The organism is Streptomyces sp. NPDC007264, from assembly GCF_042869095.1.
In the GTDB taxonomy this organism is placed as follows: Bacteria; Actinomycetota; Actinomycetes; order Streptomycetales; family Streptomycetaceae; genus Streptomyces.
Genome location: NZ_JBIAFD010000008.1, coordinates 1 through 56,725, shown reverse-complemented (window position 1 = coordinate 56,725; position 56,725 = coordinate 1). Strand labels below are relative to the sequence as shown.

Genomic DNA, 56,725 nt, shown 5'->3' with positions numbered 1-56,725 from the left:
CCGGCGAGGAATGGCTGTACGTCCTCACGGGGCGGCTGCGGCTGCGGCTCGGCGACAGCACGCATGTGCTCGGGCCGGGCGACAGCGCGCACTACGACTCGCTGACCCCGCACCGACTGGCGGCCGTCGACCGGGACGGGACCGATCTGCTCTACGTCCACACCCTGCTGCAGAGCCCGCGGACCGGGCTGTGCCTGGGCCTCACCCCTGGAGAGACGCCATGACCGAGCACCCGGAGACCCGCCCCAGCCGGTGAGATCGAGGACAGGTTCCCCCGCTCCCTGTGGATCCGTCTGATCATCTACATCGCGGCCGGTCATCTCTTCGCCGCCTTCCTCTCCTTCCTGTTCGCGGTGGGCGCGAAGTAGGCGGTGCCGCCCACCGGGCGGGTGCGCGGGCGGCTCAGTCCAGCAGCCGCTCGCGCAGCCGTTCCCGCAGCCGGGGCGTGATCCTGAGACCCTGCTCCAGATAGACGTCCACGCTGCCCCAGGTCTCCTCGACCGTCTCGAACGCCGCCGCCAGGTACTCCGCCCGGGCGTCGAACAGCGGGCTGATCAGCTCCATCACCTCGGGGGAGTAGGCATCGGCCGACGAGCCGTTGCGGTGCACCTTGTAGCGGCGGTGCCTGGCGTTCGACTCCAGGTAGTCGGCGACGATGGCCTCGCGCTCGACTCCCACCGCGAGGAGGGTCACCGCGATCGACAGACCCGCGCGGTCCTTGCCCGCCGCGCAGTGCATCAGGGCGGGCACGCTGTCCTGCGCCAGCGCGTGCAGCACGTGGGAGTGCTCGGACGTGCGCTCCTTGATGATCGTGCGGTACGAGACGATCATGCGCCGGGCGGCCCTGCCGTCCGAGAGGAGCTCGCGCAACTGGTCCAGGTCCCCGTCGCGGACCATCTTCCAGAACTCGGCGCCGTCCGCCGGATCGGACAGCGGGAGGTTGACGTTCCGCACACCCGGCAGGTCGACGTCGGGCCCCTCCAGCTTCTTGTCCGCCGCGTTGCGGAAGTCGAAGACCGTGTGCAGGCCGAGGGAGGCCAGGAACGTGGCGTCCTTCTCCGTCGCGTGCGCGAGGTGGCCGCTGCGGAAGAGCACCCCCTGCCGCACACGCCGTCCGTCCACGGTCGGCAGACCGCCCACGTCACGGAAGTTGCGCACTCCGGCCAGCTCCGGCTCGGTCGACGGGACCTGCTGCGTCACGTGGGGCTCCTCCCAGCCGTCCGCCGGCGCTGCTCGCCGGCGGGCCCTTCGACGATACGACATGGGTTCATCAGGCAATCATTGATGATCCGACGCCGCAGCGAACCTGGACCGAAGCGTTGCCGACGGGCCGCTCCATCTCCGATGATGTTGAGACCTGATCGCACCTGTTCGGATATGTGGGGGCTCGATGTTGGAGATCGGCGCGGACGACCGTACCTGGCTGCTGTCGGGGCCCACGAGCAGTTACGGCCTCCGGGTCGCCGGCCACGGTGAACTGCTGCATCTGCACTGGGGCCCGCGGATCGCCCTCGCCGACGCCGAGGCCCTTGCCGCGCTGCCCGCACCGCCGTACCGGCCCTTCGAGTCCCCGCTCGACGGCCACGAGGAGTACCCGGTCGAGGGCGGTCCCCGCTTCGCCCGCCCCGCCCTGTCGGTCCGCACCGACGAGCGCCGGGGCACCGAGTGGGCCTTCGAGGGGTACGAGGCGGACGGCGGGGAACTGCGGCTGCGGTTCACCGACGCCGGGCTCGTGATCACCCTCCACTACCGCATGCGCGGGGACGTGGTCGAGCGCTGGGTGACCCTGGCCAACACGGGCCCCGGCCCCGTCGAACTCCTGCGTGCCGACTCCGCGACCTGGACCCTGCCCGAGCGGGACGGCTGGCGGCTGTCGCAGCTGCACGGCCGCTGGGCGGCCGAGTCCCGGCTCGTGCGCTCGCCCCTCACCTACGGCGAGAAGGTCATCGGCAGCCGGCGCGGCCACACCGGGCATCAGCACCTGCCGTGGGTCGCGCTCGACGTGGACGCGACCGAGGAGCACGGCGAGGTCTACGGCTGCGCGCTCGCCTGGTCCGGCACCTGGCGGATCGCGGTGGCCCAACTCCCGGACGCACGCGTCCAGATCACCGGCGGTGCCGGGTACGACGACTCCGGACTGCTGCGGCTGGCCGCGGGGGAGACGTTCGTCGCTCCGGTCTTCGAGGGACTGTGGAGCGACGGTGGTCTCGGCGGTGCGAGCCGCGCCTGGCACGCGTACCAGCGGGCGTACGTCATCCCGGACGCGGACCGGGACCGGCCGGTGCTCTACAACTCCTGGGAGGCCACCGGGTTCGACATCTCCGAGGAGCAGCAGCGGGCGCTCGCACGACGGGCGGCGGCCATGGGCGTCGAGCTGTTCGTGGTCGACGACGGCTGGTTCGGCGCCCGCACCGGCGATCGGGCGGGACTCGGCGACTGGAGCCCCAACCCCGACCGCTTCCCGTCCGGCCTCACGCCTCTGGCCGACCACGTGCACGCCCTCGGGATGCAGTTCGGCATCTGGGTGGAGCCCGAGATGGTCAATCCGGACAGCGACCTCTACCGCGCACACCCCGACTGGGTACAGCATCAAAAGGGGCGAAACAGGACAGAATTCCGCAATCAGCTCGTACTGAATCTCGCCCGCGACGATGTCCAGGAGTATCTCTGGCGGCAGCTCGACGGGCTGCTCTCCAGTGCCCCGATCGACTACGTGAAGTGGGACTTCAACCGCTGCTTCACCGATGCCGGCTGGCCCGGCGACCCGTATCCGCAACGCCTGTGGGTCGACCATGTGCGCGCCCTGTACGCCCTGGTGGACCGCTTGCGGGCGGCGCACCCCACGGTCGCCTTCGAGTCCTGCTCCGGCGGCGGCGGACGCGTGGACCTCGGGGTCATGAGCCGCACGGACCAGGTGTGGACCTCCGACAACACCGACCCGCTCGACCGGCTCGCCATCCAGCACGGCTTCAGTCAGATCCATCCGGCCCGGGTCATGGCCGCCTGGGTCACCGACAGCCCGAACACGCAGCTCAACGGGCGGGTCAGCGCGCTGCGTCTCCGGTTCGTGAGTGCCATGGCCGGGGTGCTCGGCGTCGGCGGCGACCTCACGAAGTGGAGCGAGTCGGAGCTGGCCGAGGCGCGGGACTGGGTCGGTCTCTACCGGCAGATCCGTCCCGTCGTCCAGCACGGCGATCTGTACCGGCTGAGGCCTCCCGCGGGCGGGCTGAGCGCGGTCCAGTACGTGCTCGGGGACGAGACGGTGGTCCTCGCCTGGCTCCAGGCGCAGCACTACGGCGAGCCGGTCGCTCCGCTGCGGTTGCGCGGACTTGACCCGGAAGCACGGTACGAATGCCGCGAAACGGGCGAAGTGTATCGAGGTGCGGTGCTGCTGCATCACGGACTGCGGACCGCCCTGCGGGGTGACCTCGATGCGACGGTTATCCGACTGTGTCGCGTCTGAGTGTTCTGTCCGAATTGATGCCTTCATTCCAACTCCGCCTGGAATGAGGCGCCCTGAAATTGCGATACGTGAGCAGCGTCATATTTGTGACGTTCCGCTGTCGCCATGTTCACGTAATTGTGGCGTCTTTTCGGGGCGATTGAGAATGTCTCCGCATCTCGTATCGACACAGGGTCACCGGTAATTTCCGCATGGATCAAGAGAAATGGGCCAATGGGGAAACCGGATGGTTGTCCCCATGCGTCCGGGTCGCTTACGTTCCCCTCGATCCGGGTGGAACGCCGAATCCTGCCGCCGCCCGGCGCTTACACCCTCTACCCGTGCCCGGCAGGAGCGGGGGACCCACAGGCAAGACGCCTGTTCCGGTCTCCGGAACGGCTAGGGGTAAAGCCGCGCACTGCCGCGACCGGACATCTCCAGTCCGCACCCGACAGCTCACCTCGCAGGCGCCGGAGAGGAATTCGACATGCCTGCAAAAGGCAAGCACCGCCGTCCCAAGCCCCGTCGCCTCATGCGTTCCATGGCCTTTGTCGGAACCGGTGGCGCCGCCCTCGCGCTGCCGTTGCTGGGGGCCACCGACGCGCATGCCGCCGCCCCCGCGGCAACCGTCTCCGGCAAGGCCGTGGCCGCGGCTCCGGTAGCGAAGAAGGCCGCCGTCAAGGCGGTCGCCGTCAAGACCTACACGGTGAAGCCCGGCGACTGCCTGTCCGCGATCGCCGCGGACCAGCACGTCGCCGGTGGCTGGAAGAAGCTCTACCAGGACAACCGCACGGTCATCGGCTCCGACCCGTCGCTGATCCACCCCGGCCAGAAGCTGGCGCTGGGCGCCGCCGCGGCCGCACCGTCACCCGCGAAGGCCCAGACCTCCGCGGCCACGACGACGGCGGCTCCCAAGGCCGCGACCGCCGCCACCGGCTACAGCATGCCGGTCCTGGGCGTCGCCATCGGCACCAAGTACCACGTCGCGGGCAGCATGTGGTCGAGCGGCTACCACACCGGCATCGACTTCGCCGTCCCGACCGGCAGCAGCCTCAAGGCCGTGGGCGCCGGCACCGTGGCCTCCGCGGGCTGGGGCGGCGCGTACGGCAACCAGGTCGTCGTCAGGCTCGCCGACGGCTACTACGCGCAGTACGCCCACCTGTCGAAGCTGTCCGTCTCCGCCGGCCAGACCGTGGCCGGCGGCCAGCAGGTCGGCCTCTCCGGCGCCACCGGCAACGTCACCGGACCGCACCTCCACTTCGAGATCCGCACGACCCCGAACTACGGCTCGGACGTGGACCCGGTCGCCTACCTGCGCTCGCACGGCGTGTCCATCGGCTGACCCGCAACGGCCCGCCGGACCCGAAGGCCGGACCCCTCGTTCCCCGGGGGGCCGGCCTTCAGCCGTGTCCCGTGCGCAGGACGGCCCTTGCTCCGGCGGGTCGCTCAACAACCGTACGCAGAGGCTTGTTCCGCATGCGCCCCGTGGTCTTTCTCACCGCCCGTCAACCCCTTCCTACGGTCGCGTAGCTCACATCGGAGGTGAATCATGAGCCGATGTGGCAGACGATTCGAAGAATGACAGCAGATCAGTGATCGGGTCGTACGTGGCGGTGGGGGACAGCTTCACCGAGGGCGTCGGCGACCCCGGACCCGACGGGCAGTTCGTCGGCTGGGCGGACCGGTTCGCCGTCCTCCTCGCCGACCGGCGGCCGGAAGGCGACTTCGAGTACACGAACCTCGCGGTACGCGGCAAGCTGCTCGACCAGATCGTCGCGGACCAGGTGCCGAAAGCCGTCCGACTCGCCCCGGACCTCGTCTCCTTCTGCGCCGGGGGCAACGACATCATCCGCCCCGGCACCGACCCCGACGACGTCGCCGAGCGCTTCGAGCGCGCCGTCGCCGATCTCGCCTCCGCCGTCGGCACCGTCATGGTGACCACCGGCTTCGACACGCGCGGCGTGCCCGTGCTCAAGCATCTGCGCGGGAAGATCGCCACCTACAACGGGCACGTCCGGGCGATCGCCGACCGGTACGGCTGCCCGGTCCTCGACCTGTGGTCGCTCAGGACGGTCCAGGACCGGCGCGCCTGGGACGACGACCGCCTCCACCTCTCGGCCGAGGGGCACACCCGGGTCGCCCTGAGAGCGGGCCAGGTCCTCGGTGTCGAGGTGCCCGCCGACCCCGACCAGCCGTGGCCGCCGCTGCCCCCGCGCGGCACGCTCGAGGTGCGGCGCGACGACATCCACTGGGCGCGTGAGCACCTGGTCCCGTGGATCGGGCGCCGGCTGCGCGGGGAGTCCTCCGGCGACCGCGTCGTGGCGAAGGGCACCCTGTCCCCGGACGACATCAAGTCGAGGATCGCGCAGGCGGTCTGACCGCGACGGCAACCGGCAGGTACGGCCCGGGCCACGCGCCCGGGCCGTCCGCGCCGCCCCACCACCGAACGGGAACGGCCCCGTACCCCCCCCGCACGGCGGCCACGCACCGGGTGCCCCCGCTTCGTGAGCACCCGGGGTCGGCGGGGCGGGCGCCTCGCCGGGGCGAGGGCCTTGCCGCACCCGCGCCGCGAACACCGCTCCCGGATGCGGAAGAAGAACGTGCGGCGAGGGGTTGGAGAGACATGGGCGCGCTGTGACACGGCCCGCCCGGTGCTGCCACAGGGCCGCCCGTACGGGACGCCCGACCCGACTCCAACTGGAGGTGCCGTGACCGGTTTCCGTTCCCTGAGCTCCGGGCTCCGCGCGCTGCGGCCCGTCGCGTTCGGCGTGGACCCGAGCGGGGAACGCCTGGAGCGGATCCGCAGATCGCCGCATTTCGCGAACGGCGCCTTCGTGAACCCTGAAGGCACCCGGATCCGGCCGTCCGGCAATTCCGCGGTGGAGCTGGCGAAGGTCTACTTCCGCAAGGAGGACCGTCTCCGGCGCGCTCCGGCCGGCACCGTCCCCGTGCACCCGACCACGTACGCCGACCTGGCCCGCCCCCCGGCGAGCGGGTTGCGGGTGACATGGATGGGGCACTCCAGCGTGCTCGCCGAGATCGACGGACACCGGGTGCTCTTCGACCCGGTGTGGGGCGACCGTTGTTCCCCCTTCGACTTCCTGGGCCCCAAGCGGCTGCACCCGGTGCCCCTGCCCGTGGCCGCGCTCGGCCCGGTCGACGTGGTCGTCATCTCCCACGACCACTACGACCACCTCGACCTGCCCACCATCAGGGCCCTGGCGGACACGGACACCGTGTTCGCGATACCGCTGGGCGTCGGCGGTCACCTGGAGCACTGGGGCGTGGCCGCGGACCGGCTCCGCGAGCTGGACTGGCACGAGTCGACGAAGGTCGGCGGCATCACCCTGACGGCCACGCCCGCCCGCCACTTCTGCGGCCGCGGGCTGCGCAACGGACAGCACACGCTGTGGGCGTCGTGGTCCGTGGCCGGCGAGGAGCACCGCATCTACCACAGTGGCGACACCGGCTACTTCGACGGCTTCGAGGACATCGGTGCCGCACACGGTCCGTTCGACGCCACGATGATCCAGATCGGGGCGTACTCGGAGTTCTGGCCGGACATCCACATGACCCCCGAGGAGGGCGTGCGCGCCCACCTCGACCTCCAGGGCGGACAGCCGCACGGCGTGATGCTCCCGATCCACTGGGGCACCTTCAACCTGGCGCCGCACCCGTGGGCGGAGCCGGGGGAGTGGACGACGGACGCAGCCGGAGCCGTCGGACAGGCGGTCGCCGTGCCTGTCCCGGGCCAGCCCTTCGAGCCCACCGGCGACCTTCCCACGCACCCCTGGTGGCGGGATGTGTCCCTGCCGCTGAACCGCACGTGGCCCGCTCCGGAGATCAGCCCGGGGGCGTCCCGTGACGACCTCGACCTGGTGGGCGAGGGCTGACCCCGGAGGAGCCGGTGCCCCGACAGGCAACGTTCACCCCGTCGGGCGAGCGTTGCCTGTCACAGCACTGGCCGGTGGGTGCTCCGTCCATGCGGATCACCATGTAGGTCTCGCCGTCCTTCGGCGGCCGCGTCCAGGAACGGGTGGTGAACGTGTGCAGCCGCCCGTTCAGGATCGCGTGACGGGGCAGGGAGGCACCGAACTCCCTGGTCACCGCTTCCAGCAGTGACTGTTCCGTCTGGGCGCCGGTGTCCCGGCCACCGAGGAACCGGACCGGGTCCAGCGCCCGCGGTATCTCGCCGCTGGGGCGGATCTCTCCGTCCGCGTAGGTGAAGGCGTACTGCTCGACACCGTCCTGCGCCACCGAGAGGTGGAAGAACGGCTGCCCGGCCGACGTCCTCAGGCCGCTCCACACCACCACCGCGCGGGTACCCGCGCTGGCGGCCGCAGCCGGGGAGACGAACCGCCGCCGGTCGAACGGGGCGGGATCGCCGTCGAAGGCGAAACTCCAGCCGGTGCCGGCCCGGCCGACCGCCATGAGAGCCCTGTCGTCGTAGGACGAGAACTCCTTCTGGTGGTGCGGCGAGCTGCGGCGTGCCTCCCGGAAGGTCATGGGCTCGTTCAGCACGGTGCCGTCGCCGTCCGCGAGACGGCCGGGCAGTTCCTCCGGCTCCACACCCTCCACCAGGACGAACCGGTAGGAGGGGCGGTTGTCGCCCGGTTCCGGCTCCGCGAGCCACGCCAGGTCGTCCGGGTCGATCCCGGCCGTCGGCCCCGGTGTCTCACCCGCCTGGCCGCCCCTCGGCGTGGACAGCAGTTCGCGCCCCCGCTCCGGGGTCAGCAGCGGCCCGAGCACCGGGTCGGCCACCCACCCCAGCGGTGCCAGGTGGTCCGGTCCCAGCGGCTCCCACAAGGGCACGGCGTTCACCAGCGTCCGCCATGCCCCGTCGGTGTCTCCCCACCGCGCCAGCTCCCGCGCCCGCTCGACCGCCTTCCCGAACGGTCCGGCCGCGGTGTACCGGTACGTGCCGCTGCGCACCTCGTCCAGCGTCGCACAGGCCAGTGACACCAAGTCGTCGCCGGCGCCCCGAAGAGGGAACCTCAGCGTGGAATCGTCCCGGTACGAGTGCGCCGCGTGCTCGGCGACCTGCGGCGGCAGCAGATCGGGCGCGTACCGCGGGTCCGTCACCAAGCCCTCGAAGGACCCCTTCGAGGTCTGTCCGAGGAGGTGGCGTATCTGGTCACCCAGCCCGGCGGCCCGTGGTCTGCCGTACTCCTCGGCCTGCTCCAGCGCTTTCGCGGCCCGCTCCCAGCCGCCGCGCAGCGCCTCCAGCCGGGCCTCCTCGACCAGGGCGTCCAGCTTGCGCGTCGTGTCGTTGACGAATGCCGGCTCCTCCTCGCTCCGATGCGCCCGCAGGCTGTGGAACTCCCGGTACATCTCCCGCATGAACTCGAGGAAGCTCGCATGCCGCTCGGGTGGCGCGGCCCGCCAGCTCGCCCACGTGTACACGGCCCACTCACCGGCCTCGTCCACGTCCCCGGGATCCAACAGAACGTGGGTGATGTCGGACTCCACGTCGAGTTGCAGCCCGCGCCTCCAGATGCCCGCCTCCCGCCGTTCCTCGGGCCCGGCGTCCTCGTCCAGATACTCCTCGAACATCTCCGCGAGTCCCGACTCGTCGTCGTGCCAACGCGCGTCCCCGGTCCCAGCCAGCAGCCACACGAACTCGCCCGCGTGCCGCCACCCGTCGCTGGCTTTGAGGAACTCCCGGTACGACGGGGGCATCCGCAGGCCCAGACGCTCTTCCATGGCTGCGATCCGCTCCTCGGTCGCGGGCGGGAAACCGAGCCACCGCGCCCGTCGAGCGGCCTCGTCGTCCTCGCACCGCGCCTCGCCGTCCGGCAGGGCGTCCGCCCACTCCCCGCTCCACCTGAGCAGGAAAGGCCGCCAGTCGAATGCCGTGGTGTGCGTCATGCGTCCGATGCTGCCACCCGCCACTGACATCGATACGCGTAGGCGGCCTCCGGCAGTCGGGGCTCTGCCGCTGACCGGCGCCCCACCGGGCGGGCCGCGCACCGCCCCTCCGTGTGGCCCGCCCGACGACCGTTGCCGCGTGTGCGGGGTCGTCGGGCGGCAGGCGTCGGGCGGCAGGCGTCGGGGCGGCCGTGCCGCTCGCCGGTCGCGCCGTCAGAACTCGAGTTCGTGCTCGATGGCGGCCAGTTCCTCCGGAGTGCCCTGGACCTTCGGACCGGTGAACCACTTGCGGGCGGACAGCAGCCACCAGACGCCGGCGAAGCCGAGGACCAGGAGGACGGCGATCGGGGTGTAGTTGAAGGTCTTCGCCGTGATCGGGCTGGTCGTCGGCAGCATGAACAGCACGGTGATGAACAGGGTCCAGACGACGGCGACGGCACCGATCGGCCTGCTCCAGCGGCCGAGGTGCCAGGGGCCGCGCTCGAAGCGGTCGCCCTGTAGCAGGCGCAGGAACACGGGCATCACATAGGCGATGTACAGGCCGATGACGGCGATCGAGGTGACCGCCGCGTACGCGGTGGCGTTCCACAGATAGGGGAGACCCAGCAGGAAGGCACCGCCCGCGGCCAGCCACACCGCGTTGGTCGGGGTCTTGGTGCGCTTGTTGATGCGGTGCCACACCTCCGAGCCGGGCAGTGCGCCGTCCCGGGAGAACGCGTAGACCATGCGTGAGTTGGCGGTGACCGAGGACATGCCGCAGAAGAACTGGGCGCCGATCGCGATGAGCAGCAGCAGCTTGCCGCCGGTCGCGCCCACCGCGTCGATGAAGATCTGCGCCGGGGGCACGCCGGTCGCGCTGCCCAACTCGCCGTCGTAGTCCTGGATCGCGAACGTGATGCCGATCAGCAGGATCCAGCCGGCGACCAGGGACACCAGGATCGACATCACGATGCCGCGCGGCCCGGACCTGGCGGCGTCGTGCGTCTCCTCGGTCATGTGCGCGGAGGCGTCGTAGCCGGTGAAGGTGTACTGCGCCAGGAGCAGGCCGAGCAGACCGACGTACAGCCCCGAGTGCCAGCCGGTGTTGTTCACGAAGTGGGTGAACACGAAGTCCGCGGACTGGTGTTTGGACGGTACGACGACGAGGGTGCCCACGATGACCAGCACGCCCAGGACGTGCCACCACACGCTGACGTTGCCGAGCAGGGAGACCAGTTTCACCCCGAAGGTGTTCAGCAGGCCGTGTGCCGCGAGCACCAGCGCGAACAGGGTGATGGTGTGCCCGGGGGTCGCCGAGAACCCGAACTGCAGGTCCAGCAGCGCGTTGAGGAAGAACGCCGCGCCGAAGTCGATGCCCGCGGTCACCGCCACTTGGCCGAGGAAGTTGAACCAGCCGGTGAACCAGGACCAGGCCGGCCCGTGGGACGGGGCGAGCTTGGCGGCCCAGTAGTACAGGCCGCCCGCGGTGGGGTAGCTGGAACAGACCTCGGCCATGGCCAGGCCGACGAACAGGGTCATGACGCCGACCAGCGGCCAGCCCCACGTGATCAGTGCCGGTCCGCCGGTGGTCATGCCGAAGCCGTACAGCGTCAGGCAGCCGGACAGTACCGAGATGATGGTGAACGAGATGGCGAAGTTGGAGAACGCCGACATCGAGCGGGCCAGCTCCTGGGCGTAGCCGAGTTCGTGCAGACGTTGCTCGTCACCGGACAGCGGGCTGTCCGTTTCGCTCCTGGTCGCGGACTTGTCGGTGGACATATGCGCCTCCTCCGGCTCGGGCAGTCGCCGCGGTGGGGACGCGGGGCGGACCGCTCGTTGCCTGGAACCAAAGGTTTGAGGCGATACCTTTTCCCTCAATGGCGCCGGGCGCAAGAGGCAGGGCGTTAAACGCCGGTAACCAATCGGCCTCGGTGCCGGGGTGCCGGGGTGCGTACGGAGGCACCGGCGGCTCGTTCCCGGCTGCCGCGCCGGTGCTGCGGCCGGGCCGCGTCGACCGGCTCGCGTGTCTGCAATGGTCTGCTGGGTCACCTTTTGGTCGCCAGTGGCCGGCGGGAGGGGCGCTGAAGGTGTCGGGGGGTGTGGGGTGGTGTGGGGTGGTGCGGGGTGGCGAAGCACCGGCGGGCGGTCGTCCCGAAGCGACCGCGGACATCGACACGGCGGGTGACCGGGCCGAGGGGAGCGTCGCGCGCTCGGGGCCCAGGAGAGCTCCGCAGGCCGGCACTCCGGTCGGCGCGCCAACGGGGGCGAGGGCGGGGGAGCGCATGGCTCCTCGGCGCTCAGCCTTCCGTTCGTGACCGCTTCTGAACAGCCCTGATCGCTTCGACGGCGTGCGGAAGCGCAAACCCGGCGCGGTCATCGGTCTGTCGTACGAAGCCTCATACCAGAGCGGGACGCTTCCCGGAGGACTTTGTCAACAGCCCATCGCACATGTCCGGACGGCGACTACTCTGAGTGGCCGCCGGGCGACACGGGGCTGCATTCCTCGGCTCTGTCGACCGGCGCCGCGAGGGCGCACACCCGTGTGCGACGCAGGCGCACGCCCGAGTCGCGCAGACCCGCGGGAGCCCCCCACACCCCGGACGCACCCCAGTACAAGGACGCCGATGTCTCACCTTCGCGCACCGGCCGCACGCGCAGACCGCCGTGAGAGCGGCCGGCACGGGCGACCCGTCGCCCGTACGGCCCCCTCGCCGCCCGAGACCCGCATACGGCCCCAACTGCTGCGCCTGGCGATCCTGCCGCCCCTCGCGGTGGCCCTGAGCGCGTGCGCCGCCGTGCTGTTCACGGTCCGCTCCACCCGCGCGCACCCCACGCCCGTGCTCCTGGGCGTGCTCGCGGGCGCCCTCGTGGTGACCCTGGTCGGCATCGTGCTGGCCGCCGTGGCCGCCGACCGTGCCGCCCGCTCCGTGGGCGAAGGCGTCGACGCACTGCGCCGCGCCGGCGCGCGCGGCGAGGCCGAGCTGCGCGCCCTCGTCGAGGCGCTGCGCCGCGGCGAGGAGCCGCCCGTGCGCCCGCCCTCCGGCGAACCGGCCGCTGACGCCGGGGACTTCGAGCTGCTCGCCGCCGAGCTGGCCCGCTCTCACGACGGCGCCGTGGCCGCGGTCGTGCAGGCCGCGCAGCTCTCCAGCCAGGCGGGCGACGAACGGAAACTCGAGGTGTTCGTCAACCTCGCACGGCGCCTTCAGTCGCTCGTGCACCGGGAGATCTCGATCCTCGACGAGCTGGAGAGCGAGATCGAGGACCCCGATCTGCTCAAGAGCCTCTTCCACGTGGACCACCTCGCCACCCGCATCCGGCGCCACGCGGAGAACCTCGCGGTCCTCGGCGGAGCCGTCTCCCGCCGCCAGTGGAGCAACCCGGTCCCCGTGACCGAGGTGCTGCGTTCCGCGATCGCCGAGGTCGAGCAGTACGCGCGGATCAAGCTGGTGCCGCCGATCGACGGCACCCTGCGCGGGCACGCCGTCGCCGACGTCATCCACCTGCTGGCCGAACTGGTCGAGAACGCCACCGTGTTCTCCGCGCCGCAGACCCAGGTGCTGCTGCGCGCCGGCCTCGTCACCTCGGGCCTCGCCGTGGAGGTCGAGGACCGCGGGCTCGGCATGCCCCCGGCCGAACAGCACAGGATGAACGCCCTCCTCGCCGACCCTGACCAGGTCGACGTCGCGAGCCTGCTGGCGGACGGCCGCATCGGCCTGTTCGTGGTCTCCCAGCTCGCCCGCCGGCACGGCATCCACGTCCGGTTGCAGACCAACATCTACGGCGGTGTCCAGGCGGTGCTCGTCGTACCGCAGGGACTGCTGGGGACAGCCGCCGCATCCGGGACCCCGACACCGGCGACCCCGCACACCACGGCCCGGCCCACGGCGGACCTGGGCACACCCGCCGCGACGCAGGCGCACGGAGCGCCCGCCGCAGCTCCGCGCCCCCGGCCCCTGCCGGGACAGGGCACCCCGACCACGACGCCGCCACCCGCCGGGACGGAGCCCGCCGGCCCTCCCGCGCACTCCCGGCCCCCGCAGCCGCGGCACGACCCGGCCCCGGCCGCCCACAGCCGGTCCCCGCTGCCCGTGCGCGGCTCCGAGGCCGTACGCCCCGGCCCGGCCGAGGCCCGCCCCGGCCTCCGGCACGGCGACCGGCCGGCCCCCGCGGAGAACACACGCGGCCTGCCCGCACCGCTGGTCGGCCCGGTGCGGGGCACCATGAGCAGACCCGGACTGCCGCGACGGCGCGCCCAGGAGCACATCGCACCCCAGCTCCGCGGGGGCCCGACACCGTCCCTCCGCCGGGACGACGACGAGCACATCGGCCACGACCCGGGTCTGATGGCCGCCTTCCAGCGGGGCGTCGGCCTTGCGGAGGCGCGGGAGCAGCCGGAGCCAGGCACCGGCACCGGGACCGGGACCGGCACCGGCACCGGGACCGGGACCGGGATCGGCATCGGGACCGGGACCGGGACCGGCACCGGGACCGGCACCGGCACCGGCATCGGGACCGGGACCGGCACCGGCATCGAGCCGGGCACCCGGGCGGCACCGGCCACGGCCCCGCACACCGGTGTCTCCGCCGGCCTCCCGCACGCGACGGCCCGGCACGACGCGACGGCCCGGCACGACGGGGGCGCTCCCGCCGGATGACCGCCCCCACCCCACCCGCTCCCGCAGACCCGCGTACCCCAAGGAGTCGATCCACCATGGCCAGCGAAGCGCCGACCTCCCATGTCTCCGACCTCGACTGGTTGATGAGCGGCCTCGTGCAGCGCGTACCGCACACCACCAGCGCGGTGCTCCTGTCCTGCGACGGGCTCGTGAAGTCCGTCCACGGTCTCGATGCGGACAGCGCCGACCACATGGCGGCCCTGGCCTCCGGCCTCCACTCCCTCGGCCGCAGCGCGGGCGTCCGCTTCGGGGACGGCGGCGACGTGCGGCAGATCGTCGTCGAGCTCGACTCGACCCTGCTGTTCGTGACGACCGCGGGCTCCGGTACCTGCCTCGCCGTCCTCGCCGGCCGCGAGGCCGACGCCGCGGTCCTCGGCTACGAGATGGCCATGCTCGTCAAGAGTGTCCGGCCGTACCTGGTGACCGCCCCCCGCCGGCCCGCCACCGAGCCCACGGCGATGAGGTCTTGAGCGTGGCAGCGGCCGGCGACGGCCCCTGGCTCGACGACGCGGCGGGGCGGCTGGTCCGCCCCTACACGGTCAGCGACGGGCGCACCCGGCCGACCACCGCACTCGACCTCCTGTCGCAGGTGATGGTCACCGGCACCACCCCCCTGGGATACCTCGGCCCCGAGCACACCCAGGCGCTGGACCTGTGCCGCGCGCCCGTCTCGGTCGCCGAGGTCGCGGCTCATCTGAGGCTGCCGGCGGTGGTCACCAAGGTGCTGCTGTCGGACCTCGTCGACTGCGGGGCGCTCACCACCGGGCCTCCCGCCTTCCACCACAACCCCACTGACCGGTCCCTCCTGGAGGCAGTGCTCGATGGACTACGACGACAGCTCTGACCCCTTCCCCACCGCGCTCAAGATCCTGGTGGCGGGAGGGTTCGGAGCAGGCAAGACGACCTTCGTGGGCGCGGTGAGCGAGATCGCGCCGCTGAGCACGGAGGAGCTGCTCACCACGGCCGGCGCCGCGACCGACAGCCTGGAGGGGGTCGAGAACAAGGTCGAGACGACCGTGGCCATGGACTTCGGCCGCATCACCCTCGATCCCCAGCATGTCCTGTACCTGTTCGGCACCCCCGGACAGGAACGGTTCTGGTTCATGTGGGACGAGCTGTCCGAGGGCGCGCTCGGCGCGGTGGTCCTCGCCGACACCCGCCGTCTCGAGGACTGCTTCGCCGCCGTCGACTTCTTCGAGCAGCGGGGTCTCGCGTTCGTCGTGGCCGTCAACGAGTTCGACGGCGCGTGCCGTTACCACCCCGACGAGGTGCGTGCCGCCATCGGCCTCGCCCCCGAGACCCCCGTGGTGCGCTGTGACGCCCGGATCTCCAGCTCGGGGGTGCAGACCCTGCTCACGCTGGTGCGCCACCTGCTGGCGTACGCGCCGGCACCGGCCCCCGGACACGGAGCCCGCACATGACCCGGAGCCGACTGCTCCTGACCCCGGAGGACGGCGACGCCGCGGAGCGGGTCGGCAGGCTCCGTCGGCTCGGCCTCGGCGAGCGCCCGGAGCCGGAGTTCGACGCCTTCGCGGACCGGCTCGCCGCGCTCGCCGCCGTGCCGTACGCGATGGTCAACTTCATCGACGGCCACCGGCAGTTCTTCGCGGGACTCCACCAGCCCGACGGCCACCCGCTCACCGGGCCGGCCGGCCCGGACGGGACACCGGTCCGCCACCTGGGCCGCGAGTACGGCTTCTGCCCGCACGTCGTCGTCCGGCGCAAGGCGCTCGTGCTGGAGGACGTCCGCGACTATCCGCGCTTCGCGAGCAACGCGGTCGTCGACGAATGCGGCGTCCGCTCCTACCTCGGTGCCCCGCTGGTCGACCGCACGGGCATCGCCCTCGGCACGGTCTGCGCGATCGACGTCGAGCCGCGCCCCTGGGGCCGGGCGGGTCTGGAGACCATCAAGGCGCTGGCCGCGGAGCTCGTCGCGCGGATCCACCGGAGGGAGGACGGCGGGATCTGACGCGCGGCCGGCGGCCGCCGTGCGGGCGGCGGCCCGGGGGCGGCGGACGGCCCGGGGGCGGCGGACGGCCCGGGCGGCGGACGCCGGAACGTGGGTCGCGGGGCGTGAAGGAAAGCTGCGGCCGCGCTTAAGAAAACCTCGATGGACCGGGGGTGCGTGATGCGGCAGATTCCTGAGGGACTTCGCACCCCTCTCCCCGGCACGGGCCCTTCGGCATGCCCTGCCCCGGGACCTCACCCACAGGAGCCGTAGCGTTGAAGGCGCTGGTCAAGGACAAGGCGGAACCCGGGCTCCGGCTCACCGACGTCCCGGAGCCGCAGATCGGTCCGGGCGACGTGCTGATCAAGGTCCTCAGAACCGGGATCTGCGGCACCGACCTGCACATCCGGGCTTGGGACGGCTGGGCGCAGCAGGCCGTCAGGACACCCCTCGTGGTCGGGCACGAGTTCGTCGGAGAGGTCGTCGCGACCGGCCGTGACGTCCCGGACATCAGGACCGGTGACCGGGTCGGCGGCGAGGGCCACCTGGTGTGCGGCAAGTGCCGCAACTGCCTGGCCGGGCGCCGCCATCTGTGCCGTGCGACGGTCGGGCTCGGCGTCGGACGCGACGGCGCCTTCGCCGAGTACGTGGCGCTGCCCGCCGAGAACGTGTGGGTGCACCGGGTCCCGGTCGACCTCGACGTCGCCGCCGTCTTCGACCCGTTCGGTAACGCCGTCCACACCGCGCTGTCCTTCCCCGTGGTCGGGGAGGACGTGCTGATCACCGGCGCCGGCCCGATCGGGCTGATGGCCGCCGCCGTGGCCCGGCACGCGGGCGCCCGCAACGTCGTCGTCACCGACGTCAGCGAGGAGCGCCTGGAGCTGGCCCGCAAGATCGGCGTGAGCCTGGCGCTGAACGTCTCCACAGCCACCGTCGCCGACGGTCAGCGGGAGCTGGGGCTGCGCGAGGGCTTCGACATCGGCCTGGAGATGTCCGGCCGCCCCGAGGCGATGCGCGACATGCTCGCCAACATGACCCACGGCGGCCGGATCGCCATGCTCGGACTGCCCTCCCAGGAGTTCCCCGTGGACTGGGCCCGGATCGTGACCTCCATGATCACGATCAAGGGCATCTACGGTCGTGAGATGTTCGAGACGTGGTACGCCATGTCGGTCCTGCTGGAGAGCGGGCTCGACCTCGCCCCCGTGATCACCGGCCGGTACGGCTACCGGGACCACGAGGAGGCGTTCGCCGACGCGGCGAGCGGCAAGGGCGGCAAGGTCATCCTGGACTGGACCGCGTAACCGTCCCTGTGGGCTGAGCGGGAGTGAGTCCGCTCAGCCCCACGCCCCGAAGGAGTTCCCCGATGTTCGACTCCGTGCGCGACGATCTGCGCACCACCCTCGACGAGATCCGCGCCGCCGGGCTGCACAAGCCGGAGCGCGTCATCGGCACCCCCCAGTCCGCGACTGTGAACGTCACAGCGGGCGGCCGCCCCGGCGAGGTGCTCAACTTCTGCGCCAACAACTACCTCGGCCTCGCCGACCACCCCGAGGTGATCGCCGCCGCCCACGAGGCACTGGAGCGCTGGGGCTACGGCTTGGCGTCCGTGCGCTTCATCTGCGGCACGCAGGAGGTGCACAAGGAGCTGGAGGCGCGACTGTCCGCGTTCCTCGGCCAGGAGGACACGATCCTGTACTCCTCCTGCTTCGACGCCAACGGTGGTGTCTTCGAGACCCTCCTCGGCCCCGAGGACGCCGTCATCTCCGACGCCCTCAACCACGCCTCGATCATCGACGGCATCCGCCTGTCCAAGGCCCGCCGCTTCCGCTACGGCAACCGTGACACCGCCGATCTGGAGCGGCAGTTGAAGGAGGCCGCGGGTGCCCGGCGCAAGCTGGTCGTCACCGACGGCGTCTTCTCCATGGACGGTTATGTGGCCCCGCTGCGCGAGATCTGCGACCTCGCCGACCGGCACGGCGCCATGGTCATGGTCGACGACTCGCACGCCGTCGGCTTCGTCGGCCCCGGCGGTCGCGGCACCCCCGAGCTGCACGGCGTCATGGACCGCGTCGACATCGTCACCGGCACCCTGGGCAAGGCGCTCGGCGGCGCCTCCGGCGGATACGTGGCGGCCCGCGCCGAGATCGTCGCCCTGCTGCGCCAGCGCTCGCGGCCGTACCTCTTCTCGAACACGCTGGCCCCGATGATCGCGGCGGCCTCGCTCAAGGTGCTCGACCTGCTGGAGTCGGCGGGCGACCTGCGCGAGCGGCTGCGCGAGAACACCGCTGTCTTCCGCCGCCGTATGACCGAGGAGGGCTTCGACGTCCTGCCGGGGGACCACCCGATCGCCCCGGTCATGGTCGGTGACGCGGCGAAGGCCGGTCGTATGGCCGAACTGCTGCTGGAGCGCGGTGTGTACGTCGTCGGCTTCTCGTACCCGGTGGTCCCGCAGGGCCAGGCCCGTATCCGGGTGCAGCTGTCCGCCGCGCACTCGACGGACGACGTGCACCGCGCCGTGGACGCGTTCGTGGCCGCACGGGCGGAACTGGACGGCTGACCCCGCCCCACGGCTTGCGATAATCGTTCGCATGATCGAAGCGCGGCGGCTCCACATCCTCCGTGCGGTGGCCGACCACCGCACCGTCACGGCGGCCGCCGCCGCGCTCTACCTCACCCCCTCCGCCGTGTCCCAGCAGCTCGCCGCCCTGGAACAGGAGACCGGTCACCGGCTCGTCGAGCGGAGCGCCAAGGGGGTACGACTGACCCCGGCAGGCGAGATCCTGCTCGCCCACACCCACCTCGTCCTCGCTCAGCTCGAGCGCGCCGAGGCGGAACTCGCGGCCTACGGCGTGGGATCTGCGGGCACGGTGACCCTCGCCTCCTTCGCCACCGGCATCGGCCTGGTCGTCGCCCCCGCGCTGGCCCGCCTCGCGCGCAGCGCACCCGGCATCCGGGTCCGTGTCCAGGACGCCGAGGGCGACGCGAGCCTGCCGATGGTCCTGGACCGGCAGGTCGACGTCGCGGTCGCCGTCGAGTACCGGGGCGCGCCCGACGCGGACGACCCCCGGCTGACGCACATCCCGCTCTACGCGGAGCCCTTCGACGCGGTCGTGCCGGTCGCCCACCGTCTCGCGGACGCGGTCGAGGTCCCGCTGGCCGAACTGGCCAAGGACGCGTGGATCGGCCCCTACCCCGGCAACCCCTGCCACGACGTGGTCGTGCTGGCCTGTGAGCACGCCGGGTTCCAGCCCCGCCTCGAACACTCCTCGGACGACTTCCGCGCGGTCGTCGCGCTAGCCTCGGCCGACGCGGGAGTGGCCCTGGTGCCGCGCTCGGCCCTGCGCGGCATGGATCTCACGGGTGTGGTGGTCCGCCCGGTCGACGGGATCGCCCCCACACGCCGGGTCTTCGCCGCCGTACGGCGCGGTGGGGAGGAGCATCCCCTGGTCCGCCCGGTCCTGGACGCGCTGGCGGACGCGGCGACGGCCGACTGAAGCACGTCACATGCTCCCGCGTGTCCCGAATCCGGGATAACCTCCCGAATGTGAGACGGAATATGAGAGGCACCGAGGATGTGGGGCGGGCGGGACCTGCCGGACCTGCGGGACCTCCGGGACGTACGGCAGACGATCTCCTGGATCCCGTCGACGCCCGGCTGGGAGCACGCCTTGCCGAGCTGCGGGCCGAGCGCGGCTGGTCGCTGGGTGACCTGGCGGAGCGCAGCGGGGTGAGCCGTTCGACCCTGTCCCGGGCCGAGCGTGCCGAGATCAGCCCCACGGCGGCGATGCTGAACCGTCTGTGCGGTGTCTACGGCCGCACCATGTCCCAGCTGCTGAGCGAGGTCGAGGGGGAGCCCGCGCCACTGGTGCGCGCCGCCGACCAGACGGTGTGGGAGGACCCGGCCTCCGGCTTCGTGCGGCGCTCGGTGTCCCCTCCGCACCCCGGACTGCGCGGCGAACTCGTCGAGGGGCGGCTCGTGCCGGGCGCCGACATCGCGTACGACCGGCCGCCCGTGGCCGGACTCGAACAGCACATCTGGGTGCTCGACGGGACCCTGGAGGTGACCGCGCAGCAGGCCGGGCACCGGCTCGCGGCCGGGGACTGCCTGCGGCTGCGGGTGTGGGGTCCCACGCGGTTCCACTGCCCCGGGCCGGACGCCGTGCGCTACGCGCTGCTGGTGGTGCTCCCGTGACCGCCGTCACCGGACTGACCGGCCCCGAGGTGCTCGCCCACGTCGGGGAGCTGGCCGATCTGCTGACCGACACGGTGCACGGCGGGGCCTCGATCGGCTTCCTCGCACCGCTCGACCGGGCGGAGGCCGTCGCGTGGTGGGAGGGGCGGGCGGCCGCGGTCGACGCCGGCGGTCTGGCGGTGTGGGTGGCGTGGGCCGGGAACCGGGTGACGGGCACGGTCGGTCTCGCCTTCCCCGACAAGCCGAACAGCCGCCACCGCGCCGAGCTGGTCAAACTCATGGTGCACCGGGACGCCCGGGGCCGGGGACTGGGCCGCCGGCTGCTGGCCACCGCCGAGCGGGCGGCCGCCGAGGCCGGGATCACCCTGCTCCACCTGGACACGGAGACCGGCAGCCCGGCCGAGTCCCTGTACGCGTCCGCGGGCTGGACCCGGACCGGGGCGATACCGGACTACGCGTTGACGCCGTCGGGCGACCCGCACCCCACGACGATCTTCTACAAGCGGGTGGGGGCCCTCGGCCGTCGAACGGCGGGGTGATTGTCGGTGGCCTTCGCTACGGTGCGGGACATGCCGGATGCCGAAGACGTACGCCGTATCGCCCTCTCCCTGCCCGACACGACGGAGAAGATCGCCTGGGGCATGCCCACGTTCCGGGTCGCCGGGAAGATGTTCGCCACGCTGCCCGAGGACGAGACGTCCATGGCGGTGCGCTGCCCGAAGGAGGAGCGGGACGAGCTGGTGCTGGCGGAGCCCGAGAAGTTCTGGATCGCGGGCCACGAGGCGCAGTTCGCCTGGATCCGGGTGCGCCTCGCCGCCCTGGAGGACGAGGCCGAACTGCGCGACGTGCTCGCCGACTCCTGGCGCCAGGCAGCCCCGTCCCGTCTCCTCGACCACCACCCTGAGGTGGGCCTTCCGGCCGGCGGCTGACCGGGGCGGCGCGGGAGTCGCCCGGGGGCGAACGGCACACAAACGGGTGCGCGACCAGGCCCCCGAGTGCGGTATGGTTTCTGTGCGCGTTCAGCCAGGGGGAAACCCCAGGTCAGGCGGGCAACGGGACGTGGCGCAGCTTGGTAGCGCACTTGACTGGGGGTCAAGGGGTCGCAGGTTCAAATCCTGTCGTCCCGACTTGTGCAGCAGCAGGTCGGAGGCCGTATCGGGAACACCGGTACGGCCTTTTGGTCATGTCCGGGGACCGGACGGAGCAGGCCGTGGCCGCTGCCCGGCGTGCCCGGTGTGCCCGGTGTGTCCGGGACGCAGAGGCTGACAGAGCGGCCGTCGGGGGCCTCCATGGTTAGATGGAACTGTTGCGCACATTGTTGCCAATATTTGTCATAGCGTGAGCGACCAGGGGTGAGACAGTGCCGACAGGGCGGGCACAGGACGGCCGGCCGGCCGAGCCGGGCGAGAACGGCACCGGTACGTCGGAGGGCCCGGTCGTCGCCGGGATCCGGCGGGCGATCCTCGACGGGGAGTTCGTACCGAACCAGCGGCTGGTGGAGGCGGACCTCTCCGAGCAGTTCTCCGCCAGCAGGGCCAGCGTCCGTGCCGCGCTGCTCTCCCTGGCCAACGACGGGCTGATCGAACGCGTCCAGAACCGCGGCGCCCGGGTGCGGGCGGTCTCGCTGGCGGAGGCGATCGAGATCTGCGAGGTCAGGATGGTGATCGAGGGGCTGTGCGCCGCCCGGGCCGCGCAGCGGATCACCGACGAGGAATCCGAGGAACTGCGGGGCATCGGCGAGAGCATGACCGCGGCCGTCGACTCCGGCGACGTGCTCGGCTACTCGGAGCTGAACGAGCGGCTCCACCGCCGCATCAGGGACATCAGCGGCCAGCGCACCGCCGCGCAGGCCCTGGAACGCCTCAACGCGCAGAACGTCCGCCACCAGTTCCGGCTGGCGGTGCACCCCGGCAGGCCCAAGACGTCACTGCCCGAGCACCTGGCCATCATCGAGGCGATCCGCGCCCATGACGCCGACGCCGCCGAGGAGGCCGCCCGCGCGCACCTGCGCAGTGTGCTGCGCACCCTCCCCGAGATCGACCGGACCAGGACGGCCACCGGCGCCTGACCACGCGGGTCACGCGCCGCCGCTGCCGGGCTCCCGGCCAAAGGCCCGGCAGCACGCCGGTGCCCGCCGGGCTCAGGCGACCGTCTCGACGCGGTCGGCCGTGCCCCAGAGCGTGTGGAAGCTGCCCTCGCGGTCGACGCGCCGGTAGGTGTGGGCGCCGAAGTAGTCGCGCTGGCCCTGGGTCAGCGCGGCCGGCAGACGGTCGGCGCGCAGCGAGTCGTAGTACGACAGCGCGGCCGAGAACGCGGGCACCGGCACCCCGCGGCGGGCGGCGGTGGCGATCACCTCGCGCCACGGCACCTGCGCGGCCGCGATCTCCGTGGCGAACGCGGCGTCGGACAGCAGACTGACCAGACCCGGATCGGCGGCGTAGGCGGCTCGGATGCGGTCGAGGAAGGCCGCGCGGATGATGCAGCCGCCGCGCCAGATCGTCGCGACCGCACCGAGGTCGATGTCCCAGCCGAACTCGTCGGCGGCGTCCAGGATCATCTTCCAGCCCTGGTCGTAGGCGATCACCTTCGACGCGTACAGGGCCTGCTCCACCTGCGCGGTGAAGCGCTCGGCCTCGTAGGCGGTCAGGTCCGCGCCCGTGCCGCCCGGAAGCCCGCGATAGGCCGCGCGCAGGGCGGACTGCCCGGAGGCCGCGCGGGCGAAGGTGGCCTGGGCGATGGCGGTCACCGGGGAGCCCAGCTCCAGCGCGGTCTGCACGGTCCAGCGCCCTGTGCCCTTCTGCCCGGCGGCGTCCGCGACGACGTCCACGAACGGCTTGCCGGTCGCCGCGTCCACATGGGACAGCACCTCGGCCGTGATCTCGATCAGATACGAGTCCAGGCGCCCCGTGTTCCACGCGCGGAAGGTCTCGGCGATCGTCGCGGGGGAGAACCCCGCCACCTGGCGCAGCAGGTCGTACGCCTCGCCGATCAGCTGCATGTCGGCGTACTCGATGCCGTTGTGGACCATTTTCACGAAGTGCCCGGCGCCGTCCGTGCCGACATGGGTCGCGCACGGCTCACCGTCCACCTTCGCGCTGATCCTCTCGAACATCGGGCCGAGGGCGGCGTACGACTCCGCCGAGCCGCCGGGCATGATGCTCGGTCCGTGCAGTGCGCCCTCCTCGCCACCCGAGACGCCCGCGCCGACGAAGTGGATACCGCGCTCGCGCAGTGACCGCTCGCGGCGGCGGGTGTCGGCGAAGTGGGCGTTGCCACCGTCGATGATCATGTCTCCGGGCTCCAGGAGCGGGGCGAACTCCTCGATCACCGCATCGGTCGCCGCGCCCGCCTGCACCATGATCATGAGACGGCGCGGACGCTCCAGCGCCGCCACGAACTCCTCGGCCGTCTCGGCGGCCACGAACGCGCCCTCGTGCCCGAACTCCTCGACCAGTGCCTTGGTCCTGGCGGGGGTGCGGTTGTGCACGGCGACGGTGTACCCGTGTCGCGCGAAGTTCCGGGCCAGGTTGCGGCCCATCACCGCGAGCCCGGTGACGCCGATCTGCGCGGTCGCCTGCATGCTGTGCTCCTTGGGTCCGGATCCGCGCCGCCCGCGCGTGCGGCGGGCGGTGCGGATGTCGCTCGGTACGGCTCGTGCCGCTGTACCGATCGAGTACGGACGGCGGGGCGGGAGTTGCTCACCGCACGGAGCGGCACCTCGGTCGGGAGGACCGGCGCGGCCCCATCCGCTCAGGTCCCGGGGTGGGGGCGCGGCGCCGCGGCCTCCCGCACGCCCCCGTGCGCAGCCGCGGCTTCCCCGCACGCCCCCGTGCGCAGCCGCGGCCTCTCTCACGCCCTCGTGCGCAGTCGCCACCCGTGGTCCACCGGCCCGATCCCGGCGCCCAGCGCGAACCCCGCGGCGATCGCCGCCGTGACGTACTCCTTGGCACGCCGCACCGCCTCCGGCACCGCGAGGCCCTCCGCGAGCCCGACCGCGACGGCGGAGGCGAGGGTGCAGCCGGTGCCGTGGGTGTGACGGTTGTCGTGGCGCGGAGCGCGCAGCCAGTGCTCTTCGCGGCCGTCGGTGAGCAGGTCCACCGCCGCCCCGCCCGGCAGATGTCCGCCCTTCACCAGCACCCACCGGGGCCCGTACGCCAGCAGCCGCGCGGCCGCACGGCGCAGACCCGGCTCGTCGGTCACCGTGACACCGGTCAGCTCCGCCACTTCGTCCAGGTTCGGCGTGGCCACCGTGGCCAGCGGCAGCAAGCGGGTGCGTACGGCGTCCAGCGCGTCGTCCGCGAGCAGCCGGTCGCCGTGCTTGGAGACGCTCACCGGGTCCACGACGACCGGGGCCGCACGGTCCGTGAGCAGTTCGGCCACGGCCGTGACGAGCGCGGGCGAGGCGAGCATCCCCGTCTTGACCGCCTGGACGCCGATGTCGCCGACGACGCTGCGGTACTGCGCGCGCACCGCCTCCACGGGCAGTTCCCAAGCGCCCTGCACACCGAGGGAGTTCTGGGCCGTGACCGCGGTGACCACGCTCATCCCGTGGGCGCCGAGCGCCAGCATGGTCTTCAGATCGGCCTGGATCCCGGCGCCGCCGCCCGAGTCGGACCCGGCGATCGTCAGGACACGAGGCGGGGCGCTCATACGAGGGCCACCGGGAACGCGGCGGAACCCCCGGGAGCGCGGGGAGCGGTGGGCGTCCGCCCGTCGAGGACGACCCGTGGGCCGTCAGCGGGCCGGGAGCGGGAAACACGCGCCGATGGCATGGAAGACATCCCTCCGCCAGTGCGAACTGGTTCAGGTTCGACGGGTGTGATCTCAGCCCGCAGGGGCACCCCGTGTCCGGTACGGCGCACAGACTAACCCGGGACCGGGGAACTGCCGCGCGCAAGGGCCGCCGCGGCCCTTGCGCGCGGCACCGCGCGCCCGCCCGACGCCCTTCAGGCGGCGTGCTCCAGCACGTCCTCGGCCAGCTTCCGGTCCAGGGCCGCACGCACCAACGCGGCGGCCAGCACGGCGGGTTCGGTGTCCCCGGCGAGCTTCAGCAGCTTCCCCGGGTCCTTGGGCAACCCGAGCCGCTCCGCCCCCGACAGCGCCTTGGCGTCCAGGTGGGGGGCCACCTCCGGCCAGACCCGCTGCGCCTCGCGCAGGAAGATGTCCGCACCGGCCGGCCCCATCCCCGGTATCTCCTGGAGCAGCCGGCGCAGGGCCGCGACGTCCCCGTCGGCCTCCTTGCGCAGGCGCCGGAGGTCGCCGCCCCAGCGCTCCTCAAGCAGTTCGGCGCCGTTGCCGAGCTGGGTCGCCGTCCGTTCGTCGTAGCGCCGGTAGCCGCCCCGCCCCAGGGCGTCGACGCGCTCCTGCCAGTCGGAGCCGGCCATGCGGCGCGGGTCGCTGAGGTTCGCGTCGTGCAACGCGCGCGCCGCGGCGAGGGCGACCGACGCGCGGATGCGGGCGCTGAGCAGCAGGGCCAGCAGCAGCAGCCGATAGAGCGGCTGCGGTGTGTCCTCGAGCCGGATGCCCGCCTCCTCGGCGTAGGTGCGCCCGTGCTCGGTGACGAGTTCCCGGATGACGCCGGCCGTGTCGCTCGTGCGGGTCATGACGGCCTCATCGTGGCGGCTCGAGCGGGTCGTGGCCGAGCGTCGTCGTCCCGGGTCCGCGGCCGGGCCGCCGGCTCCTGGGAGGTCGTACGGCACCACCGTTCATCGTGCGCTTCTCCTTGCCGCTCGGTGTCTCATGGTCCGCAGCAGATCGGCGCGTTCGTCCTCGCCGGTGCCGCCCCACACGCCCGCCGTCTGCCCGCTGCTCAGTGCCCAGGCCAGGCACTGCGCGATCACGGGGCAGCGGCGGCAGACGCGTTTGGCGGCGGCGATGTCGTCGAGGGCCGGTCCCGTCGTCCCGACGGGGAAGAACAGTTCGGGGTCCTCGCCCCTGCATGCCGCGTGCCGCAACCACTCCATGCGCGCCCGGGTCCCCAGGACGGATCGGGCGAAACAAGGCCGAGGACGGCGACGCGGGGTCCCGGGATCTTCCCAGCCGACCCGCGGCGGTCTATAGTCCAAAACTAGCAGTGCTAATTAACTATCACCGTCCGACCAGGAGTCCCGTCGTGCGCACCGTCCACTTCGCGGCAGCCCGTCGCACCCCCATCGGCAAACTCCGCGGCGCCCTGGCCTCCGTACGGCCCGACGATCTGGCCGCGACCGTGATCCGCGGCCTGATGGCCGACGTGCCGGCCCTCGACCCGGCCCGCATCGACGACGTCTACTGGGGAGCCGCCAACCAGGCCGGCGAGGACAACCGCAACGTCGCCCGCATGGCCGTGCTGCTCGCCGGCCTGCCCGAGTCCGTGCCGGGCGCCACGGTCAACCGGCTGTGCGCCTCCGGCCTGGAGGCCGTGACGACCGCCGCCCGCGCCGTCGCGGCGGGCGAGGCCGAGATCGTGGTCGCGGGTGGCTCCGAGTCCATGAGCCGCGCCCCCTTCGTGCTGCCCCGGCCCGACGAGGCGCTGCCGCACCGTATCGAGACCGCGGACACCCGCCTCGGCTGGCGCCTGGTCAACCCGGCGATGAAGGACCTCCACGGCCTGCTGGCCATGGGGGAGACCGCCGAGGAGGTGGCCCAGCGGTACGGCGTGCCGCGTGAACGGCAGGACGAGTTCGCGCTGCGCAGCCACCGGCAGGCCGCGGACGCCCGCAAGGACGGCTGCTTCGACGACGAACTCCTGCCCGTGACCCGTCCCGACGGTGTCGTGGTGACCGCCGACGAAAGCGTGCGCGAGGACACCTCGTACGAGAAACTGGCCCGCCTGAAGCCGGTGTTCCGCGACGGCGGCACGGTCACCGCGGGCAACGCCTCGCCCATGAACGACGGCGCGGCCGGACTCCTGCTCGTCAGCGAGGAGGCGCTGAACGAGCTCGGGCTCGAATCCCTCGGCCGGTACGTCGCCGGTGCCTCGGCCGGTGTCCACCCGGACGTCATGGGCATCGGCCCCGTGCCGGCCACCGAGAAGGCCCTCGCACGCGTCGGCTGGACCATCGGCGACATCCAGGAGGCCGAACTCAACGAGGCGTTCGCCGCCCAGTCCCTGGCCTGCGTCGACCGCCTCGGCATCGACCCCGAGCTGGTCAACCCGACCGGCGGCGCCATCGCGCTCGGTCACCCGCTCGGCTGCTCCGGCGCCCGCATCCTGACAACCCTGCTGCACCGCATGCGCCGCACCGGCTCCCGCCGCGGGCTCGCGACCATGTGCGTGGGGGTCGGGCAGGGCAGCACGGTGCTGGTCGAACGGCACTGAGCGCTCCGCGGGACGTCCCGTGCATCACCCGCGGGTCCGTCGTGGCTGGTCGCGCAGTTCCCCGCTCCCCTTTCGGGCGCTGCCGAACCGCACCGGGCTTCCCGGACCCGCTTGGGCCCGGGGCCGACGCCCGGGGCTTTCGCCGGTCACCCGGCGGGGCACTCCTGACGCGTCCAGATGCATGGACATAGCATCGGTCCCCGCATGAACACGATGACGCTCTGGGACATATCCCCGTGGGGGTTCGCCGCGCTGGCCGCCGCGGCGATGCTCGTCGGCTTCTCCAAGACCGCGGTGAGCGGCGCCAACACGGTCAGCCTGGCGATCTTCGCCGCGGTGCTGCCCGCCCGCGCCTCGACCGGCGTCCTGCTGCCCGTGCTGATCGTCGGGGACGTCCTCGCCGTCCTCACCTACCGGCGGCACGCCCACTGGCCCACCCTGTGGCGGCTGTTCCCGGCGGTCGCCGGCGGCGTCGTGCTCGGCACGCTGTTCCTGGTGTGGGCCGACGACGCCGTCGTACGGACGTCGATCGGCGCGATCCTGCTGCTGATGGCGGCGGTCACCCTGTGGCGCCGCCGGAGCGCCGGCCAGGAGGAGGAACCCGGTTCGGTGACCACGCGTGCCGGCCGGATCAAGGCCCGCTCCTACGGCGTCCTCGGCGGCTTCACCACGATGGTCGCGAACGCGGGCGGTCCCGTGATGGCCATGTACCTCCTGTCCGCGGGCTTCCGTAAACTGGGTTTCCTCGGCACCTCCGCCTTCTTCTTCCTGATCGTCAACGTCTCCAAGGTGCCCTTCAGCGCGGGCCTCGGCCTGATCGACGGGCGCTCACTGCTGCTGGACGCGGCGCTCGCGGTGTTCGTGGTGCCGGGCGCGTTCATCGGCACGTGGGCGGTGAACCGCATCGACCAGCGCCTCTTCGAGCACCTGGTGATCGCGGCGACGGTGCTCGGCGCCGTTCAGCTGCTGCTGCGCTGACCGCGGCCGGAGGGGCGCCGGAGCAGCGCGGGGAGGTCCGCGAAGGAGTCGAGGACGTGGTGGGGCTCGCCGCTCGCGTCCCGGTGCGTCTGCGGCAGGTACTTGCCGGTCTTCACGAGGACCCCGGTGAGGCCGGCGCGCTGCGCCGCGAGGACGTCGGACTCGATGTCGTCGCCGACCATCAGCGTCCGGTCGGCGGCGGTCCCGAGGCGGGCCAGCGCCGCCTCGAAGAACGCGGGCGACGGCTTCCCGGTGACCTTGGCCTCGATGTGCGCGGCCTTCTCCAGTCCGAGCAGGAACGCCCCCGAGTCGAGCTGGAGCCCTCGGTCGGTGCGCCAGTAGAGGTTGCGGTGCATGGCGACCAGCCGCGCCCCCTGCTGGAGATGGCCGAAGGCGCGGTCGAGCGCCTCGTAGCCGAACTCGGGACCGGCGCCGCCGACGATCACGACGTCCGGGACGGTGCCGGAGTCGTCGACGAGGTCGACACCGACGAGGTCCTCCCGGATGTCACCGCTGTTGAGCAGCCAGCAGCGCGCGCCCGGACAGTGCTCGGCGAGATGGGCGGCGGTGACGGCGGGCGCGGTGAGGATGTCCTCGGCGGTCACGGGGAAACCGGCCGCGGAGAGGGTCCCGGCGATCGACGCACGGGTGCGGGACGTCGTGTTGGTGAGCAGTGCGACGGCGAGACCCGAGGCGCGGATCTCCCGCAGCGCCTCGACCGCACCCGGCAGGGGCTGCCACGAGACGGTCAGAACGCCGTCGATGTCGATGAGCACGGCACGCACGGAATCCATGCCAGGACGATAACGAGCGCGGTGCCGTGCCGCCGAGACCTCCTCGGCCCCGCGCGTCCGCCGGGGCCCGTGCGAGGGCGGTGCGGACGCCCCGTAGCCTCGACGTCATGCCCCCGCACGTCCTGGTCCTCGGCGGCACCACCGAGGCACGCGAACTCGCCGCGTCGCTCGCGTCCCGCCCGGGGGTGCGGGTGACGACCTCCCTGGCCGGACGGGTGACCCGGCCGGGGAAGCTCGACGGTGAGGTACGCGTCGGGGGCTTCGGCGGCGCGGAGGGGCTGGCCGTCTGGCTGCGTGACCACCGTGTCGACGCGGTGGTGGACGCCACGCACCCGTTCGCCGCCGGCATCACGGCGAACGCGGCGCGGGCCGCGGCGGCCGCCGGTGTTCCCGCCGTGGTGCTGCGCAGGCCCGGCTGGAGCCCCGGCCCCGGCGACCGCTGGCAGGAGGCGGCCTCGCTCGCCGACGCCGCGGACCTGCTCCCGTCGCTCGGCCGGCGCGTCTTCCTCACCACCGGCCGGCTGGGGCTCGCCGCCTTCGCCCACCTGAGGGAGCTGCACTTCCTGGTGCGGTCGGTGGAGCCGCCCGAGCCGCCCCTGCCGCCGGACGCGCAGGTGCTGCTGGCGCGCGGGCCGTTCACGGCCGACGGCGAGACCGTGTTGTTGCGCGAGCACCGCATCGACGTGCTCGTGACCAAGGACAGCGGGGGAGCGGCGACGGCCGCCAAACTCACGGCCGCCCGCGGCCTCGGGCTCCCCGTGGTGGTCGTACGCCGCCCGCCCCTGCCCGAGGGGGTGACGGCGGTACCGGACGTGGCCGCGGCGCTGTCCCGGCTGGGCCTCGGCCCCCGGTGACGGCCGCGGCGGTCCGGCGCCGGCTCGACGGCACGTGGCACCGGGTGCCAGGAGGCCGGAGGCGGCTCCTGGAGCCCGGGCGACTCCAGGGTGCCGGGCGGTGCCGCGGTGCCGGGCGGTGCCGCTACTCGGCGGGGCCGACCCGCCCCCGTGGATGCCTGCGCAGCAGATACGTGTCCATGATCCAGCCCTTGCGCTCGCGGGCCTCCGCGCGCAGCCGCCCGATGCGCTCGGCCGTCTCCGCCAGGGGGCCGGAGACGAGTATCTCGTCCGGTGTGCCGATGTACGCGCCCCAGTAGATGTCGATGTCCTGGTCCGCGTACTGCTGGAAGGTCTGGTGGGCGTCGAGCATCACCACGACGTCGTCGACCCCCTCCGGAAAGCCGTCCGCGAGGCGGCGGCCCGTGGTGATCTGGACGGGCCGGCCGACGCGGTTGAGCCCGGTGCGGTGCCGGGCGACGAGGGCCGAGACGCTGCTGATGCCGGGCACGACGTCGTACGAGAACGTCACCGTGCCCCGGCCCAGGATCTCCTCGAGGATGCCGAGCGTGCTGTCGTACAGCGCGGGGTCGCCCCACACCAGGAACGCACCGCTCTCGTCCTCGCCCAACTCCCGTGCGATCAGCTGTTCGTAGAGATCGGCGCGGGCCGACCGCCAGTCGCCGACGGCGGGGGAGTAGGCGGCGCCGCCCGCGGCCCGGTCGCGCTCGGGGTCGCCGGCCTCGACCACGCGGTAGGCGCCCTCCGGCAGATGGGCGCCGAGGATGTCACGGCGGAGCCGCACGAGGTCCGACTTCACCTCGCCCTTGTCGAGGATGAAGAACACATCCGTGCTCTTCAGCGCCCTGATCGCCTGCAGGGTGAGCTGGTCGGGGTCGCCCGCCCCGATGCCGATGACATGAATCCTTCGCACACCGAGAGTCTGCCGTACGCCCCTCGCGGTCCGCGCACGCCCCCGCCCCGCCCGCCCTACGGACGCTTCCCCCGCAGCCGGGGTGCCCATGCCCGCGCGTCGACGCCGGCCGCCTCCCGCTCCACCACCGAGGCCAGCTCCCTTGCCCAGGCCACCAGTTCGCCCACCTCGATGTCGTACGGACTGGAGCGGCCCGCCCCGGCCGCCCACTCCTCGACGGCTCCCGCGCCGCGCCGCAGCAGCCGGGCGCCGCCGGTCGTGTTGCCGCGGGCCGCATGCGTGAGACCGACGGCCAGCTGGGCGAGCCCGCGCCACAGGGCGCGATCCTCGTCGGTCCCCGACTTCCAGGCGTCCTCGAAGACCTCGTGCGCATGGAACGGCATCCCCGCGTCGAGCAGGGCCTGAGCCTCGGCGACGGTGTCCTCGCCACTGCGCACGAGGCCCTCCGGCTGCCGCGCCACGCCCTGGGAGCCGTACGGCAGGGGTCGGCCCAGGCCGTCCCGGGGCCGTGCGTTGCGGGCCCGTCCCGCAGTGTCGCGGTCGCGGTCGCGGTCGCGGTCCGGGCCCGACCCGACATCCGATGCGTCGCTCATAGCCCGATTGTCCCGCGTTCCCCGCCGTTTTCGAGGCAGCCCACGTCGTGGGGTAAAGTGCTGTTCGCGCGATCACGCGGAACACCGCGGGGAAGCGCAACGGGACGTGGCGCAGCTTGGTAGCGCACTTGACTGGGGGTCAAGGGGTCGCAGGTTCAAATCCTGTCGTCCCGACGGTTACGGCCGGCGGGTCTGCCGAAAGGGCAGACCCGCCGGCCGCGTTCGTGTGGCGCCGTCGGTGTCGCCGACGAGTGGTCCTCGGACGGCCCGTGGCACTCGGTGCCCGTGGCAGGCGGACCACGACGCACCTCCCCGGGAAGGCGCCGGCGCCGTCGGGAGAAGCCAGGGGCGGAGCGTCACCTTTCGGTGTGCCGCACGTCGATGCCGAGTTCCGCCCACAGCTCACGCTCCACCCGGCTCGGCGGAGTCGTGCAGTACCGCTCCGGGTGCCCGGCCGGGGGGCCCTGCGGAGCGGTGTCGGTGCCGGGGTAGGGGTAGTGGACGCCGGGAAGTGGCCCGACCGTGAAGGCGCCGATGCCGCCGAGCTGGAGGAACAGCTTCATCGCGACGGCATTGGCCCTGCTGAGCCAGAGTCTCACCCTCACTCCACCCCTCCTCTGTGCGGCCGGTCCCGAGGCCGTCCCCGGGCGACCCGGCCGGACCGATGGTCACCGCACGCCCTGAAGCACCGCTAAAAGGCGGGGTTGTGGCGCGAACCAATCGGGTGGCGTGAAAATTTCATATCCCGAGGCAACAGATTTCCCGGACGAAATCATGATCGGCTAAGTGTCGTCGCGGGCGCTGACGTGTCAGTGTTCCGACAGGCGGAAGGAGCAGTGGCATGGAGATCGGCGTTCTCGGGCCGCTCGTGGTACGCATCGACGGCACCTCCGTGGTGCCGAGCGCGGCCAAGCCGCGTCAGATGCTTGCGCTGCTGGCGGTCAATGTGGGATGGGACGTGAAGGTGACGACCCTGACCGAGGAGCTGTGGGAGTCGAGCCCGCCCAGCGGGCCTGCAGGTGTGGTGCAGACCTATGTCAAACAGCTCCGCCGGGCCATCGCCCTCGCCCTGCGGCCGGAGCGTGAGTGCACCCCGAAAGAGGTGCTGAGCCGCGGCTATGCCGGGTACACGCTGAACCTGCCCGCGCCCAGGATGGAGGCCGACGTCTTCCAGGAGCTCACCGGCCGCGGGTTGCGCGCTCTGGCCGGCGGTGACGACGAGACCGCTGCGAAGCTGCTGGGGCAGGCGCTCGCCATGTGGCGCGGACCGGTGCTGGCCGACGTGCGTATCGGACCCGCGCTGCGCGTCGAGCTCCTGCGGCTGGAGGAGGCACAGCGCTCCGCGCTGGAGGGACGGATCACCGCGGATCTGCGGCTCGGCCGGCATGCCGAGGTGATCGGCGAACTCCTCGCGCTCACCGAGCGGTTCCCGCTCCAGGAGAGCCTGCACGCGCTGCTGATGCTGGCGCTCTACCGGTGTGGACGTTCATGGCAGGCGCTCGAAATTTTTCGCAAGCTACGCGCGTCGACTGTGGAAGAGCTCGGTATCGAGCCGTCATTGCGCGTCCAGCAGCTGCACCGGGCGATCCTGGCAGCCGACCCCCAACTCGACGTCGTCGTGCCGAGTTTGGCGGCCTTTTAGCGGTCCCGCGCACTATGGGAGCCGCGCCGGCCGGCCGGCGTCCGGTGCCGACGCACCGCGGACCCGGCCGGCCGCTCACTCCCTGGACGGAACCGAGACGGAGCACCATGACGCGATACCTGTCCCGGAGGCGCCCGGACCACGAACCGGGCCCCGCGACGCGGCTGTTCTGCTTTCCGTACGCGGGGGGCGGAGCCTCGGCGTACCGCCGATGGCAGCGCGGCCTCGACGACCATGACGCCGGGGTGCGGGTGATGCCCGTACAACTGCCCGGCCGCGAGGGGCGGATCAACGAACCCAGGTTCACCGATCTGGACGCCCTCATCGACGACATGGACGCACAGCTCGACGACGAGCTGTGCGGACCCCACATCTTCTACGGACACAGCATGGGGGCGCTCATCGCGTACTCGCTCGCCCGGCGGCGGCAGCAGCGCGGCGCGTCCCTGCCGCGGGCACTCGTGCTGAGTGCCTACCGCGCCCCGCACCTGCCGGCCCCGCCGATCGCCGACCCGGAGGCCGCGGACGAGGAACTCGTCGCCGCCCTGGTGGATCTCGGCGGCATCCCGCAGGCGCTGCTCGGCCATCCGGAGTTCCTCGCCGTGCTGCTCCCGGTGGCCCGCGACGACCTCCGGCTGTGCCTCGGCACCACCCCGGCGCAGACCGAGCCGCTCCAGGTGCCGCTGCACCTGTTCGCGGGGCGCGCGGACCGGTTGGTCACCGTGCCCGAGATGCTCCCCTGGCAGCAGCACGCGGGGCGCGGATGCGAGGTGCGTACGATGTCCGGCGGGCACTTCTTCGTCAAGTCGAACGAGGACGCCTTCCTGCGGGAACTCGCCTCCCTGACGCGCCGGTACGCCACCGAGCAGGTCGCGGTGTAAGGGCCGGAACCCCGGCCGGGGCATGAGAATCTCATGTTTCGGCCCTTCCCGGGTCATGCCGGACTCATGGCGGCATCCCTGTGGCGGCGCGGCGCGCTCCCCGTGGGTGTGCCGCCCCACCTGTGTGCGGATCCACCGCGAAAGGAGCACGTCCCGTGACACACGACGCCGCGGAAGGCGCTGTCAGGAGTTCGGCCTCACGCCAGGTTCGCATCGCCTGGGGGCTGCTGTCCGCCCTCCTGCTGATCTGGGTGGTGCTCGAAGCGGTGAAGCACGGGGGATGGGTGATCGCCGCGGCGGTCGCCGGTGTCGTCGCACCCGACCTGTCGTTCTTCGTCGGTGCCTCCGGGCCGCACGCGCACGGCCAACTGCCCCGCGGGACCGTTCCCGTCTACAACCTCCTGCACCGGCCCGTCGTGGCCGTCGCCGTCATGCTCACCTGCCTGGTACCGGACGCCCCGGCCGTCGCGGTCCCCCTGTTCACCTTCGGTCTGGCCTGGATGCAGCACATCTCCTCCGACCGGGCCTTCGGGTTCGGCCTGCGCACCGCCGAGGGCTGGCAGCGCTGACCCGCGGCAGCGACGGCAGGACGGCGGTCCACGTCCCCCCCCGGGGACGTGGACCGCCGGCGTCCGAGGGCTTTGGTCCCGCGCAAGCCCGTGCTGCGAGGCTCGTCGGGGTCCCCGACGGTGCCCCTCGCCGCGGGTCGGGCACCACGACCGCGCCGCACACAAGTACCCGCTGAGCACCCTGTTGCCGGAGGAAACGCATGGAAACGACGGACACCACGGACACGACGCACGGCGGGCCGGAGACCGACCGACCCGTACTGGACTACCCGTTCCACCGCCCATCCGCCGTCGAAGTGCCGCCCGTCTACGAAGAGTTGCGGGCCAAGTGCCCCGTCGCCCACGTCCGGCTGCCCACCGGCGACGAGGGCTACGTGGTGACCCGCTACGACGACGTGCGCACCGTTCTCGCGGACGCCAGGTTCAGCCGGGCCGCCACCATCAACCCCGACGCCCCGCAGCTCACCCCCACGCCTCCCGTGCCAGGCAGCCTGTTCACCACGGACGCGCCCGAGCACACCCGGCTGCGCAGGCTCGTCTCCCGGGTGTTCACCGCACGCCGGGTGCAGAACATGCGGCCGCGGATCCAGGAGCTGACCGACGGCCTGCTGGACGAGATGGAGAAGACCGGGGGGCCGGTCGACCTCAACACGGTGCTGGCCTTCCCGCTGCCGGTGATGGTGGTCTGCGAACTGCTCGGTGTGCCCTTCGAGGACCGCGACCGGTTCCGCGAGTGGTCGGACGCCTTCGTCTCGCTGACCGCGCACACCCCGGAGGAGACCGAGGCCCAGCGCCAGCAGATGATCGGGTACCTGGCGGCGCTGGTCAAGCGCAAGCGGGAGGAGCCGACGGACGACCTGATGGGGGCGCTCGTCACCGCACACGACGAAGAGGGCAGCCTCAACGAGTACGAGCTGATCGTCATGGCGGCGACCATCCTCGTCGCCGGCCACGAGACCACCGTCAGCATGATCGGCAAGATGGTCCTGACCCTGCTCCGCCATCCGGAGCACATCGCCACGCTGCGCGCGCACCCCGAGATGATCGACCACGCCATCGAGGAGCTGCTGCGCGTCAACCCGATCGGTGACGGAGGCCCGCTGCGGATCACCCTGGAGGACGTCGAGGTCGGCGGCACGGTCATCCCCGAGGGCAGCGCGGTCCTGGCGGCGGTCTGCTCCGCCAACCAGGACCCCTCGCGCTTCCCCGGCGCGCAGGCGAACGAGTTCGACCCGACGCGGCCCGAGGCCATTCACCACCTCGCGTTCGGCCACGGCCCGCACCACTGCTTGGGCGCCGCGCTGGCCAGGGCGGAGCTGCAGATCGTCATCTCCTCGCTGCTGAACCGCTTCCCGGGCCTGCGGCTCGCGGAGGACGCCGACGCCCTGGAGCTGACGACCGGGATGATGGTGCACGGCCTGACCCGGCTGCCCGTCACCTGGTGACGGACCCGGCACAGCGCCGCCCGGCCGTCACCCGGTGACGGCCGGGCGGCGGCACGACCGGCCGACCCGGTGCACCCCCCCCGCAGCAGCTCCTCCCCGGAACGGTCCCAACCCGGTACGGCGGCCGGCCCCAGCGGGCACACAGGACAAAGGCCGAGGCCCGTACGCTCCTGTACGGGCCTCGGCCTTGTGTCGTCCGCCGACCCTCACCGGTCCGCGGCCGCACCGGTCACACATGGGTGGCGGAAGACTGCGCCTTCACGACGTGCGGCCCGGGCTTCTGCAGCTGGAAGTACGCGCGTCCCAGGACCCTCTCCTTCAACTTCTGGCTCCGGTCGACCACCCGGTACAGCGAGCGGCGGAAGACACCGCCGGCGCCGCGCAGCGCGAACAGCCGCTCCTGCCGCAGCTGCAGACCGCGCGACGTGGCGACCGCGTCCTCCCGCGCCCGCTGGAACTCCTCGCAGGCCCGCAGCAGCGTCGCCTCGTCTCCGCCCCTGTCGAACGCGTCGCGCACCAGCGGGGCCAGCGTCACCGCGTCGGCGATCGCGTGATTGACGCCCTGCCCGAGGATCGGCGTCAGCGTGTGCGCGGCATCGCCGATCAGGACCAGGCCCGGCATGGACCAGCGCGGCACGAACGCGGTGAAGATGTCCAGCAGCGTGGTGTCGGACCAGGTACGGATCTCGCTGCGTACCGACCCGGCCAGCTCGGGAGCGAGCCGGTCCAGCCGCTCGTACAGCGCGGGCAGACCCTGGGCGCGCAGTTCCTTCAGCCCGCCCTTGGGAATGTTGAAACCGACACGCACATTGTCCGGGTGGGTCGGGATGAACAGCCCGTGCTGGTCGCCGCGGATCCGGATGCGATACGTACGGTTGTCCCACTCGGGCGGGAACGGCAGCTTCAGCCACACCACGTCACGGTTCAGCGGCAGCTTCGTGTACGTCAGGCCCGACATCTCGCGGATCTTGCTGAACCGGCTGTCCGCCGCCACCGTGAGCGCCGCGCGCACCGTGATCTCGCCCTCCGGGGTGCGAGCGATCACCCCCGTGACCGGGCCGCTCTCGCCGCCCGTGCGCAGCAGACGGCTGGCCGTCGCCCGGCGCACCAGAGTGAAGTGCTCCGAGTACTCCTCCTGCCCGAGGCCCGCCAGGGCCGAGAGCAGCGCGGGCTGGGGCATCTCCACCGGGTAGGGGTGCGGGTAGGGGAAGCGCCGGAAGTCGGCACGCAGCACCGTGCTGCCGGAGTCGACGATCTCCATGCGGTGCATCTGCTGGTAGGAGCCCTCGAGCCGGTCGAGCACACCCATCCGGTCGAGCAGCCACACCGAGTCGGGGGAGACCGACTCGCCCCGGAACGACCGGTCGAAGTGGCCGCTCTGCTCCAGGACCACGACGGACACCGAACGCTTGGCGAGTTCCACGGCCAGCGTGAGCCCCGCCGGGCCTGCCCCGACCACGCACACCTCTGCGGTCAGCTCAGTTGTCATCGTCACTGCTGCCTTTCCGACGAAGTCATGGTCCGCCGATGGTCCGCACCTCGCCTAAAGCACCTCTTGCGGGGCACCGCGTGCCACAGGGGAGGGACCCCGGGCGCAAGCCCGTCTTTAGGGCCGGGGCCGAAGCTCCCGACAGCCCGCCCGCTCCGGCAGAGAGGCGAACAGACCGTGAGCACAGCAGTGAAGACGTCCGGCCCGGGGCACACCGTGCCCGCCGGCCCCCTGGACCGGCTGCGCGCGCTGCACGGCGAGAAGCGGCTCGCCGACGAGTACCCGTCGGTGTCCGGACTCCTCGCCGAACTCGCGCAGTCCGACGAGGCGTTCAGCCTGCTCGCACGCGCGGGCCGGCTGCTCGCGAAGGTCGCGCCCGAGGACATCGTCCAGCGGCACCCGACCGTGGTGCCCGCCACCGTCGCCGTCATCGGACACGGCACGCTCGACGGGCTGACGGCGCCGCTCACCGCCGAGCTGGCCCGCCACGGGATCCCGGTGCGGGTCAGGACCGGCGACTACGACTCCTGGCAGCGCGATCTGCGGGACACCGGCAGCGACGTGTACGCGCCCGGCACCGAGCTCACCCTCTGTCTCCTCGACGCCCAGATCGTCTTCGACGAACTGCCCCTGCCCTGGGGCCCCGAGGACGTCTCCAGGGCCGCCGCCGCCAAACTGGAGCTGCTCGACCGGCTCGCCGCCCACTACGACGAGCACGGCACCGGCACCCTGGTGCTCAACACCCTGCCGCTGCTGCGCACCCACACCCACCAGCTGGTCGACCACCGCTCCCGCACCGAGCTGTCCGTCGCCTGGCGGGAGTTCAACACCGGGCTGCTGCGGCTCGCCGCCGCGCACCCGCGGCTGCACGTCGTCGACCTGGAGCCGCTGATCGCCGAGGGGGGACCGGTCCGCGATCCCCGGCTCGCCGCCTACGCCACGGTGCACCTCGGGGAGGACGTGCTCGCCCGGTACGCCCGTGAGGCGGGCCATCTGCTGCGGACGCTGCGCGGCAGGGCCAGGAAGGTCCTCGTCGTGGACCTCGACAACACCCTGTGGGACGGCATCCTCGGCGACGACGGACCCGACGGCATCGCCGCCGCCACCACCTACCGCGGCGCGGCCTTCGGCCGGTTCCAGCGGGTGGTCAAGCAGATCGGCGGCCAGGGCGTGCTGCTCGCGGTGTGCAGCAAGAACGACCGCGAGCCGGTGCTGGACGTGCTCCGCGACCACCCCGACATGGTCCTGCGCGAGGCCGACTTCGTCCGGATCAGCGCCGACTGGGAGCCCAAGGACGGCAACATCCGCGACATCGCCGTCCGGCTCAACCTCGGTACCGACAGCTTCGTCTTCGCCGACGACTCCCCCTTCGAACGGGGCCTGGTCGCCTCCTCGCTCCCCGAGATCGCCGTGATCGGGCTCGACGAGGAACCGGCGCTGCACATCGACCGGCTGCTCGCCGACGGCTGGTTCGACGTGCGGGAACTGACCACCGAGGACCGGGGCCGCGCCGTGCAGTACCGCCAGGAGGCGGAACGGCTGGACCTCCAGCAGACCACCGGCTCGATGGAGGAGTACCTGCGCGCCCTCGGCGTGGAGGTCGAGGTCGCCCCGGTACGGGATCACGAAGTGGCCCGGGTCGCCCAGATCACTCTGCGCACCAACCAGTTCAACCTCACCACCCGCCGGCTCCAGCCGTCCGACGTCCGTGAGCGGCTCGCCTCGCCGGGCCACCTGGTGCTGGCCGTGCGCTCCCGCGACCGCTTCGGCGACAACGGGGTGGTCGGCGCGCTCTTCGCGCACCGGGAGGACGAGGCCCTGCGCATCGACAACATGCTGCTCAGCTGCCGGGTCTTCGCCCGCGGCATCGAACAGGCCACCATCGCCGCGCTGCTGGAGCACGCCGTGGACTCGGGCGCGACCGAGGTGCGCGCGAGCTACCGGCGCACCGCCAAGAACCACAAGGTGCGCGACTTCTACCCGTCGCTCGGCTTCGAGCAGGCCGCCGAAACGGCCGACGGCACGGTCGAGTTCCGGCACCCGCTCACCCGGCTGCCCGAGGTGCCCGATCACGTGGCCCTCGACGCGGGCTTCGGGAACGCCGCCGGATGACCCGGCCCCGGCCCCCGCGCCGGCCGCCTCCGCGGCCTCGCGCGCTCCGGGCCGGCCGGAGCCGGCCGCCGGCCGCTCACCGCAAGCTCCACCACGCCCATGACCAGCCCGCATGCCCGGCCGTGAGGCCACCGCACCGCCCACCACGTGCCGGGATCGCACAAGCGTCTCCTTAGCGCCCCGGACGACGATCGTTATGTCAGAGCAACCCGTGCCGGCGCCACGCCAGCGGATCTCGGAGAGGTCGGGGAAAGACGTTGACGAACTTCCGAACCTTCACAGAACTGGTTCTGGAGCGCACCGAAGCCCGCGGCGCCGCGGATGCCTTCATCTTCCTGCCGGACGACGCCAGCGGCTCGCTGCCGCAGCACCTCACGTCCGCCGGGCTCCACCAGGAGGCGCGCCGGATCGCGTCATGGCTCCAGGCGCGCGGAGCCACGAACCGCCAGGTCCTCCTGCTGTACCCGTCGGGTCTGGACTTCATCAAGGCGTTCACCGCCTGTCTGTACGCCGGTGCCGTGGCCGTGCCCGGACCGCTGCCCGCCGAGCAGGGCCAGCACTTCGCCCGGGTCTCCGGCATCCTGCGCGACGCCGAGGCGTGCGCCGTGCTCACCGACTCGGCCAACGCCCCCCAGATCTCCGCCTGGCTGGCCGAGGCGGGCTTCACCGACGTGCCGTGCCTGGCCACCGACGATCCGGCGCAGGGCGACGCGGACGCCTGGCACGCGCCCTCCCTCACTCCGGACAGCCTGGCCTTCCTGCAGTACACCTCCGGCTCGACCAGCGAACCCAAGGGGGTCGCGGTCTCGCAGCGCAACCTGCTCGCCAACCAGGCGGCGATCCAGCGGTCGATGGGCACCGGCCCGGAGACCGTGTGCGGCGGCTGGCTGCCCTTCTACCACGACATGGGCCTGATCGGGCACATTCTCCACCCGCTCTACCTGGGCACCCCCGCCGTCCTGATGGCGCCCTTCACCTTCCTCAAGCGCCCCTACAGCTGGCTGAAGATGATCGGCGACTACAAGATCACCAGCGGCGGCGGCCCCAACTTCGCGTACGACCTGTGCGTGCGCAGGGTCACCGACGCACAGCTGGAGACACTCGACCTGTCCACCTGGACAGGCGCCAACAACGGCGCCGAACCGGTCAGGGCCGAGACGATCCGTGCCTTCACCGAGCGCTTCGCACCGGTGGGATTCCGCCCCGAGACCATGTTCCCCTGCTACGGCATGGCCGAGACGACCCTGCTGGTCTCCGGCACCCCGCGCAACGCCGCCCCACGCGTCCTCGACGTCGACGCCGAGGCCCTGGAACGCGGCGAACTGGCCGATCCGGGCGAGGACGGCTCCACCCGCTCCCTCGTCAGCAGCGGGATCACGCGGGACTTCGACATCAGCATCGTCGACCCGGAGACCCACGTCGAGAAGTCCCAGGGGCACGTCGGCGAGATCTGGCTCAAGGGCGACAGCGTCGCCTCCGGCTACTGGAAGCGGCCGCAGACCAACAAGGAGATCTTCGACGCGGCGATCTCCGACGGCATGGGCGGCCACGACGGCGGCGGCTGGCTGCGCACCGGTGACATGGGTGTCCTGAAGGACGGCGAGCTCTACGTCACCGGCCGGCTCAAGGAGATGGTCATCCTGGCGGGCCGCAACCTCTATCCGCAGGACGTGGAACGCGCCGTCCAGTCCACGGACAAGGTGTTCCGCATCGGCGGGGGCGCCGTCTTCGCCGTCGACACCGACCGTGAACACCTGGTGGTCGTCCAGGAGATCCGGCCCGCCAGCCTCTCCACCGACCTGCCCACCCTCGCCTCCGGCCTCCAGAGGTTCATCAGCAAGGAGTTCAGCGTTCCGGCCGGCAACGTCCTGCTGGTCCGCCCCGGAACGATCAGCAAGACCACCAGCGGCAAGATCCAGCGGACCCTGATGCGCAAGCTGTTCCTCGAGGGCCGGATCGCCGCGCTGCACGAGGTCCTGGAGCCGGCCGTCCGCGAACTGATCGCATCCGCCGAGGCAGGCGACTCCGCCGACGCCGACGCCCAGTCCCTGGAATCGGTGGTCTGACATGGAACACCCGCCCTACCGACTCGCAGAGGAACTCGACCGCTTCCTCGGAGACCCCAACGATCCCGGGGAGGTCTTCACCTACGCGCGCTGCGTGGAACTCGACGACAACGAGGAGTTCCCCGCCGACATCGTCCGCCGCTTCCAGGAGTGGGGCCTGCCCGACCACTACGTACCGGTCGAGTACGGCGGCCGGCTGCGCGACTACGAGCAGGTGCTCCAGCTCGTCCGCACCGTCGCCCGCCGCGACATGACCTGCGCCATCGGCCACGCCAAGACCTACCTCGGCGGGGTGTGCGTATGGGTGGCGGGCTCCGCGGAGCAGGGCGCCGCGCTCGGCGCCGACATCATGGCCGGGGTCCCGGTCTCCCTCGGCCTCACCGAACGCGAGCACGGCAGCGACCTGCTGGCCACTGAGGTGCGCACCGACGAGAAGGCGTCGGACACCGAGGACCACTGGCTGGTCAGCGGCGAGAAGTGGCTGATCAACAACGCCACCCGGGGGTCGGTGCTGTCGCTGCTGACCCGCACGCGTCCGGACGGGGGCCCGCGCGGCCTCAGCGTCCTCCTGGTGGACAAGCGTGAACTCGACGAGGACACCTTCCGCCACCTGCCGAAGATCCGCACCCACGGCATCCGCGGCGCCGACATCTCCGGCATCGCCTTCGACGGCGCCCGGGTGCCGCGCAGCGCCCTCGTCGGTGCCGAGGGCGCCGGCCTGGAGATCGTGCTGAAGGCGCTCCAGATCACCCGCGCCATGGTCTCGGCACTGTCGCTCGGCGCCGGCGACCACGGGCTGCGGCTCGCGCTGGACTTCGCCGAGGAGCGCGAGCTGTACGGCCGGCGGCTGATCGACCTCCCGCAGGCCCGGAAGGTGCTGGCCGGCGCCGCCGCGGACGTACTGATGCACGAGGCGGTCAGCATGGTCGCCGCCCGCGCCGTACAGGCCCAGACGGCGGAGCTCAGCGTCACCTCGGCCGTCACCAAGTACCTGCTGCCCACCTCCACCGACCAGGTCCTCGCCGATCTGAAGGGGCTGCTCGGCGCCCGCGCCTTCCTCAAGGGCGTCTACGCCGACGGCCGGTTCCAGAAGCTCGAGCGCGACCACCGCCTCGTCGGGCTCTTCGACGGCAACACCCTGGTCAACCTCAACTCCCTGATCAACCAGTTCCGTTCGCTGGTCCGCGGCTTCGGGCGAGGCACCGGCGACACGGCGGGCAGCGACGTCGCCTGCGACCTCGGCGCACCGCTGCCGCCTCTGGACCCCTCGAAGCTGTCACTGGTCGCCCGGCACGGCAGCGGAATCATGGCGGGGCTCGCCGCCTCCGTCGACGAGATCAACCGGCGCGTGGCACTGGACTCCGCACTGGCCCCGGTGGCCGAGGCCGCGCAGCGGCTGCTCGCCGTCACCACCGCGGTGCACGCCGAGATGGAGGAGTACAAGAGCGTCCTCACCGAGGTCCCGCCCGCCGCCTACGAGGTCGCGTGCCGCTACGCCCTGTGCTGGGCGGGGGCGGCCTGCCTCGGCCTGTGGACGCACAGCAGTGACCACGTCCGCGACGACCCCGACACCGGGGCGCTGTGGCGCGAAGGCCTGTGGCTGCACACCGTTCTCGACCGGCTGCTGGTCCGCCTCGGCGAACCGGCGGTGGCCGGACAGGAGACGTACGAAGGACTGCTCGGCGCCCTGCGGGCGGCCCGCTCCTCGGGCCGGCTGTTCTCGCTGCTGCCGCAGCGGGGCCCCGAGCGGCAGCCCGCGACGCCCGAGGTGGCCGCCCACGAGACTGAGAGGACGTCATGATCGGCACAGAGCCCCAGGGCGCGCACCCGGCGACTGCCGCCATACGGGACGGTCAGGGGATGCCCGGCCAGGAGGCGCGGGCCGCGGAACGCGTGGCCGAACTGGACCGGCGGCTGGGCGACCCCACCGACGAGAGCAACGAACTGTCCTACACCCGACTGCTCGAGGCGGACGAGGCCGGTGTGCTCTCCGAGGCCGGCGAGCGCGCCCTCGACGAATTCGGGCTCGGCGCCGAGTTCGTGCCGCCCGCCGAGGGCGGCCGCATGGAGCGGCTCGACACCCTGGTCCGTGTCATGCGGCAGGTGTTCCGCCGTGACGTCGCCCTCGGCCTCGGCTACGGCATGACCTCCTTCATGGCCGCCGTGAACGTCTGGGCCGCCGGGGAAGCCGCGCAGCGTGACCGCGTCGCGCAAATCCTCACCCGCGGCGGCAGGATCTCGGTCGCCTACCACGAACTCGCGCACGGCAACGACTTCGTGCGCAACGAGTTCGAGGCCCGCCCCGCGGAGGGGGGCGGATACCTTCTGAACGGCACCAAGCAGGTCATCAACAACGTCCACCGTGCGGACGCCTGGGTCCTGTTCAGCCGCACCGACCCCGCACCGGGCAGCCGCAGCCACTCCGTGCTCCTCGTCGAGCGCGAGGGGCTCGACACGGACACCTGGCAGGTGCTGCCCCGCTACGACACCGTGGGCGTGCGCGGCTGCCGCCTGACCGGGCTCCGCTTCGACAACACCCCCGTGCCCGCCTCGGCCCTCGTCGGAGAGAGCGGGAAGGGAGTCGAAACCGCGCTGCGCGCCTTCCAGATCACCCGGGCCGCGCTGCCCGGCATGGCGGTCGGCACCACCGACACGGCCCTGCGGACCGTCGTGCGCTTCGCACTGGGGCGACGCCTCTACCGCAAGACCGTCATGGAGATCCCGCACGCCAGGGCCACTCTGTCCGGGGCGTTCACCGACCTGCTGACCTGCGACGCCCTCTCCCTGGCCGCGACCCGTGCGGTGCACCTGCTGCCCGAGCAGACCAGCGTCTTCGCCGCCGCCACCAAGTACCTCGTCCCGAAGCTGCTCACCGACGCCATGCACGAGCTCTCCATCGTGCTCGGGGCCCGCTTCTACATCCGTGACGGCGAGCACGGCATCTTCCAGAAGCACCTCCGCGACCTGCCGGTGCTCAGCCTCGGCCACGCCGGCTCCGCGGCCTGCCAGGCCACGATCATCCCCCAGCTGTCCCGGCTCGCCCGGCGCTCCTGGTTCAGCGACGAACCGGCACCGGAAGAACTCTTCCGGCCGCGCGGGGAACTCCCGGAGATCCCCTTCGACCGGCTGGCCCTGGCGAGCGGACGGGACGGGCTCAGCGCCACACTCGTCGCCGCCGTGGACCGGCTGCCCGGCGCGGCCCCCGAGGAGCGGTCCGTCCAGGGGCTCGCGCTGAGCCTGGTGGACGAGCTGCGGCAGGTCCAGGAGGCGAGCCGCGCGCTCGCCCCCGAGGACCGCACGGCGCTCGCCGGCCCCGCCGCCTTCGCCCTCGCCGACCGGTACGCCCACCTGCTCGCCGCCGCCTCGGCGATCGGTGTCTGGCAGCAGGCGTCCCGCGACGGCAACGACGCGTTCCTCGCCGACCCCGCCTGGCTCGCCGCCGCACTGCACCGGCTCGCCCGGCGGCTCGGCCGACGGCCCGCCGAACTCCCCGTGTCCGTCGACGCACGGATGCACGAGGAGGTACTGCGCAGGTTCCACGCGCGCAGCAGCTACGACCTGTACGACACCCCGCTCACCGGCTGACGGACACCAGCCGGCCCCGCGACGGACCACCGGCCGGCCCCCGACGGCCGGTGCGGCCCCACCACACCAAGCGAATCCGCTCACCCGCCGAGGAGTGCACCATGCCCGTTCCGACCACCGGACACACCACCGAGTCTCTGACCATGTGGCTGGCCGAGCGTATCGCCCTCTACCTCAAGCGGCAGCCCGCCGAGATCGACCCGGACGTGCCCCTCGCGGAGTACGGCCTCGACTCCGTCGCCGCCCTCAGCCTGTGCGGGGACATCGAGGACGACTTCGACGTCGTGATGGAGCCCACGGCTGCCTGGGACTACCCGACCGTCCACGCGCTCGCCGGCCACCTCATGGAGGAGTTCGCCGTGGCCGCCCCGCAGGACGGCGGCGCTTGATGGAGCCCATAGCCATCGTCGGCATCGACTGCAGATTCCCGGGGGCGCCCGACACCGGCGCCTACTGGGACCTGTTGATGCGCGGCGCGGACGGGGTGGGGGAGGTGCCCCGGCTGCGGTGGGACGCCAAGGAGTTCTACTCCGAGGCCGGGGAGCAAGGGCACACCAACACCACCGAGGGCGGCTTCATCGCCGACCCGGACGCCTTCGACAACGAGTTCTTCACCATCTCGCCGCGTGAGGCGGCCGCCATGGACCCCCAGCAGCGGCTGCTGCTGCAGTCCGCGTGGCGGGCGGTCGAGGACGCGGGGATCCCGCCGCGGACCCTCGCCGGCACCCCCACCGGGGTCTTCGTCGGCATCATGGGCAACGAGTGGGCGCAACTGCACCTCACCGACTACGAGAACGTCACCGCCCAGGTCGGTTCCGGCAACGGCTACTGCATGACCGCCAACCGGATCTCGTACCACCTCGACCTGAAGGGCCCCAGCCTCGCCGTCGACACCGCCTGCTCGTCGTCGCTGGTCGCCGCGCACCTCGCGGTGAACGCCCTGCTGTCCGAGGAGTGCGACCACGCCCTCGTCGGCGGCGTCAACGTCGCCCTCACCCCCGCGCTGTCGATCTTCTACACCCAGGCCGGGCTCTCCGCCCCCGACGGGCGCTGCAAGCCCTTCAGCGCCGAGGCCGACGGCATCGGCCGCGGCGAGGGCGTCGGCGTGGTCGTGCTGCGCAGGCTGCGGGACGCGCTGGCCGACGGGCAGCGCGTGTACGCGGTCATCCGCGGCATCGCCGTCAACCAGGACGGCCGCAGCAACGGGCTGACCGCGCCCAACCGCTGGGCCCAGCAGGACGTGCTCGCCGCCGCCTACCGCAGGGCCGGAGTGGAGCCCTCCGACGTGGCCTTCACCGAGGCGCACGGCACCGGCACCAGCCTCGGCGACATGATGGAGGTGAAGGCGCTCGGCCACCACCACGCGGGCCGCGCCGGTACCCCCATGGCGCTCGGCTCGGTCAAGGGCAACCTCGGCCACACCGAGGGCGCCGCCGGCGTCGCGGGACTGATCAAGGTCGCCCTGTCCCTGCACCACCGGGTGGTCCCCGCCAGCCGCTTCGCGGCCAAGGAGAGCAAGCGGCTGAACCTGCGCGAGCACGGGCTGCGGCTCCTCAAGGCACCGCTGCGGCTGCCCGCCGGTCCCACGGTCGCCGGACTCAGCAGCTTCGGCATGGGCGGTACCAACGCGCATGCCGTCCTGGAGTCCGCGCCCCCCGAGGCCGCACGCCCGCAGCCCGTGGAGGACGCCCCGGTGGGCGGCATCGGGGCCGCCGTGTTCACCCTCACCGCGCCGACCGCCGAGGCGCTGCGCCGCAACCTGCTGGCCCAGGCCGACGCGGCGGCGGCCCGCCGGGCACCGCTGGGTCCGCTGGCCCGGGCCGGCAACCGCGTCAAGGCCGGCCACCGACACCGGTTCGCGACCGCCGCCACCGACACCGGGGAACTCGTCACCAGGCTGCGCGAAGCCGCCGCCGACCCCGACCTGCTGGCCCGGCTCGTCGGCAACCCCGCCGGCCGGCCCCGCACCGCGTTCCTGTTCACCGGGCAGGGCTCCCAGTACCCGCGGATGACCGCCGCGCTGTACGAACAGTCCCCGCTGTACCGGCACTTCCTCGACGAGGCCGACGCCGCGCTGCTGCCGCACACCGGGCGGTCCGTGCGCGACCTGATCCTCGACGGCGACGAGGCGGTGCACAGCACACGGTGGACGCAGCCCGCCCTGTTCGCCGTCGGCTACGCCCTCGGCCGGACCCTGATGGAGCTCGGGGTGCACCCCGAGATGCTGCTCGGCCACAGCGTCGGCGAGTTCGCCGCCGCCGTGCTGGCCCGGGCCCTCCCGCTGGACGGCGCCGCCCGGCTGATCGCCGCCCGCGGTGCCCTGATGCAGGAACTCCCCGCGGGCGGCGGCATGCTGTCCGTCCGGGCCGCCAGGGAAGACCTCGAGAAGCTGATCGCACCGGAGCTGCTCGTCGGTGTCGCCGCCGTCAACGGCCCCACCTCCACCGTGCTCTCCGGGGACCTGGCGGCGCTGGAGCGGATCGGCGCCGAGATCGAGGCCCAGGGGCTCAGCACCCGCAGGCTCCAGGTCTCGCACGCCTTCCACTCGCCGCTGATGCGGCCCATGCTGGCCCGTTTCGCGGCGATCGCCACCGAGGTCGGCGGGGGCGTACCCGAGATCCCGGTGTACTCGACCGTGCGCGGCCGGGTGCTCGACGGGGAGGCGATGGACGCCGCCTACTGGGTGGAACACATCGGCGCCACCGTCCTGTTCGGGGACGCGGCCGCCGCACTGCTCGCCGAGGGACCGACCCACTTGGTGGAGATCGGCCCCCAGCCGGTGCTCTCCGGGATGACACGCCGCCTCGGCCCCCCCGCCTCGGGCACGGGTCCGGCGCACGTCCTGCCGGTGCGCGGTCCCGAGTCCTGCGGCCTGGACCTCGCCGAGGCCCTCGCCGAGCTGTACCGGGGCGGCGTCGAGCCCGACTGGGACGCCGTGTACACACCCGGGGAACGTGTTGCTCACCCGCTGCCGCCCTACAGCTTCTCGACGGAGCACCGCTATTGGGCGAGGAATCCGGTGCGGGGTCCGGGAACGGTCGACGTCCCGGTGGCCGAGCGGACGGACCCGGCGCCCGTACCGCACCGGGAGCCGCACACCGCCTCCGCGTCCGTCCGCGTCCTGGACCGGCCCGGCGGGCCGGCGGACCCGGTCGCGGAAGCCGTCCTCACGGCCGTCCGGCTGGTGGGGGGCTACACCGACGCCGACATCGGGCCTCACGACCGGCTCTACGAGGACCTCGGCTTCGACTCCGTCATGGTCATGGAACTCAAGAACCGGCTGGAGGACCGGCTCACGGGCATCGGCGCCCTGACGGTCCAGGACCTGCTGCCCCGGCTCTCCTCCGTCGGCGACCTCATCGGCTTCCTGCGCGAACTCGGTGCGGCGGTGCCCGGTCCCGCGAGCTTCGGCGACATGGCGGAGAACCGGGCGCTCATGGAAGAAGAGAGGACGGCATGACCACTCCGACGACCCATCTGGCCTCCATCGGCACCGCTCTGCCCGGTGACCCGGTGGACAACGCCACCCTGGCCAAGGTGCTCGGCATCAACGAGGACTGGATCGAGGTCTTCATCGGCACCCGGACGCGGTACTTCGCCCGGGACCTCGGCACCGGAGTGGTGCGCTGGTCGCTCGCCGACCTGTGCGCACAGGCCGCCGAGAAGGCGCTCGCCGCCCCCGGCGTCAGCCCGGACGAGATCGAGTTCATCGTCCTCGGCACGGCCACCCCCGACACCCTGATGCCCGCCACCGTCAACCATGTCGCCGACCAGCTCGGCCTGGACCAGGTGCCCACCTTCCAGCTCCAGTCCGGCTGCGCCGGCGCCGTACAGGCCCTGGGCGTCGCCCAGTCGATGATCGCCTCGGGCCAGTACCGCACCGGTCTCGTCATCGGCGGCGACGTGTGCAGCAAGCACCTCGACCTCCAGCGCGACGTGTCCGGCGCCGCCCCCAGCGACCTCGTCAACTACGTCCTGTTCGGTGACGGTGCGGGCGCGGCCGTCCTCACCGACGAGCCGCGCGGTCAGCGCCTCGCGCTGCGCCACGTCCTCAACCGCTTCACCGGACTGGGCCGCAAGCCCGGTCAGGTCATCGAGTGGTTCGGGCTCGCCGACCGGTACGACGACCGGCAGGCCGTCACCGAGGACTACAAGGCCATCGAGGAGTCGGTGCCCGTCATGGCAGTCGAGATCCTCTGGGAGATCCTCGGCGAACTGGACTGGGAGGCGGACCAGTTGGACTATCTGCTGCCGCCCCAGCTCTCCGGCCGGATGACCCGCCGCATCACCGAGGAGCTCGACGTGCCGAGCGCGACGGACGTCTCGTGCGTCGCGGACACCGGCAACAACGGAAACGCCCTGCCCTTCCTGCAGATCGAGAAGTTGCTGGAGCGCATGTCCGACGGAGAGCGGGCCCTCGCGGTCGCCGTCGAGTCCAGCAAATGGATCAAGGCCGGCTTCGCCCTGGAGAAGGTATGAGCATGGACAGCACCGCCCCCGCGATCGATTCCGCCACGGGCGGCTTCACCCTCGACGACTACGTGCGGCTCGTCAACGACGAGATCGGCATGCCGCTGGCACTCGAGCAGGTGGCCAGTGACTTCGACGAACTCCCCGACTGGGACTCGCTGTACCTCCTCAAGCTCGTCACCGCCCTGGAGCTCGCCACCGGCCGCAAGGTCCCGGTCGGCAGGATCTTCGAGGCCCGCAGCCTCGGGGAGATCTACGAGCTGGCGGTGGCCGGGTGAAGCCCACCGTCATCGCTGAACGGCGCCGCCGCCACACCCTGTACTTCCTGGAGTGGGCGGCGGCCCAGCGGCCGGTGCACCTGGACACCGACGTCGACATGACCCGGATCCAGGCGCATCGCGCCGCCGCTCGCGACGACGGTCGCCGCTACTCGGTCGTCAGCTATCTGCTGTACGCCGCCGGACGGGTCCTCGAGCGCCACCCCGAGGCCAACGCCGTCCTGGCCCCCGGCTGGCCTTCCCTGTTCCGGCGCCCGAAGATCGTCCGCTTCGACGGTGTCACCGCCAAACTCGCCCTGGACCGGCCCGTCGAGGGCGAGCGCACCGTGCTCTCGGCCCTCGTCCCGGGCCTGGAGACGGCCGGCCTGCACGAGATCCAGGAACGCATCGACCGCTACGGGGGTGAACAGGCCGCGGACCTGCCCGAGTTCAAGGGCGTACGGATGCTGGGCAGGCTTCCGGTCCCGCTCGGCAGGGCCGCGTTCGCCGCGGCGCTGCGCGATCCCCGCAGGCGCGTCGGCGTGTTCGGCACCGTCTCGGTCAGCTCGCTCGGCCACCGGACCGTCGACGGCTTCCACTCGGCCGGCGGCACCGCCGTGACCCTCTGCGCGGGCCGCGTCGTCGACCGCGCGGTGGTGCGCGACGGCGCCGTGGTGCCCGCGCCGATGATGCGGCTCGGCCTCACCTTCGACCACCGGGTGATCGACGGCGCGGCCGCGGCCGATGTGCTGTCCGATCTCCACGACACGTTGGAGAGCTTCGATGACGGCACCCGGGCGCAGGGCCCCGGGCCGGACCCTCGGCGAGCCGATCGCGATCTGCGGCCCGTCGGGGGACTGGAGCAGAGTACGCGCTGAGCTCGACCGGCACGGGGCGGCCGTCCTGTGGGCGCGCCAGGACGACTGGCGGCCCGAACGGGCGGGCGTGCCGCGCCTGCGCGTGCTCCTGGGCCGCGACTGGGAGCGCTACCTGCAGCTGACGCACCCGCAGGTACGCGCCCGCTTCGCCTCCTCCCGCGTCCTGCTGAAGTTCGCCGCCGCGGCCGTGCTCGGCGTACGGCCCCAGTCCGTCGAACTCGGCTACGGCCTCAACGGGCGCCCCTGCCTGCGCGGCTACGACGGCCTGCAGATCAGCCTCAGTCACACCGACGGCCTGCTCCTGGTCGGCCTGGCCACCGGCGGCGTCATCGGCGTCGACGCAGAGCCCAGCGACCGTGTCCTGTACGGCCCGGGACTGGGCCGGCACGTGTGCACCCCGTACGAGGTGGAGCGGATCGAGGCCATGCCGGAGGCGGAGCGCAACCCCGCCGTGCTCCGCCTGTGGACCCTGAAGGAGGCCTACAGCAAGGCCATCGGCCTCGGCATGCTGTTCCGCTTCACCGACTTCGGCTTCAGCCCGGACCGAGCCCCCACGGACGTGCTGCGCCCCGACGGCACCCCCGGCACGGTCGGCGCATGGGCCTTCCGCACCCTGTCGATCGGGAACCGCTACACCCTCGGTGTCGCCGTCGGCGACAGCGGCTTCGGCCTCGGCACGGACACCGCGGCGTGCACCGCACTCGACCCGCTCGTCGTCGACGCCCTGGTGGAGGCCCTGGGGGAGGAGGCGCAGGACACGGCCGACACCGCCGAGTGGTGACGAGGCGGCCGGTCGCGGCGGCGCCCGTGCGACGTCCCCGTGCGGCGCCGCGCCCGGGAGCGCGGCGCGCTGCCGTCCGCGCGGAAGGTGCGGACGGGCCCGGGCCGGTCAGGCCCGGTGCCGGGGAAGCGCCCCGGCACCGTGGCGGCCGGTCCTCACGCGGCCGGCTGGGCCGGCCACGACGGATGGAAGAGCCAGACACCGGGGCGGACCTCGAGCGGGACCGAGGACGCCGCGGCCGGCCGGCCCGACGCCAGTGCAGTGCGCAGGGCGGACGCCGTGCGCCGCGCGTACTCGATCCAGCGGCGGTCGCCGGCGGAGCGTGCGGCGCTCTCGCACTCTCCGAGACGGGCGAGCGCCTCCTCATGGCGGCCCTCGCGCTGCGCCACCAGGGCCAGCCCACGCAGCGACTTGGCCGAGCCGCGCGGGTCGCTGTCCAGCCGGCTCACCGACAGGGCCCGCGCATAGGCCCGTGCGGCCTGCGCGAACCGCCCCATCCCGAGGAGCGCGTCCCCTTCGGCGCACAGGCAGCGGCCGGCCGCCGCCTGGTCACCGAGGCGGGTGAACAGATGCCAGGCCAGGCGGTAGCGGTCGATCGCCAGCGAGGTCTGGTGGCGCTGCCAGGCCAGGTCGCCGAGGGACCGCAGGATGACGGCCTCCGCCTGGATGTCACCGGACCGGCGGGCCGCGTTCAGTGCGAGGTCGTGCGTCGCCTCCCACTCCTCCCACAGCGCGCCCGCCTCGTAGTAACCGGCCGCGGCCGAGACCAGGGCGCAGCACAGACTCCACAACCCGGCCGCATGGGCCTGCCGCACGGCCTCCGACAGGCCCGCGGACTCCTCCTGGAACCACCGCAGCGGAGTGTTGCCGACCACCTCTTCGGGGCGGGTCGAGGCCAGGGGTTCGGCCTCGTACGCCAGCCGGTCCCGGCCGGGCGTCAGTTGCGCGTCGGCGTACCTGGCCAGGGTCAGGAAGGCACGGCACAGCCGTTCCACGGCCGCGGGCCCTTCCTGCGGGGACTCCTGGGCCAGCACCTCGAGGGACAGCGAGCGCAGCAGCGCGTGGAAGCCGTAGCGCACGGGGGCCAGCCGCCCGGGCCGCCGCCGTGCCTCCAGCAGATGGGCCTGCACCAGCTTCTCGGTGAGTCGCTCGGCCCCCACCTCGTCCGTGCCGAGCAGGGCGGCCGCGGTCCACAGGGCGAAGTCGGGCAGCGAGGCCAGCCCGAGGAGCCGGAAGGCCTGCCTGGCCTCCTCGTCCACGTCGCGGTACGCAGTCAGCAGACTGCTCCGCACATCGAGGTCGCCCAGGGCGAGCGCGGCCAGCCGGGTCCGCTCGTCACGCAGCCGCTGGGCGAGGCCGGCGGCGGTCCAGTGCGGGCGGGCCGCGAGTCCGGCGGCCGCCACCCGAAGGGCCAGCGGCAGCCAGCCGCAGAGCCGGGCGATCTCCGCGGCCGCTTCCGGGTCGTCCTGCATCCGCTGTCCGCCGCACGCCGCCAGCAGTGCCTCGGCCTCGCCCGCGGTGAGCACGTCGAGGCTCAGGTGCCGCACGCTCTCCAGCGCGCCGAGCACGTGCCGGCTCGTCAGGATCACCGTGCTGTCGGGCACGGCCGACAGCACCGGCCGGATCTGCGCCTCCGAGACGGCGTCGTCCAGGACGATGAGCATCTTGCGGCCCTCGGTGCGTGCGTGCAGCAGCTCCGCCAGTTCCGCCTCGGACGACGGCAGCGGCTGCGTGCCGGAGTCCGTTCCCCGTTCCGGTGCGTCGGCCCGCGGCCCGCGCAGCCGTCGCAGCAGGGTCACCAGGGCGGCCCTCGGCTCGACGGCCCGCCCGCCGGCGTCCCGCAAGGTCACCAGGAGCCGGCCGTCGGGGAACAACTCGGCGGCGTCATGGGCCAGCCGCACGGCCAGCGCCGTCTTTCCGACGCCCGCCCGGCCCGACACCACGAGCACCTTGTGCCGTCCGGGGTGTTCCTCCGCCAGCAGCTGCTCACCGAAGGCCAGTTGCTCCTCGCGTCCGGTGAAGTCCGCCACGGCCGGCGGCAGCCACACCGTGGGCCCCGCCTCCCGGCCGCCGCCCGCGGACCCCTCGGCCGGGCGGTCGTGGGATCCGCCGGCGGGAACGAGCCGGCGCCCGGGCTCACCGCGCCAGGCCAGCGAGGGGTCGGAGGCCAGGATCCGCTCCAGCAGCCTGCTCAGTGCCGGACCGGGCTCCACGCCCAGTTCGTCGACCAGCGACCGCCGCGCCTGGTGATAGACCTGCAGGGCGTCGGACTGCCGGCCGGAACGGTACAGGGCCACCATCAGATGACAGTGCAGCGTCTCGCGCAGCGGGTGCTCGTGCGCCAGGGCCATCAGCTCCCCGACCAGCTCCTGGTGCAGCCCGAGCCGCAGATCTGCGGAGATCCGCTGTTCCAGCACCTCGGCGCGCAGTTCGTTGAGCCTGATCGCGGAGGTCTCCAGCGAGGGCCCGTGCGGTATGCCCGAGAGCGCGGGTCCCGTCCACAGCCCGAGCGCGCGGCTCAGCGCCTGCGAGGCGGCCTCGTACTCGTGCCGGCCGTAGGCGGCCCGCCCCTCGGCCCGCAGCGACTCGAAGACGGCCAGGTCCAGTTCCTCGGGGGCGACCCGCATCAGGTAGCCGGGGGGCCGGGTCAGCAGGGGCTGCGGGGTGACCGTGTCCGCCGTGGCCCCGGTGTCCTCCAGCAGGGCCTTGCGCAGCTGGGACACATACACCTGGAGGGTGGTGGTGGCCGTGCGCGGTGGTTCCGCTCCCCACAGTTCGTCGATCAGAGTATGCGTTGACACCACCGTGTTGTTCTGCACCAACAGGGTGGCGAGGACCGCGCGCGGCTTGGCCGCGGACGGTGTACGAGGGGCCATGTGCACGGGACCGAGGACTCTGTATCTCATGGCGCGGCTCAGCAGTCCTGGAGCACGGAGGCGGAGACACGCGCCACGACCCGGCTGCCCTGGAGGAACGACAGCCGCAGGTCGATCACCGGGCGGCCCGCCGCGTCACGGGACACCCGCCCGTCCGTGCGGCGCACGCCCTCGCGGACCGTGCAGTGCAGCGGCAGTCCGGGCTCGGCGAAGCCGCGGAACGAGGCCTGCCAGCGGGACAGCACCGCGTGCGAGGGGAGGAAGCCGCGCAGCTCCGCGGCGGCGAGCAGCCCCACCTGGCGGGACACCTCCAGGAACAGCATCGGCGGCACCTCGTCGGGCGCGTCCGGGGCCTCGAGCCGCAGTTCGGCGACCGCCCGGGCGTCGATGGGGAAGGCCAGTCCCTCGTCGCCGTCCGCCCCGATGTGCTCGGGCAGACCGACCAGGACGTTGCGGCTGTCCCGGTGGCCGACCTGTTCGGGCAACGGCACGCCGGGGGACAGGGGACCACCGTCCCCGGCCGCCACCGACTCCTCGCTCTGCCGCCGTCCGAGCACACGGTGGTTGTGGTAGACGCCCTGGGCGAGGAAGACCAGCCGGGCGGAGGCGGTGCCGCAGCGCTCGCCGTCGATGGAGACGGTGGCCTCGCACTCCAGGCCCCGCGGAACGCCGCCCACGAGGTCGAGCGGCGTCATCCCGAGCTCCAGTGCGATCCCGGCCCGCATGCCGCCGCGGCGCCATGCGTCCAGCCAGGTGATCGCCGCGCCGCCGGAGGCCACCACGGGGTGCCAGCTCTCCGGCACCCTGAAGTACCGGCGCGCCGCGAACAGCATGGTCTGGCGCAGTGACTCCACGGGGAACAGCAGGTCGTGGTAGCTCGACGAGGAGTCGCCGAACAGCGGATGTTCCTCGGGGAGTTCCGCGGAGAACGCGAAGTTCTGCCGTACCGGCGCGGTCGCCTTCAGCAGAAAGGCTTCGGGGCTGGCCGGCCTGTGGACCAGGTGGTGAGGTCCGAGGAAAGAAGGGGACGGTGCGGTGAAGGTGTCCATGGGGTTCCTCTGCGGAGGTGTCCGGCGGCTCTGCGGAAACGCTTTGTGGGGCGCATGCGCTTGACGTGTGCACGTTGCCTGACTCCGCTGAAGGAACAGGGAAGCCGTACTGAAGTACGAATGACGCCGACCCCGCACCTCTGGTGATCAGCCCGTTTTGACCGGTTCTCCCTCGACGATCGGGTGGTCCCTGGGCAGGGGGTCCGCCGCCGCCGCACCGCCGGGCGCTCCGGTCGCGGCGAAGACGTCCCGGTCCGCGGTGAGATAGCCGGACCACTCGTCGGGCAGCGAGTCCTCGTAGAAGATCGCCTCGACCGGGCACACGGGCTCGCAGGCGCCGCAGTCCACGCATTCGTCGGGGTTGATGTACAGCTTGCGCGGACCTTCGTAGATGCAGTCGACGGGACACTCGTCGACGCATGCCTTGTCCTTGAGGTCGACGCAGGGCTGGGTGATGACGTACGTCATGAGGACTCCACGGTCCAGGTGTCGTTGCCGGTGAGGAGGGAGGTGAGGTCGGCCTTGCCGTGCTGCTCGATGGCGGTGTCGAGTTGGTCGGCCATGAGGGTGTCGTAGACGGGCCGGTCGATGGAGCGGAAGACGCCGATGGGGGTGTGGTGGAGGGTGGTGGGGTCGGCGAGGCGGGACAGGGCGAAGGCGGTGGTGGGGCTGGGGTTGTGGGCGTCGTGGACGAGGATCTGCGCCTCGTTCTCGGGGGTGACGGGGACGACCTTCAGGTCGCCGGTGGCCGTGTCCCGTACGACTCCCTTGGAGAGGCCGGCGCCGAAGCGGACGGGCCGGCCGTGTTCCAGCCGGATGACTGCTTCTTCGGCCTGCTGCTTGTCCTTGAGGGTGTCGAAGGCGCCGTCGTTGAAGATGTTGCAGTTCTGGTAGATCTCGACGAGTGCGGTGCCGGGGTGCTCGGCGGCCTGGCGCAGGACGTCGGTGAGGTGCTTGCGGTCGGAGTCCACCGTGCGGGCGACGAAGGACGCCTCCGCGCCGAGGGCGAGGGAGACGGGGTTGAAGGGGGCGTCGAGGGATCCCATGGGGGTCGACTTGGTGATCTTGCCGAGTTCGGAGGTGGG

General features: G+C 72.5%; 50 protein-coding genes, 2 tRNA genes, 1 pseudogene and 2 riboswitches (1 of these 55 cut by a window edge). Of the genes and pseudogenes, 37 read left to right on the top strand and 16 right to left on the bottom strand.

Features of this window, described 5'->3' with window-relative positions; translation table 11 throughout:
• Positions 1–224, top strand: the end of a protein-coding gene (locus ACFYMU_RS15625; protein ID WP_388373020.1) for a helix-turn-helix domain-containing protein. Its footprint begins 397 nt before the window's first position; the window shows 224 of its 621 coding nt (coding positions 398–621); the start codon falls outside the window, past its left edge; it ends in the stop codon at positions 222–224.
• 33 nt (positions 225–257) lie between these two features.
• Entirely contained in the window at positions 258–368 is a 111-nt protein-coding gene (locus ACFYMU_RS15620; RefSeq protein ID WP_388373506.1) for a DUF6126 family protein, read from the top strand.
• A gap of 34 nt (positions 369–402) precedes the next feature.
• Here ACFYMU_RS15620 and ACFYMU_RS15615 read toward each other — a convergent pair whose 3' ends face one another.
• Positions 403–1,200 carry a tyrosine-protein phosphatase gene (locus ACFYMU_RS15615; RefSeq protein ID WP_388373018.1) on the bottom strand — a complete coding sequence of 266 codons (798 nt, stop codon included), beginning with the start codon at positions 1,198–1,200 and terminating at the stop codon, positions 403–405.
• Positions 1,201–1,390: 190 nt separating this feature from the next.
• Here ACFYMU_RS15615 and ACFYMU_RS15610 point away from each other — a divergent pair, with 190 nt between their 5' ends.
• From ACFYMU_RS15610 to ACFYMU_RS15595, 4 genes are all read left to right on the top strand, one after another.
• Positions 1,391–3,463, top strand: coding sequence for an alpha-galactosidase (locus tag ACFYMU_RS15610; RefSeq protein ID WP_388373016.1), 2,073 nt, complete (start codon positions 1,391–1,393; stop codon positions 3,461–3,463).
• A 305-nt stretch (positions 3,464–3,768) separates the two neighbouring features.
• A riboswitch (cyclic di-AMP (ydaO/yuaA leader) is annotated at positions 3,769–3,925 on the top strand.
• Positions 3,926–3,929: 4 nt separating this feature from the next.
• Positions 3,930–4,784 (top strand): peptidoglycan DD-metalloendopeptidase family protein, encoded by an 855-nt coding sequence (locus tag ACFYMU_RS15605; RefSeq protein WP_388373014.1) that lies wholly within the window; start codon positions 3,930–3,932, stop codon positions 4,782–4,784.
• Positions 4,785–5,034: 250 nt separating this feature from the next.
• On the top strand, positions 5,035–5,820 hold the full coding sequence (locus tag ACFYMU_RS15600) for an SGNH/GDSL hydrolase family protein (RefSeq protein WP_388373504.1): 786 nt from the start codon (positions 5,035–5,037) through the stop codon (positions 5,818–5,820).
• 330 nt (positions 5,821–6,150) lie between these two features.
• A complete protein-coding gene (locus tag ACFYMU_RS15595; protein WP_388373012.1) occupies positions 6,151–7,335 on the top strand; it encodes an MBL fold metallo-hydrolase in 1,185 nt (394 codons plus the stop codon).
• On the opposite strand, the gene ACFYMU_RS15590 is transcribed toward ACFYMU_RS15595, so the two are convergent.
• Positions 7,286–9,310 (bottom strand): SMI1/KNR4 family protein, encoded by a 2,025-nt coding sequence (locus ACFYMU_RS15590; protein ID WP_388373010.1) that lies wholly within the window; start codon positions 9,308–9,310, stop codon positions 7,286–7,288. The two genes, ACFYMU_RS15595 and ACFYMU_RS15590, sit on opposite strands and share 50 nt — an antisense overlap.
• A gap of 213 nt (positions 9,311–9,523) precedes the next feature.
• Positions 9,524–11,068 carry an amino acid permease gene (locus tag ACFYMU_RS15585; RefSeq protein WP_388373008.1) on the bottom strand — a complete coding sequence of 515 codons (1,545 nt, stop codon included), beginning with the start codon at positions 11,066–11,068 and terminating at the stop codon, positions 9,524–9,526.
• Between the two features lie 845 nt (positions 11,069–11,913).
• On the opposite strand from ACFYMU_RS15585, the gene ACFYMU_RS15580 reads away from it, so the two are divergent.
• From ACFYMU_RS15580 to ACFYMU_RS15520, 13 genes are all read left to right on the top strand, one after another.
• A complete protein-coding gene (locus tag ACFYMU_RS15580; RefSeq protein ID WP_388373006.1) occupies positions 11,914–13,944 on the top strand; it encodes an ATP-binding protein in 2,031 nt (676 codons plus the stop codon).
• 56 nt (positions 13,945–14,000) lie between these two features.
• The gene (locus tag ACFYMU_RS15575; RefSeq protein WP_388373004.1) at positions 14,001–14,435 is read left to right on the top strand and encodes a roadblock/LC7 domain-containing protein; all 435 of its coding nucleotides are present in this window, start codon (positions 14,001–14,003) and stop codon (positions 14,433–14,435) included.
• A gap of 2 nt (positions 14,436–14,437) precedes the next feature.
• A complete protein-coding gene (locus ACFYMU_RS15570; protein WP_388373502.1) occupies positions 14,438–14,809 on the top strand; it encodes a DUF742 domain-containing protein in 372 nt (123 codons plus the stop codon).
• Positions 14,787–15,386, top strand: a complete 600-nt coding sequence (locus ACFYMU_RS15565) for an ATP/GTP-binding protein (protein ID WP_388373002.1) — start codon at positions 14,787–14,789, stop codon at positions 15,384–15,386. Before ACFYMU_RS15570 ends, ACFYMU_RS15565 begins: the two co-directional genes overlap by 23 nt.
• Positions 15,383–15,934: a GAF domain-containing protein gene (locus tag ACFYMU_RS15560; protein ID WP_388373000.1), complete on the top strand. Its 552-nt coding sequence runs from the start codon at positions 15,383–15,385 to the stop codon at positions 15,932–15,934. The genes ACFYMU_RS15565 and ACFYMU_RS15560 overlap by 4 nt, the downstream gene beginning before the upstream one ends.
• 254 nt (positions 15,935–16,188) lie before the next feature.
• On the top strand, positions 16,189–17,217 hold the full coding sequence (tdh, locus tag ACFYMU_RS15555) for an L-threonine 3-dehydrogenase (RefSeq protein WP_388372998.1): 1,029 nt from the start codon (positions 16,189–16,191) through the stop codon (positions 17,215–17,217).
• Between the two features lie 62 nt (positions 17,218–17,279).
• A complete protein-coding gene (locus ACFYMU_RS15550; RefSeq protein WP_388372996.1) occupies positions 17,280–18,473 on the top strand; it encodes a glycine C-acetyltransferase in 1,194 nt (397 codons plus the stop codon).
• Positions 18,474–18,504: 31 nt separating this feature from the next.
• Complete coding sequence (locus tag ACFYMU_RS15545; RefSeq protein ID WP_388372995.1) at positions 18,505–19,410, top strand: LysR family transcriptional regulator; 906 nt, start codon at positions 18,505–18,507, stop codon at positions 19,408–19,410.
• 62 nt (positions 19,411–19,472) lie between these two features.
• The gene (locus tag ACFYMU_RS15540; RefSeq protein ID WP_388372993.1) at positions 19,473–20,108 is read left to right on the top strand and encodes a helix-turn-helix domain-containing protein; all 636 of its coding nucleotides are present in this window, start codon (positions 19,473–19,475) and stop codon (positions 20,106–20,108) included.
• Positions 20,105–20,647, top strand: coding sequence for a GNAT family N-acetyltransferase (locus tag ACFYMU_RS15535; RefSeq protein ID WP_388372991.1), 543 nt, complete (start codon positions 20,105–20,107; stop codon positions 20,645–20,647). Before ACFYMU_RS15540 ends, ACFYMU_RS15535 begins: the two co-directional genes overlap by 4 nt.
• Positions 20,648–20,677: 30 nt before the next feature.
• Positions 20,678–21,037: an MmcQ/YjbR family DNA-binding protein gene (locus ACFYMU_RS15530; RefSeq protein WP_388372989.1), complete on the top strand. Its 360-nt coding sequence runs from the start codon at positions 20,678–20,680 to the stop codon at positions 21,035–21,037.
• A gap of 124 nt (positions 21,038–21,161) precedes the next feature.
• Positions 21,162–21,235: transfer RNA gene (locus ACFYMU_RS15525), tRNA-Pro, on the top strand.
• A 233-nt stretch (positions 21,236–21,468) separates the two neighbouring features.
• The gene (locus ACFYMU_RS15520) at positions 21,469–22,176 is read left to right on the top strand and encodes a GntR family transcriptional regulator (RefSeq protein ID WP_388372987.1); all 708 of its coding nucleotides are present in this window, start codon (positions 21,469–21,471) and stop codon (positions 22,174–22,176) included.
• 72 nt (positions 22,177–22,248) lie between these two features.
• Here the strand turns inward: ACFYMU_RS15520 and gndA are convergent, their stop codons facing one another.
• The 4 genes from gndA to ACFYMU_RS15500 all read right to left on the bottom strand — a co-directional run bounded on the left by gndA (position 22,249) and on the right by ACFYMU_RS15500 (position 26,071).
• Complete coding sequence (gndA, locus tag ACFYMU_RS15515) at positions 22,249–23,688, bottom strand: NADP-dependent phosphogluconate dehydrogenase (protein ID WP_388372985.1); 1,440 nt, start codon at positions 23,686–23,688, stop codon at positions 22,249–22,251.
• A gap of 269 nt (positions 23,689–23,957) precedes the next feature.
• The gene (gene thiD, locus ACFYMU_RS15510) at positions 23,958–24,758 is read right to left on the bottom strand and encodes a bifunctional hydroxymethylpyrimidine kinase/phosphomethylpyrimidine kinase (protein ID WP_388372983.1); all 801 of its coding nucleotides are present in this window, start codon (positions 24,756–24,758) and stop codon (positions 23,958–23,960) included.
• Positions 24,759–24,871: 113 nt separating this feature from the next.
• Positions 24,872–24,963, bottom strand: a riboswitch (TPP riboswitch).
• Positions 24,964–25,054: 91 nt separating this feature from the next.
• The gene (locus ACFYMU_RS15505) at positions 25,055–25,711 is read right to left on the bottom strand and encodes an endonuclease (RefSeq protein ID WP_388372982.1); all 657 of its coding nucleotides are present in this window, start codon (positions 25,709–25,711) and stop codon (positions 25,055–25,057) included.
• 102 nt (positions 25,712–25,813) lie between these two features.
• Entirely contained in the window at positions 25,814–26,071 is a 258-nt protein-coding gene (locus ACFYMU_RS15500; protein WP_388372980.1) for a WhiB family transcriptional regulator, read from the bottom strand.
• Positions 26,072–26,220: 149 nt separating this feature from the next.
• On the opposite strand from ACFYMU_RS15500, the gene ACFYMU_RS15495 reads away from it, so the two are divergent.
• Positions 26,221–27,408: a thiolase family protein gene (locus tag ACFYMU_RS15495; RefSeq protein WP_388372978.1), complete on the top strand. Its 1,188-nt coding sequence runs from the start codon at positions 26,221–26,223 to the stop codon at positions 27,406–27,408.
• Between the two features lie 204 nt (positions 27,409–27,612).
• Positions 27,613–28,386 carry a sulfite exporter TauE/SafE family protein gene (locus tag ACFYMU_RS15490; RefSeq protein ID WP_388372976.1) on the top strand — a complete coding sequence of 258 codons (774 nt, stop codon included), beginning with the start codon at positions 27,613–27,615 and terminating at the stop codon, positions 28,384–28,386.
• Here ACFYMU_RS15490 and ACFYMU_RS15485 read toward each other — a convergent pair.
• Positions 28,368–29,180 (bottom strand): HAD-IIA family hydrolase, encoded by an 813-nt coding sequence (locus tag ACFYMU_RS15485; RefSeq protein WP_388372974.1) that lies wholly within the window; start codon positions 29,178–29,180, stop codon positions 28,368–28,370. The two genes, ACFYMU_RS15490 and ACFYMU_RS15485, sit on opposite strands and share 19 nt — an antisense overlap.
• Positions 29,181–29,287: 107 nt before the next feature.
• Between ACFYMU_RS15485 and ACFYMU_RS15480 the strand changes: the two genes are divergently transcribed.
• Positions 29,288–30,034: a cobalt-precorrin-6A reductase gene (locus tag ACFYMU_RS15480; RefSeq protein ID WP_388372972.1), complete on the top strand. Its 747-nt coding sequence runs from the start codon at positions 29,288–29,290 to the stop codon at positions 30,032–30,034.
• Positions 30,035–30,158: 124 nt separating this feature from the next.
• On the opposite strand, the gene cobF is transcribed toward ACFYMU_RS15480, so the two are convergent.
• Positions 30,159–30,947 (bottom strand): precorrin-6A synthase (deacetylating), encoded by a 789-nt coding sequence (gene cobF, locus ACFYMU_RS15475; protein ID WP_388372970.1) that lies wholly within the window; start codon positions 30,945–30,947, stop codon positions 30,159–30,161.
• Between the two features lie 56 nt (positions 30,948–31,003).
• The gene (locus tag ACFYMU_RS15470; RefSeq protein ID WP_388372968.1) at positions 31,004–31,540 is read right to left on the bottom strand and encodes a DUF309 domain-containing protein; all 537 of its coding nucleotides are present in this window, start codon (positions 31,538–31,540) and stop codon (positions 31,004–31,006) included.
• 100 nt (positions 31,541–31,640) lie between these two features.
• On the opposite strand from ACFYMU_RS15470, the gene ACFYMU_RS15465 reads away from it, so the two are divergent.
• Positions 31,641–31,714, top strand: a tRNA-Pro gene (locus tag ACFYMU_RS15465).
• Between the two features lie 182 nt (positions 31,715–31,896).
• Here the strand turns inward: ACFYMU_RS15465 and ACFYMU_RS15460 are convergent.
• A complete protein-coding gene (locus ACFYMU_RS15460) occupies positions 31,897–32,139 on the bottom strand; it encodes a DUF6059 family protein (protein WP_388372966.1) in 243 nt (80 codons plus the stop codon).
• 242 nt (positions 32,140–32,381) lie between these two features.
• Between ACFYMU_RS15460 and ACFYMU_RS15455 the strand changes: the two genes are divergently transcribed.
• From ACFYMU_RS15455 to ACFYMU_RS15440, 4 genes are all read left to right on the top strand, one after another.
• Positions 32,382–33,182 (top strand): BTAD domain-containing putative transcriptional regulator, encoded by an 801-nt coding sequence (locus ACFYMU_RS15455; protein ID WP_388372964.1) that lies wholly within the window; start codon positions 32,382–32,384, stop codon positions 33,180–33,182.
• Positions 33,183–33,289: 107 nt separating this feature from the next.
• A complete protein-coding gene (locus ACFYMU_RS15450; protein WP_388372962.1) occupies positions 33,290–34,063 on the top strand; it encodes a thioesterase II family protein in 774 nt (257 codons plus the stop codon).
• Between the two features lie 155 nt (positions 34,064–34,218).
• Entirely contained in the window at positions 34,219–34,632 is a 414-nt protein-coding gene (locus ACFYMU_RS15445) for a DUF4260 family protein (protein WP_388372960.1), read from the top strand.
• Between the two features lie 200 nt (positions 34,633–34,832).
• Entirely contained in the window at positions 34,833–36,077 is a 1,245-nt protein-coding gene (locus tag ACFYMU_RS15440) for a cytochrome P450 (protein ID WP_388372958.1), read from the top strand.
• A gap of 229 nt (positions 36,078–36,306) precedes the next feature.
• Here the strand turns inward: ACFYMU_RS15440 and ACFYMU_RS15435 are convergent, their stop codons facing one another.
• Positions 36,307–37,566 (bottom strand): FAD-dependent oxidoreductase, encoded by a 1,260-nt coding sequence (locus ACFYMU_RS15435; RefSeq protein WP_388372956.1) that lies wholly within the window; start codon positions 37,564–37,566, stop codon positions 36,307–36,309.
• Positions 37,567–37,743: 177 nt separating this feature from the next.
• Here ACFYMU_RS15435 and ACFYMU_RS15430 point away from each other — a divergent pair, with 177 nt between their 5' ends.
• From ACFYMU_RS15430 to ACFYMU_RS15385, 10 genes are all read left to right on the top strand, one after another.
• Positions 37,744–39,678 carry an HAD-IIIC family phosphatase gene (locus tag ACFYMU_RS15430; RefSeq protein WP_388372954.1) on the top strand — a complete coding sequence of 645 codons (1,935 nt, stop codon included), beginning with the start codon at positions 37,744–37,746 and terminating at the stop codon, positions 39,676–39,678.
• Positions 39,679–39,935: 257 nt separating this feature from the next.
• Positions 39,936–41,744, top strand: a complete 1,809-nt coding sequence (locus ACFYMU_RS15425) for a fatty acyl-AMP ligase (protein ID WP_388372952.1) — start codon at positions 39,936–39,938, stop codon at positions 41,742–41,744.
• A gap of 1 nt (position 41,745) precedes the next feature.
• On the top strand, positions 41,746–43,545 hold the full coding sequence (locus ACFYMU_RS15420; RefSeq protein WP_388372950.1) for an acyl-CoA dehydrogenase family protein: 1,800 nt from the start codon (positions 41,746–41,748) through the stop codon (positions 43,543–43,545).
• A complete protein-coding gene (locus ACFYMU_RS15415) occupies positions 43,542–45,329 on the top strand; it encodes an acyl-CoA dehydrogenase (RefSeq protein WP_388372948.1) in 1,788 nt (595 codons plus the stop codon). The genes ACFYMU_RS15420 and ACFYMU_RS15415 overlap by 4 nt, the downstream gene beginning before the upstream one ends.
• Positions 45,330–45,430: 101 nt before the next feature.
• Positions 45,431–45,718, top strand: a complete 288-nt coding sequence (locus tag ACFYMU_RS15410; RefSeq protein WP_388372946.1) for an acyl carrier protein — start codon at positions 45,431–45,433, stop codon at positions 45,716–45,718.
• Positions 45,718–48,789 (top strand): type I polyketide synthase, encoded by a 3,072-nt coding sequence (locus ACFYMU_RS15405; RefSeq protein WP_388372944.1) that lies wholly within the window; start codon positions 45,718–45,720, stop codon positions 48,787–48,789. The genes ACFYMU_RS15410 and ACFYMU_RS15405 overlap by 1 nt, the downstream gene beginning before the upstream one ends.
• Positions 48,786–49,808, top strand: a complete 1,023-nt coding sequence (locus ACFYMU_RS15400) for a 3-oxoacyl-ACP synthase III family protein (protein WP_388372942.1) — start codon at positions 48,786–48,788, stop codon at positions 49,806–49,808. The genes ACFYMU_RS15405 and ACFYMU_RS15400 overlap by 4 nt, the downstream gene beginning before the upstream one ends.
• Before the next feature lie 2 nt (positions 49,809–49,810).
• Positions 49,811–50,077 carry an acyl carrier protein gene (locus ACFYMU_RS15395; protein WP_388372940.1) on the top strand — a complete coding sequence of 89 codons (267 nt, stop codon included), beginning with the start codon at positions 49,811–49,813 and terminating at the stop codon, positions 50,075–50,077.
• Positions 50,074–50,934, top strand: coding sequence for a 2-oxo acid dehydrogenase subunit E2 (locus ACFYMU_RS15390; protein ID WP_388372938.1), 861 nt, complete (start codon positions 50,074–50,076; stop codon positions 50,932–50,934). The genes ACFYMU_RS15395 and ACFYMU_RS15390 overlap by 4 nt, the downstream gene beginning before the upstream one ends.
• Complete coding sequence (locus ACFYMU_RS15385; protein ID WP_388372936.1) at positions 50,840–51,715, top strand: 4'-phosphopantetheinyl transferase family protein; 876 nt, start codon at positions 50,840–50,842, stop codon at positions 51,713–51,715. The genes ACFYMU_RS15390 and ACFYMU_RS15385 overlap by 95 nt, the downstream gene beginning before the upstream one ends.
• A 155-nt stretch (positions 51,716–51,870) precedes the next feature.
• On the opposite strand, the gene ACFYMU_RS15380 is transcribed toward ACFYMU_RS15385, so the two are convergent.
• The 4 genes and pseudogenes from ACFYMU_RS15380 to ACFYMU_RS15365 all read right to left on the bottom strand — a co-directional run.
• The gene (locus tag ACFYMU_RS15380) at positions 51,871–54,621 is read right to left on the bottom strand and encodes a BTAD domain-containing putative transcriptional regulator (protein WP_388372934.1); all 2,751 of its coding nucleotides are present in this window, start codon (positions 54,619–54,621) and stop codon (positions 51,871–51,873) included.
• 8 nt (positions 54,622–54,629) lie between these two features.
• Complete coding sequence (locus ACFYMU_RS15375) at positions 54,630–55,640, bottom strand: AfsA-related hotdog domain-containing protein (protein WP_388372932.1); 1,011 nt, start codon at positions 55,638–55,640, stop codon at positions 54,630–54,632.
• 147 nt (positions 55,641–55,787) lie between these two features.
• Positions 55,788–56,108 (bottom strand): ferredoxin, encoded by a 321-nt coding sequence (gene fdxA, locus ACFYMU_RS15370; protein ID WP_388372930.1) that lies wholly within the window; start codon positions 56,106–56,108, stop codon positions 55,788–55,790.
• Positions 56,105–56,725, bottom strand: a pseudogene (locus ACFYMU_RS15365) (2-oxoacid:ferredoxin oxidoreductase subunit beta); the annotation flags it as partial. The gene fdxA and the pseudogene ACFYMU_RS15365, both read right to left, overlap by 4 nt.

Excerpts from the sequence above, each read along its gene's own strand:
- ACFYMU_RS15610 (WP_388373016.1), top strand. The coding sequence starts at position 1,391 with ATGTTGGAGATCGGCGCGGACGACCGTACCTGGCTGCTGTCGGGGCCC.
- ACFYMU_RS15605 (WP_388373014.1), top strand. The coding sequence starts at position 3,930 with ATGCCTGCAAAAGGCAAGCACCGCCGTCCCAAGCCCCGTCGCCTCATG.
- ACFYMU_RS15590 (WP_388373010.1), bottom strand. The coding sequence starts at position 9,310 with ATGACGCACACCACGGCATTCGACTGGCGGCCTTTCCTGCTCAGGTGG.
- ACFYMU_RS15585 (WP_388373008.1), bottom strand. The coding sequence starts at position 11,068 with ATGTCCACCGACAAGTCCGCGACCAGGAGCGAAACGGACAGCCCGCTG.
- ACFYMU_RS15580 (WP_388373006.1), top strand. The coding sequence starts at position 11,914 with ATGTCTCACCTTCGCGCACCGGCCGCACGCGCAGACCGCCGTGAGAGC.
- ACFYMU_RS15575 (WP_388373004.1), top strand. The coding sequence starts at position 14,001 with ATGGCCAGCGAAGCGCCGACCTCCCATGTCTCCGACCTCGACTGGTTG.
- ACFYMU_RS15565 (WP_388373002.1), top strand. The coding sequence starts at position 14,787 with ATGGACTACGACGACAGCTCTGACCCCTTCCCCACCGCGCTCAAGATC.
- ACFYMU_RS15560 (WP_388373000.1), top strand. The coding sequence starts at position 15,383 with ATGACCCGGAGCCGACTGCTCCTGACCCCGGAGGACGGCGACGCCGCG.
- ACFYMU_RS15550 (WP_388372996.1), top strand. The coding sequence starts at position 17,280 with ATGTTCGACTCCGTGCGCGACGATCTGCGCACCACCCTCGACGAGATC.
- ACFYMU_RS15545 (WP_388372995.1), top strand. The coding sequence starts at position 18,505 with ATGATCGAAGCGCGGCGGCTCCACATCCTCCGTGCGGTGGCCGACCAC.
- ACFYMU_RS15540 (WP_388372993.1), top strand. The coding sequence starts at position 19,473 with ATGAGAGGCACCGAGGATGTGGGGCGGGCGGGACCTGCCGGACCTGCG.
- ACFYMU_RS15530 (WP_388372989.1), top strand. The coding sequence starts at position 20,678 with ATGCCGGATGCCGAAGACGTACGCCGTATCGCCCTCTCCCTGCCCGAC.
- gndA (WP_388372985.1), bottom strand. The coding sequence starts at position 23,688 with ATGCAGGCGACCGCGCAGATCGGCGTCACCGGGCTCGCGGTGATGGGC.
- thiD (WP_388372983.1), bottom strand. The coding sequence starts at position 24,758 with ATGAGCGCCCCGCCTCGTGTCCTGACGATCGCCGGGTCCGACTCGGGC.
- ACFYMU_RS15505 (WP_388372982.1), bottom strand. The coding sequence starts at position 25,711 with ATGACCCGCACGAGCGACACGGCCGGCGTCATCCGGGAACTCGTCACC.
- ACFYMU_RS15500 (WP_388372980.1), bottom strand. The coding sequence starts at position 26,071 with ATGGAGTGGTTGCGGCACGCGGCATGCAGGGGCGAGGACCCCGAACTG.
- ACFYMU_RS15490 (WP_388372976.1), top strand. The coding sequence starts at position 27,613 with ATGAACACGATGACGCTCTGGGACATATCCCCGTGGGGGTTCGCCGCG.
- ACFYMU_RS15485 (WP_388372974.1), bottom strand. The coding sequence starts at position 29,180 with ATGGATTCCGTGCGTGCCGTGCTCATCGACATCGACGGCGTTCTGACC.
- ACFYMU_RS15480 (WP_388372972.1), top strand. The coding sequence starts at position 29,288 with ATGCCCCCGCACGTCCTGGTCCTCGGCGGCACCACCGAGGCACGCGAA.
- ACFYMU_RS15470 (WP_388372968.1), bottom strand. The coding sequence starts at position 31,540 with ATGAGCGACGCATCGGATGTCGGGTCGGGCCCGGACCGCGACCGCGAC.
- ACFYMU_RS15455 (WP_388372964.1), top strand. The coding sequence starts at position 32,382 with ATGGAGATCGGCGTTCTCGGGCCGCTCGTGGTACGCATCGACGGCACC.
- ACFYMU_RS15450 (WP_388372962.1), top strand. The coding sequence starts at position 33,290 with ATGACGCGATACCTGTCCCGGAGGCGCCCGGACCACGAACCGGGCCCC.
- ACFYMU_RS15440 (WP_388372958.1), top strand. The coding sequence starts at position 34,833 with ATGGAAACGACGGACACCACGGACACGACGCACGGCGGGCCGGAGACC.
- ACFYMU_RS15435 (WP_388372956.1), bottom strand. The coding sequence starts at position 37,566 with ATGACAACTGAGCTGACCGCAGAGGTGTGCGTGGTCGGGGCAGGCCCG.
- ACFYMU_RS15420 (WP_388372950.1), top strand. The coding sequence starts at position 41,746 with ATGGAACACCCGCCCTACCGACTCGCAGAGGAACTCGACCGCTTCCTC.
- ACFYMU_RS15415 (WP_388372948.1), top strand. The coding sequence starts at position 43,542 with ATGATCGGCACAGAGCCCCAGGGCGCGCACCCGGCGACTGCCGCCATA.
- ACFYMU_RS15410 (WP_388372946.1), top strand. The coding sequence starts at position 45,431 with ATGCCCGTTCCGACCACCGGACACACCACCGAGTCTCTGACCATGTGG.
- ACFYMU_RS15405 (WP_388372944.1), top strand. The coding sequence starts at position 45,718 with ATGGAGCCCATAGCCATCGTCGGCATCGACTGCAGATTCCCGGGGGCG.
- ACFYMU_RS15400 (WP_388372942.1), top strand. The coding sequence starts at position 48,786 with ATGACCACTCCGACGACCCATCTGGCCTCCATCGGCACCGCTCTGCCC.
- ACFYMU_RS15395 (WP_388372940.1), top strand. The coding sequence starts at position 49,811 with ATGGACAGCACCGCCCCCGCGATCGATTCCGCCACGGGCGGCTTCACC.
- ACFYMU_RS15385 (WP_388372936.1), top strand. The coding sequence starts at position 50,840 with ATGACGGCACCCGGGCGCAGGGCCCCGGGCCGGACCCTCGGCGAGCCG.
- ACFYMU_RS15380 (WP_388372934.1), bottom strand. The coding sequence starts at position 54,621 with ATGAGATACAGAGTCCTCGGTCCCGTGCACATGGCCCCTCGTACACCG.
- ACFYMU_RS15375 (WP_388372932.1), bottom strand. The coding sequence starts at position 55,640 with ATGGACACCTTCACCGCACCGTCCCCTTCTTTCCTCGGACCTCACCAC.
- fdxA (WP_388372930.1), bottom strand. The coding sequence starts at position 56,108 with ATGACGTACGTCATCACCCAGCCCTGCGTCGACCTCAAGGACAAGGCA.